Consider the following 57,671-nt stretch of genomic DNA (forward strand, 5'->3'; position numbering starts at 1 on the left):
GGTATTTAGGGATAAAAAAATTGGGTTTTGGATGCCTCATGCCATCTAAAGCAAAGAAAACTGAAAAATTAGATTCTGAATTAAAAAAGTTAAATAGAGAGATTGGTCGTAGACGAATTCAAGTAGAGCATGTATTTGGAAGGATGAAATGTTTTAAGATTTTATCTTGTGTATATAGAAATCGTCGTAAAAGATTAAACCTGCGGTTTAATTTACTTGCTGGCATATACAATTTAGATTGGGTGAAAGATAAACAATTAAATTGATTGAAAAATGATTTATGAAGGAAGTCTTATATATAAATTATAATAATTAGAGAATATGATGCCAATTATTCCACCCAGCCAACCTGCAATAATTGCGGTATAGAAACGCATACCAATAAAGCTATAAATAATAACAACTGCGTACATCATCGCGGCATGAAGCAGGGCTGTGTTATATGCTGTTGCTAATAAATTGATAATCACAAAGGTGATAGAAACAGCACCAATAGCGCCAAGAGAGGTATATAAATCAAAATACTTTGACCAAGATTTTTTAAATGAGCAGAACCAAGCAATAGAAACAATAATACCGACCCACTTATACAAAGACAGCCATTCGGAACGTATATATAAGTCTGAAATATTATTATAAACACCAACTGTCAAGAAGGTATATAAAAACAAAACCATCGGTGCGCGATATCGGAATTCGTAAGCAGCAGCCGATCGATATTGCTTGCGGTACATTTTCTCTATAGGTTTTGAAAAGTGTAAAATATTTAATCGGCTCGCAATGAGTGCATCAATTTGATCACGATTTAAGTTTTTTGTACCGTGTAGTTTCATATTGAATTACTTATAGTTAGATTAATATTTATGCTTAAGTTCTATAGTTAAAGAAATAGCATATTTAATTTGGAATATGCAAGTATTAAAAAAACCAATCTATATTTAGATTGGTTTTTATGAATTGAATTCTTAGGGTTTATGTAAGCCTAAATCAACCAAGTGTAATTTTAGAATTCGCCGAAGTTCTAAAACTGCTTCTGGTGTTTCTTGAATTGAGTGCCCACCTTTAATAATTTTTTCTGAAAGAGCACCATCTAAATGTGCACTTTTATAGGGAACAATATCATCAGAGATAATATTTATATCATCACTCGCTGTATTATTACCAATAATGCTGTGGTATTTAAATCCTTTATAAGGCATTACATTTTTGGTGATTTCAGTGAATTTCGAATTGTTACTTAAATCACTTGGACCATTTTGAATTAGTCCATGTCCAATTTCTTTGGCAAAGTTTTTCATATTCGCATTACCATCTTGCATTGAATTTGCAAGTGCTCCTAAAAAGGCTACAGGTAAACGAATGATTTTTCGTGCCGCAAGTGTAAACCAACGATCTGCAAATGCAGTTCCTCTATGGGGTGCTGCCAGAAAAATTGCACGACTGAAATTAGGTATATGATGCATTTCTAAACGTGCTTTGAATAATGGATCATTGGCATATTTATTTGCGCGACTATTGTTTAATAATGTCAGTGCAGGTTTTACTAAATCTGCATCACTGACTAATAATCTAGAAATAATACCACCCATGCTATGACCAATTAATACAGCATCTTTTTTGGCAGATGCTGAAGGTGCAACTTGGTTGAATGTTTGTGTGATGAGTGCATGAATTTGGAAACGACTTTCCAAAATTGGCATATTGGTTGAATAAAATACTTGCCAAACTTGATAGTTGTCGCGAAGGACAGGGTCGCCCATCATGTCATTGGTTAAGCGTACCCATGCTTCAGGGCTACTTGCGAGACCATGAACCAAAACAATCACTTTTTTGTTCGGATTATAGGGTTCTAGCATGAATAGATGTGGCGTGGTTAAATTATCATCACGATCGATAAGTGATAAATATGCTGAACGTAATAAATTATTTTGAGCAAGCCATAATCCATAAGGCGCTGAAAAGTTTGCTGCTAAAGGATATGAGTTTCCTGAAATTTTTACACTATCATGATTATAAGGATCATAGACTTTTAGGTTTAAAACTTTGCCATAGAGAATATCATCTATCGAAGATACCTTTTCTGGTTCAACTGTAACAGTAACAGCTAAGTAGCGTGCATTGTGAATATTGGGGTTGCTACCATTAGGGTATTTGTGGTGTAAAGGATCTGTAATGTATTCGGTTTTTGTATTCATTGAATTTTCATTAGGATCTTGTAACACCATTAAAAATTCAGAACCAAAACCATCTCGACGTGTAATAGATCTTAACCCTGAAAAGTTCATGTTGTAGGTCGACATTACATTTTCAATTTTTTGTGATTTAAGTAAGGGGTAGTTATCGAAATTGATTTTGTAAATACTATTGCCAACAGTCATACTTGGTTGAAATGTTGTGTATTTATATTTTAAAGCATGCGCATTTGAAAGTTTTGCAATGGCTTGGTTGTAAAAGTCTCGTATTTGAACTTGTCTGTTGTCAAAAATTCGATCATTTACATTACGTTTTGTTTTAAACATATATGCATAGCTATAACGAATACTTTGATCAAGCATGTGAAGCTGATTATCTAAACAGGTGTCATAAGCTTGCTGAATAGTTTTTTGTTTCTCTTCTGAACGATGGCTCGTTAAAATACTTGTTTTGCAATTTGATGAGTTTTCATAAGCAAGTGCTTTGGCTAAATACAGCTCACTTGCGGTGGAAAATAATTGTTCATCTTGAATTTGAGCAATTTCTTTGAGTTCTTTTACACAATGATCAGGATCATCTGAGCAAATTTTAGCTTCACGACCTGTCATGGAAAGCACATTTAAACTGGCTTCACTGAGTTTGTTGCGTGATAAAATACTGTCACGTTCTGTTGCAATCGTGGCATTGAGAGAGACGGTTTTAACACTGACAACCTGACAGCCTGAAAGTAACAAGGTACTAAAGGCTGCAAGGAATGTTATTTTTTTTATAAGTGGAGTCATGGACTTAATATATTAAATGTGCAAATTTCATCATACGATTTTTCGTTATTATTTCAATCTACAAATATAAAAAAAGACCGTCTAAACGGTCTTAATTTGTTAACAGAGTAAATTACTTAGATGGATTCATCACTTGCCATACATTCCAACGACCTTTCTTCTCAATTTCTTGAATAAGTTGATCCGCTACATGTGCTTCTTGTGAGTACTGTAATTTATAATTTTTTAGAATTTGAACAGCATTCTTCTTCTGTTCCATTGCTAAATAATTGTTTGTTGCAGAAAGATACGCTTCTTGAACACCAGCTTTCATTGCTTTATCTAGATATGGAATAGCTTCACGTTGACCACCACCTTCAGATAGTGCAAAACCAAACCAGAAGTTAAGTTCAGGATCTTCTTTATTTAACTTTTGAAGACGTTGTGCATAATCCATAGATTTAGTGGTATATGCAGAACCTAAGTCTAGGTTGCGTGCCATAACACTTGCTTTAAATGCGCGAATCAGTACATCAAAAGATGCATTGTTATTTGCTGTTAAAGTTTCAAGTTGTTGATTGACTTGTTTTAGTTTTGCTTCAAAGCCTTTACGTTCTTGGCGTTCTGTAAAGCGAGGTGGGTAATGACGAGCTTTACCCTCAACTAACTGTAAAAAATCATCAATTTCAGTCACATCTATTTGGTTGCTAGATGCCGATGTTGCATAAGAAACTTGACGCGTTTTACTGTTTGTTGCAGGAACAATTAAACGATTTTTACTTGAGCCTACTTTTTTCAACTCTAATTCAAATGCAGGTGGTTCATTATAATTAAATGGATTAAGTGCATAAAATGGAGCAGAAAGGGATGGTTCTTTGAAAACGATTGGTTCGTTACTTGTTGGTAGAACTGAGCAAGCAGATAAAAGTGCAGCTGATAGTACTGTACATGCCAACGGCTTAAGCATCATCATGATTCATCCATTCATTTATTTTAAAGTGTGATTTGGAGCATATCTATTCGTTTCATCAGTCTAGAAAAACGAAAAAAAATATGCAAGTTACGGCTTGTTAATTTGTGAAGTCAAACGCTTATGCTTTAGATTGGCTACTTTGAGCTTCACATTCACGTCTAACATCTTCAATTATTTTCAATTCTTCCGCGCTAAAAGGTTGTTCTTTTACATGTTGCTTTTTGAATGTAGGGTCAAGTAAGGATAAACGTTGACATAATGTATTCATCCGTTTTTCATTTTGTTGAATCCGATCCAATAAAACACGCATACCATCAAGAATTGGGTCAGATTGGTCTTGTGTTGCAGCATAGGGTTGGAAGCCAATGCTTTCTGCATAATCACGACGACGTGCTTCTTCTTCACTGGGTTTGTTTTTCGTGATAAAACGCGCAGGATTTCCAACAGCCGTGGTATTTTCAGGAACTTCCTTTGTTACCACAGCATTTGAACCGACTTTAGAGTTTTTACCCACAGTAAAAGGCCCTAAAATTTTTGCACCTGCGCCTACAACCACACCATCTTCAAGTGTCGGATGGCGTTTACCTTTGTTCCACGTTGTGCCGCCCAATGTCACGCCATGATAAAGCGTCACATCATCGCCAATTTCAGCAGTTTCACCAATCACAACACCCATGCCATGATCGATAAAAAAGCGACGACCAATTTTAGCGCCAGGGTGGATTTCAATACCAGTTGAAAAACGGCTAAATGAAGAAAGTAAACGTGCTGATCCTTTACAGTCTTTTTTCCATAATTCATGTGCAACACGATGCATGATTAATGCATGAATGCCAGGATATGTGGTTAAGACTTCAAGTGTGTTTCGTGCGGCAGGATCGCGCGCGAAGACAGCGTTTATATCTTCTTTAAGCTGTTTTAGCATTGGATTGATCCCCATTATTTTTCAGACTTCGACTGTTTCCATGTGCCATTATTTAATGCCTGAACACGGCTAAATATGCCACGAAGTAAATGATATTCCATACGATCTAATTGTATACGACCAAATAGACGACGCAAGCGTAAAGGAAGTAATCGTGGGTTTTTAGGGTCTAAAAACTCAATTTCAGCTAACATTTTTTCAATATGCGGATAAAACTGTTCCATTTGTTCATGTGTTACAAGTGGTTCATCCCATTGCATATCTTCGGTATCTGTTACATGCATGGTCGCTTCAAGATCAACTTCTTTGCCCATTGTGTCCATGGCTGCCATACGCATTTCATAGCAAATGACTTGAATGGCTTGTGCAACATTTAAAACGCCATAATCTGTATTTACAGGAATGGTCACATGAAAGTTTGCAAGAGCAAGTTCATCATTGGTTAAACCACGATCTTCACGACCAAAAACAACAGCAACTTCTTGTTTGTCATTTATTACGGCTTTTAATGATTTTTCAGCCGCAGGGCGTGCATCTAAAAGTGGCCAAGGAATTGTGCGGCTACGTGCGCTTGTACCAAATACAATGTGACAATCTTTAATGGCATCTTCTAAAGTGTCTACTATTTCAATATTGTCGATTAAATCGGTTGCGCCTGCTGCAAGTGCATTGATATCTGGATGCGGATATGTTTTTGGTGCAACCAAAACAAGCTTAGATAAGCCCATGGTTTTCATTGCACGTAAAGCACTCCCAATATTTGCAGGTAGTGTGGTGTTTACCATGACAATACGCACATGGGAGAGATGTGCTGAAACAGCAGCATTGTCAATATGACTCATAATAATTCCAATTTGACAGTCTTAATTTTAAGAAAATTGTTCGGCTTCAGCCTGATATTGTTCCATTGCATCATCCATAGACATACCATCTGGTGGAGGTGCAATTTGAGTAGGTTTTGTAGCTTCGTAGCTTACGACTTTTGCAGCTTTCGATTTCACTTGATATTCAATGTGTAAGGCTTCTTTACCGAAATAGTCTCTTACTTTACTGAGAAGTTCATCTAAAGGTGCAACTTTCCAGTTTATTCCCAGATGCAATTCGGTTGAAGCATATGCAAAATCAAGTTTTAACTGTACAGGAATGTGCGTATGCATATCGACATTACAGTACGGAAGAAGCATATTTTGCAGATCTTTATTTAAAGTTTTGCTGATATGTTCAGGTGCTAATTTAATTTGAATACTATTGGCACGTTTTTGGCGAATTTCATTGAGGTTAAATGCTTTGGTTAAACGACCCATAGGGCGGTCAAAGCCTTCACGCTCGTAAATTTCACCTTCAATCACCACAACTTTTTCATTCACAATCACATCTTTAAAACGTTGGAAACGTTCGTGATTGGCTGAAATTTCAATACGTGCTGTGCCATCGTCAAGTGTGACCATCATGCGGTTAGGGAAGTTGGCAATATCTACCACTAAACCTGCAAATACTGTGGTTACGCCACGACGTGTTGGTGTTAATTCATTAATTTTATTCGATACAAAAGATTTAAGTTCTGTTCTGTAAACATCTATAGGATGTCCTGTTAAGTACAATCCTAAAGTGTCTTTTTCACCTTTTAGGCGAACTTCATCTGACCAAGGTTTTACGGGTTTTGCAGGTTTACGTTGAACTTCTTCAACCTCACCAAATAAATCCATAATACCTGTTTCACGATTCGAACGAGCCTGATCTGCTGCTTGAACAGCTTCTGGAAGTTGTGCCATTAGACTTGCACGTTCAATGCCTAAACAATCCATTGCACCTGCACGAATCAGCGCTTCTAAGGTACGTTTATTGATTTTTTTCATGTCTACACGATGGCAGAAATCGAATAAATCCTTATATGGACCATCTTGAATACGTGAATCGATGACAGACTGCATTGCAGCCTCACCAACGCCTTTAATTGCACCTAAACCATAAACAATGGTTGATGGGCTACTTGCATGGAATTGGTATATAGACATGTTGATAGAAGGTGGAAGCACTTCTAACTTATTAATACGACAGTCATCAATTAAGAACACAATACTGTCTGTGTTCTGCATTTCAGAGGTTAAAACGGCTGACATGAATTCAGCAGGATAATGCGCTTTTAACCACGCTGTTTGATAAGCGACGAGGGCATAAGCGGCAGCATGTGATTTGTTAAAACCATAGCCTGCGAATTTTTCCATATAGTCGAAAATATGGTTCGCTGTTGCTTCATCAATATCTTTTTCAGCAGCACCTTTAATAAAGATTTGGCGTTGTTTCACCATTTCTTCAGGTTTTTTCTTACCCATGGCACGACGAAGTAAGTCTGCACCACCCAAGCTATAGCCTGCACAGAACTGTGCTGCCTGCATAACCTGTTCTTGGTAAACCATAATACCGTAAGTCGGTTCGAGTACTTTTTCTAACAGTGGATGTAAGTATTCAAAATCGCCACCATGCATACGGTGAATAAAGTCTGGAATAAGATCCATTGGACCTGGACGATATAACGATACAAAGGCAATAATTTCTTCGAATTTACTTGGGCGTGCTTCCTTGAGCATTTTTTTCATGCCCACGGATTCAAACTGGAATACCGCTGTTGTGTTTGCCTTTGCAAAAATTTCGTATGCAGGTTTATCGTCTAATGGAATATATGAAATATTCACAGGTTCTGTTACGTCTGTGCGTGCATTAATATGCTTAATCGCATCTTCAATAACAGTTAAGTTACGCAAACCCAAGAAGTCGAACTTCACTAAGCCTGCGGCTTCCACGTCGTCTTTATCGAATTGTGCAACACGTCCTGTACCATCTGCATCACACATGACAGCCGAATAGTCAGTTAGCTTGGTAGGTGCAATGACAACACCACCTGCGTGTTTACCTGTATTACGGGTAATACCTTCAAGCTTGAGTGCCATTTCCCAAATTTCAGATGCATCATCGTTATCTGGGTTAGATGGGTTAGTCACAATATCTTTAAGTTGAGGTTCTGCTTCAATTGATTCTTCTAAACTCAAACCTAAAGGTTTGGTTGGAATCATTTTTGAAATACGGTCGGCTAAACCATAAGATTTACCCAATACACGGGCAACATCTCGAATTGCACCTTTGGCAGCCATAGTACCAAAAGTTGCAATTTGCGATACAGCATCTCGACCATAGGTACGTGCAACATAGTCAATAACACGGTCACGACCTGCGATACAGAAATCGACGTCGAAATCGGGCATGGATACACGTTCTGGGTTTAAGAAACGTTCGAAAAGTAAGTCATAACGTAATGGATCAAGATCGGTAATTTTTAAGCTATAAGCTACAAGTGAACCTGCACCCGAACCACGACCTGGGCCTACAGGTACGCCATTGCCTTTAGACCATTGAATAAAGTCCATGACAATAAGGAAGTAGCCGGGGAAGCCCATATCTAGAATGATTTTAACTTCAAAAGCTAAACGTTCATCGTAAGGTTTGCGAATTTCAGCCCAATCATCTCCACGCTTTTCAGGTGGATAAAGGAAATCTAAGCGTTCCTCTAAGCCTTCTTCCGATAAATGTGCGAAGAATGAGCCAATGGTATGACCTTCAGGAATTGGATAATCGGGTAAGTCGTTAAAACCTAAACGTAATGTTACGTTACAACGTTTTGCGATGTGATACGTATTTTCAATTGCTGTAGGAATATCCGAAAACAGCTCAATCATTTGCTCAGATGTTTTGAAATATTGCTCTGGGGTGTAACTTTTTGGTCTGCGATTATCGCCAAGCACATAACCATCTGCAATACATACACGTGCTTCATGTGCTTCAAAATCTTCACTTTTAATAAAGTGAACATCATTATGTGCAACAACACCAATATTATATTTTTTTGCGAGTTTTACCGCTTCGTGAATGAAATCTTCTTCACCAGAATGATTTGTACGAGAGAGCGCGAAGTAAACTCGATTACCAAATTTTTCAACCCATTCTTCTAATAGTGGTTCGGCTTTTTGCGGATTAGATGTACATAGCATTTTGCCGACATCACTTTGCATGCCTAAAAGAACAATTAAGTCTTGGTTTTGTTCTAAAATTAATTCTTTTTTTACACAAGGAATATCGAGTTGTTGTCCTGAAATATAACCTTCAGAGACAAGTTCAGTGAGGTTGCGCCAGCCTTTATTGGTCATAGACAATAAAGCAACACGATGCTCTGCATCATTTAAACGTAATGTTGCACCTAAAATAGGTTTAATGCCTTTGCCCAAGCATTTCTGATAAAACTTTACCGCAGCATGTAAATTTGATAAATCGGTAATGGCAAGTGCAGGCATTTGATCATCTGCTGCAACTTTAACAAGTTCAGGTATACGAACAATAGATTCCGTAATTGAAAATTCTGTTTGAATACCAAGATGTACAAAGTGCATAAATGAGTCCCTGCAAAAACACCCGCTATTTTAGCACGCTCTATTGTTATTCTGAGTGTAATTGAATTGAATTGATGAAGTTTTATCTAATATTTTATAGAAATATAACATGATCAAAACATTAACAAATGAAAAACTATAGAATTTGGATGTTTTATCTAAAAAGGCGGGAGATCTTGATGGTTTTTCTAAACGATAAAATAGATGAGCTAAAATAAAAGCCCTCAATTGAGGGCTTTTATTTTTCAAATTTCATCAAGAAAAAAATCTGCAATAGGTATTATCTTAAACGAGATAACCATTCACCTAAAGACTGAACAATTTGAACCAGAATAATCAGCACAATTACGGTTAAATAAATCACGCTATCATCAAAGCGTTGATAACCATATGAAATAGCAAGGTCACCAATACCGCCTGCACCAATTGCACCAGCCATTGCAGTTGCGCCAATTAAACTAATGAGGGCAGTGGTTAAGTTTAAAATAAGCGAGCTACGTGCTTCAGGAACAATAAACTTAAACACGATTTGTAATGGTGTTGCACCCATTGCTTGAGCAGATTCAACAATACCGCTATTCACTTCAAGCAAAGAAGATTCAACCAAGCGACCAATATATGGCCCGACATAAATGGTTAAAGGCACAATTGCAGCCCAAGTACCAATGGTTGTACCTGTAACAAATTTTGTTAAAGGATAAACCGCAATCATTAAAATAATGAAAGGTAATGAACGCAATGCATTAATAATTGGGTTTAAGCCATAATAAATTTTAGAGTTGGGCAAAATACCGTCTGCACGCGTCATAACAAGAATAATCCCTTGAATGAAGCCCCAGATTGTTCCAAAAATCATTGCAAAAAACACCATGCTAAATGTTTCTTGTAATGCGGTAACAAACTGATCCATTGAAACTGAACTAGTCCAAAACGGTGCTGTCATTTGTGTCAGTAATTGAACAATGAGCTCTCTCATGCGATTACTCCTGATTGTTCAACTTCTACGCCGTGAGATCTTAAGAAATCGATGGCTTGTTGAATAAGTGCATCATCACCTAGAAGTTGAATAAACATTTGTCCAATCACAGTACCGTTAATTTCGGTCATATTGGCAAAAAGAATATTCAAACTAATATCAAACTGTTTAATAACTGCCTGAATAACTGTTTCTTGTGCAGAACTACCTAAGAATTTAAGGCAATACACACTGTTATGATTTTGATTTTCTAAATTACTCAAAATATTTACAGGTAATTGTTGCTGTAAAACTGTTTGAATGAAATTTTTGGTTGTAGGATGTTTCGGTTGACTAAAAATTTCTAAAGTTGAACCTGATTCAATGACCTTACCTTGTTCCATTACAGCCACATAGTCACAAACAGTTTCAATTACGTCCATTTCATGGGTAACCATTACGATGGTAATACCGTGCTCTTTATTGATTTTTTTCAATAAAGCTAAAACAGATTTAGTTGTTTGAGGATCTAGTGCACTTGTTGCTTCATCGCAAAGTAAAATTTTAGGATGATTGGCAAGGGCACGGGCAATACCAACACGTTGCTTTTGACCACCCGAAAGTTCATCTGGGTAGGCATTGGCTTTATGTTTAAGGTCAATAAATTCTAATAATTCATTTAAACGTTTTTCACGCTCAGCTTTGCTGTAGCCCAACAGTTTCATTGGCATTTCAATATTTGCAGAAACCGTTTTGGTTTGCAGTAAATTGAAGTGCTGAAAAATCATGCCAATATTGGCACGTTCGCTACGAAGTTCAGAAGCGCTTAAAGCGGTGAAATCGGTTTGATTGATAATCACTTGACCGTCATTTGGACGTTCTAAAAGATTAATCAGACGGATTAAAGTACTTTTACCAGCTCCGCTATAGCCAATGATGCCAAAAATACTGCCATCTGGAATTTGAAGGTTGATCTGATCTAAGGCACGAATAGTTTGGCCATTGAGCGTGTAATGCTTGGAAATATTTTTAAATTCAATCATATCGTCAAAATTAATCTGGAATGAAAAACAGGCAAAGAGATTTGCCTGTTTTAGTTATTATTAATTATATTACTATTTAGTTTCAGTTAAATAGCTGATTGGTTTATTTACGTCAACTTTAGTACCTTCAAATTTCTCTTTAATGAACTTTTGAGCGGCTTCAGTATGATATAAAGCACCAACTTTTTGTAATACAGGATCATTTGCACGATCTGCAACAACAGCTAGAACATTCACGTTAAGTTTTGTACTTTGGTCAACTGGCTCATAAAAAACAGAATCTTTAAGAACGTTTAAACCACCTTCAAGTGCAAGTGTATTACCTAAAACAATTGCATCTACTTCGTCTTTAACACGTACAGCAGTTGCCATTTGAATAGGTTTAATCACAATTGCTTTAGCATTTTCAGTGATGTCGTTTGGTGTACCAGTTGCAGGGTCAAAGTCAGCTTTTAATTTCAATAAACCCGCAGATTGAAGAAGAAGTAAAGCACGTGCTTCATTTGCTGCATCGTTTGGAATAGCAATTGTTGCGCCATTTGCAAACTCTTCAACTTTTTTAACTTTGCTTGAGTAAATACCCATTGGCTCTAAGTAAGTTGTAGATACAGGTGCAATTTTATCTTTGTTTGATGCATTGAATGCAACAAGATATGCATAAGATTGGAATGCATTGATATCAATTTCTTTGTTTGCAACAGCGGTATTCATTGCAACGTAATCTGTAAAGCTTTTCACTTGAAGATCAATACCTGCTTCTTTCGTTTCAGGTAATTTTGCAATAAAGTTCCAAATATCAGCATCTGAACCTGTAGAAGCCATAACAACTTTTTGTAATTCTGTTGTTTCTTTTTGCGCTGCTTCAGTTGCAGGTGCTTCAGGCTTTGAACAAGCTGTTAAGCCAACTGTAAGACCTAAAATAAGTCCAAGAATTTTTTTCATTTCTTCGTCCTAAGTAAATTTATAAGTGATAAATTTACGATAACCAATGTTGGAGAGATTATAGGTTAAATAAAGCCTTAGCGTGTTGAAGCTAACGTGAGCGTTATTTAATAATCAATTACTTATATGGCAGTTTCCATACTAAACAATGACTTTATAGATTGAACTAAATAAAGGCAAATTTTGTTTTCTTTGGAACAGTTCATAACTTGGCAATATCATAACAATAAATAAATATTCGATATAGTGATGAAAAACAGAATACTTAGCTTAATTATTGAATAAGGGTTGTAATTTATTCTATTAAATTTATTTAAAAACAATAAATTATCTAAATATTAATTTAATTTAGCTTAATAGTAATGTCTTTATTCATCTTTATAAGATTTTATCTGATATAAAGATGAAAAATGAATATAGAAGTAAACTTATAAATGAAAATGTTGAATGAATGAAGCCTTATAAAATGCTTGTGTAAAAGAAATATGTATTCTATGTTCAATCGCAACTCTATATATTTTCATTTTGCTTATTATTTAAGAGGGAAAGAGGGTTTTGTTGCTTGGAAACTTAAGACTTTCTTTTATATGCAAAAGGAAAGAGATCAAAAATTTTTCTAACAGGATAGTCACGTAAATATTTATATGTAGATAGGCGATAATATTCATTCCAGTAACTTACAGATCTTTGATAAGTCAGATAACAGAATTCTTTATTTTGCTGAATAAATTTATTAATAACAGATTTATTTGCTTTTATATACGGGTAGAGATCCTCACAAATTTCCACAACATACTCGCCTAAGAGCATAAAAATATAAGGAATAACAAAATCGTCCTCTTCTAATAGGGGATGAATTTGCATAATATTTTTAATAACTTCATGACGGATAAATCCATTGTGATGACGCGTAAAAATACAATTTATTATGAGTTGTTGGTGACATGTGAATGAATCGAGTTGAGCCATCGTTAAGGGTTTATTATAAATTCGATAAGGAATTTGAAGGAAATTTTGATTCAAAGTAATATTACGACATGCATCGATATCGTCTAAAACTAAATAATTTTTTATGGAATTGATGTCATTCCTACAATGTAAAGGAAAAGCATTTTCTAATGAATTAATCATTTTTAGTCACTTTGAAATTAAATTGTATGTACATTTTGAAGCCATTTAAGTAGAAATTTATATAATTCTCTATATATATGTTGAGCTGTCGTGTTAGAAACTAATTGTATTTGATCATCATAGATAATGATGTGGGTATATAAATTGCCTTCATGTAATTTGTCGCTAAATTCATGTAAGTATTCGGAGAGAAACACTAAATTATCAAGATGATATTCATATTGATGATCTAAATTGTGTGGCAACTTTTTTTGTACATATTCTTCTAAAACGGACAGAGCGATTTTTCCTGTATCGATTTTTAAAAGTTGCGGATTGATCTCGATAAAATATTTTTGAATTTTATCTGCTGATTCCATAAAACAGAGATTAAGCGCAAATTCGTTATGGACGTCTTTTAGAAGGGTTGCTTCTGCCCAATATTGAATGTCTTTTGCTGTACATAGTCCTACAATCAATCTTATTTTTAAACAAAATTTTTCTTCATCATTCATTTTTTAAATTTTTAAATAAAATTGTTGATTTAATTGTGGCATAAAAAACCCCGCACTAAGCGGGGTTTTTATTTAATCTAAATTTAGATTAAGCATTTTCACGAGCAATTGCGCGGTAACCAATATCTTTACGGTATTGAACACCATCAAACGTTACTTTTTCGCAAAGTTCCAAAGCTTTTGCTTGTGCTTCGCCAATCGTATTACCTAACGCAGTTACGCAAAGTACACGACCACCCGCAGTTAAGATATCGCCATTATCATTGGCTTTAGTACCTGCATGGAAAACTTTAGCATCAGTCATAACTGTATCTAAACCTGTAATGACATCGCCATTGCTTGAAGTTTCAGGGTAGCCTTTAGATGCTAAAACGATACCTACAGTCTTACGCTCATCCCATTGTGCTTCCGCAGGTAAGTTACCGTCTAAACCTGCTTGAACTAAATCAACCAAAGATGATTTTAAGCGCATCATGATTGGTTGAGTTTCAGGATCGCCAAAACGACAGTTGAATTCGATGACTTTTGGTTGACCTTGTTCATCAATCATCAAGCCTGCGTATAAGAAACCTGTGTAAACATGACCATCTTTTTTCATGCCTTCAACAGTTGGACGCATCACTTCATTCATTGCTTTTTCAAACACGTCTGAAGTTACAACAGGAGCAGGAGAGTAAGCACCCATACCACCTGTGTTTGGACCTTGGTCGCCTTCAAAAATACGTTTGTGATCTTGGGATGTTGCCATTGGCAAGATGTTGTCGCCATCAATCATGCAAATGAAAGATGCTTCTTCACCTGCAAGGAACTCTTCAATCACAACACGAGAACCTGCATCGCCAAATTTGTTGCCTGAAAGCATGTCATCAATCGCATCGAATGCTTCTTGATTGGTCATGGCAACAATGACGCCTTTACCCGCAGCAAGACCATCCGCCTTAATCACAATTGGCGCGCCATTTTTTTCAACAAAGGCTTTAGCAGCATCTACTTCTGTAAATACGTCATAAAAAGCTGTTGGAATATTGTGGCGTTTTAAGAAATGTTTAGCGAAAGCTTTAGAGCCTTCAAGTTGTGCAGCAAATTGAGTTGGACCCCAAACTTTAACACCTGCCGCGCGACAAGCATCGACAACACCATTTACAAGGGGAGCTTCAGGACCAACAATAATCATTTCAACAGTATTATTTTTTGCAAATTCGATAATCGCAGCATTGTCTAAAATGCTTAAGTTTACGTTTTCACATTTATTTTCAGTTGCTGTACCTGCATTGCCTGGTGCAACAAATACTTTTGTTACTTGATCGTCTTGTGCGATTTTCCAAGCGAGGGCGTGTTCACGACCGCCATTACCCAATACTAAAATATTCATTTAAAAAATCCCTCGAAAATGATAATCCCCCTTGCGAACTCAGAATATATTCTGAGGATTCTCACCCTTTAAAAAGGGAGGAGTATCACGAAGTTAAAGTACACTCTATTTCGTGAAAAGTCCCCCTTTTTTGAAAAGGGGGATTTAGGGGGATTTATAAATACGACTTATAATTAATTAGTGGCGGAAATGACGCATGCCTGTGAATACCATTGCAATACCTGCTTCATCAGCAGCTGCAATTGTTTCTTCATCACGCATAGAACCACCCGGTTGAATAATGCATTTGATACCTGCTTTCGCAGCGTTATCAATACCATCACGGAATGGGAAGAATGCATCAGACGCCATTACAGCACCTTCAACCACTAAACCTGCATGTTCAGCTTTAATTGCAGCAATACGAGCAGAGTTTACACGGCTCATTTGACCTGCGCCAACACCAATCGTTTGACGACCTTTTGCATAAACAATCGCATTAGATTTAACGTATTTCGCAACTTTCCAAGCAAAAATCATGTCATCAATTTCAGCTTCTGTTGGTGCGCGTTTAGTTACAACTTTAAGATCAGACGCTTTGATCATGCCTAAGTCTTGGTCTTGAACTAATAAGCCGCCATTTACGCGTTTGTAGTCAAGTTGTGCAGCACGTTCATCAATGTTCGGTAGTTCGCCACATACAAGTACACGTACGTTTTTCTTCGCACCTGTTACTTCAAGAACGCCTTCAGCAATGCTAGGTGCAATAATTACTTCAACGAATTGACGGTCAACAATTGCTTGAGCAGTTGCAACGTCTAATTCACGGTTGAATGCAATGATGCCACCAAATGCAGATTCAGGATCTGTTGCATAAGCAAGATCGTAAGCCGCGTGAATACCATCTAGAGAAACTGCAACGCCACACGGGTTTGCATGTTTAACAATAACACAGGCTGGTTTTACAAAAGATTTAACACATTCAAGTGCAGCATCTGTATCTGCAATGTTGTTATAAGATAATTCTTTACCTTGTAACTGCGTTGCTGTTGAAACAGAAGCTTCTGAAGCTGTGTCTTCTACATAGAAAGCAGCAGATTGATGTGGATTTTCGCCATAACGAAGATCTTGTACTTTATTTAATTGAGTATTGAAAGTACGTGCAAATTTGTCAGCTTGACCTTCTTCTTTACCTACGCGAGCGCCTAAGTAAGAAGCAATCATGCCATCGTATTGTGCTGTATGTTCAAATGCTTTAACTGCTAAGTCAAAACGTGTCGCATGAGATAAAGCACCCTCAGCTTTAAGTTCAGCAACTACAGTTGAATAGTCAGATGCATTTACAACAATACCTACAGATGCATGGTTTTTCGCAGCAGCACGAACCATTGTAGGACCGCCGATGTCGATATTTTCAATCGCATCTGCAAGTGAACAGTTTGGTTTAGCAACAGTTGCAGCAAATGGATAAAGGTTAACAACAACTAAATCGATTGCATCAATGTTATGTTCAGCCATCACAGCTTCGTCTAGACCACGACGAGCTAAGATACCCCCATGAATTTTAGGATGTAGTGTTTTAACACGACCATCCATCATCTCTGGGAAACCTGTGTGCTCTGAAACTTCAACTACGGCAACATTATTGTCTTTCAACAATTTGTATGTACCACCAGTAGATAAAATTTCTACCCCTAGAGCAGCAAGTTCTTGTGCAAATTCAACAATACCAGTTTTGTCGGAAACAGAGATTAAAGCGCGTTTCATAGTCATGATCTTCGTCACAGTCTTTAAGGAACAGATTAAAACAAATTAGCCAATATACAGATAAAAAAAATGCCCGCGGAAGCCGCAAGCATTTTATCATTTATTCACTCATTAAACCGTGAGCTTTCAACTTTTTACGTAGAGTACCACGGTTAAGTCCTAGAATCTCAGCAGCGCGGGTTTGATTCCCTCGCGTATATTCTAGAACCACAGATAAAAGAGGTTTCTCCATTTCTGCCAACACCATGTCGTAAACTTGTGATGGTTGCTCACCTTGCAATTGTGCAAAGTAGTGGCGAACTGCGCGATCTACGTGAATACGAAGAGCAACATCAGATTGAGCAGTAAAAATAGGAGATTTGCTATTCATGCGAATTAATCCGAAACAAATATCACTTGGGTAAAGTGATATATAAATATGGTCTATAAAATTTAACGAATATTCTGTCTTAGATCCTAAAACAGAATATTTTAAAACTGGTATATAGCTTGCCACAACTCAGGGCTTTGGTCGAAATTTAAGCGTAACAATAGTTAAAGATTTGTTACAGACCAATATCAAAACAAAAAAATCTACTCATACGCATTATGGTTGATAAGGCGCATTTTGTTGATCAGTATTTGTTGTGAATTTTGCGAGGAGTTTGCAGCACAAAGCTTTCGTGGCGCGTATAATACCATTGTATAAGGAAAAGTGAGCAAGAAAACTGCATTTTTTTTACTTTTTTTTGCAATTTTTAATAGTTTTTTTCAATGTTCAGGGGCGAATAATTTCCAAGTGGTAATTATCGAAGTCTTTTTTGTCTATAGGCGCAATAATATTGAAGTTAAATGGGCTGTTCTGAGGAATTCGTTCAATATTAATAAGACTTTTAATTAAGTATTCTTTTGGGCGGTAGGTTTGAGAATGAACTGCAACATTATTCTTAAAGAAAGTAATACTTACTAAAGGTAGCGCTAAACTGTGTTCATTGTGGTTAATAATGTAACCTGAAACATTTGATGATGTTTTATGAATAGGGGTGACTTTTACATTTACAAAATCTACTAACTTATATTGCTCAATTAAACTTTCACATTGGAACATGCCACATATTTTTGTGTAAGCACTATTAATAAGAGAGTTGTTATTTAGCATTTTAGGGTTAATCATTACAATTTGAAGTACAAATATAGCGATTAAAGAAAAATTAATGATTCCCCAGATGGTGTAATAACGCGTCGTGTTTTTCTTTTCAGGATTAAAGTCTGCATCTTTTGCTAAATTTAAAGTGGGAAATGCACTAATAGGTTCAGGGTTGAACGCATTCAAATTATTAAGATATGTTTTTAAATTGATATTAGAGTTTTCAACTTTTTGCTCAAAAATATTGAGAACATTCTTTGCTAATAGCGGGGTGTATGAAATGTCTTCATTGTTAATGTGCTGATCAGGTCGATTTTCTTGATATGAGATTGTCTCGTTTGAATCTGAGAGAGTAGATGTTAAATATGAAATGGCATTAAAGGTTGCTTCACATTTAGGGCAACAAACCATGCCCTGAGCCGCAGTAAGCTGCGGAACAGTTACTTTATAAGTAGATAAGCACTCAGGACATTTAGTTTGTTTTTCACTCATAATTTATACTAATAGTGGTATTAGAATGAATGACGTTTCCCGGAAATTCTGCACCAGTATTCGTCGCGCGTTTCAACTTGCAATATATCAAAAAATTCAGAATAAACGCTAGAAACATCATCAACTTGTTCCTGAATAACACCTGCAAGTGCAAATTCACTTTCAGATTTTACAAGTGTCGCAAATTGTGGTGCAAGCATCATGAGTGGGCCAGCAAGAATATTTGCCACAAACACATCTGCTTTTTGATCTTTTAGTGTTTCATTAAACTCGTCGGGTAAACCAACAAATAAGTTATCTAATACGCCATTGAGTTCAGCATTTTGTTTTGTTGCTAAAACAGCTTGAGGGTCAATATCGGTCGCATATACTTTTTTAGCACCTAATAATAGTGCTGCTACACCTAAAATACCTGAACCACAGCCATAATCAATCACAATTTTATCTTTTACGTCGGTTTGTCCAAGCCATTGTAAGCAAAGGAATGTACTTGCATGGTTACCTGTACCAAATGCCAAACCTGGATCTAACTTAATATTTACAGCATCTGCTTCGGGTGGTTGCATCCATTCAGGAACAATCCAATATTTCTCACCAATTTGGATTGGCTCGTATGCATCCATCCAAGTGCGTTCCCATTCTTGGTCTTCCATGAATTCGCTACGCATAGGCTCTGTAGGAAGTTGAGTGCGAATAAATGTTTCTAAAGCAGCAACATCTATTTCTTCATCATCTTCTTGAGCATAAATACCTGTAACAATCACTTTATTCCAAAGTGGCGTTTCGCCTGGAAGTGGTTCAAGTAAGTCTTGATTTTCAGCATCATCTAAAGTCACGCTTACTGCGCCAAGAGATTCTAAAAGCGTTTCTGTAAAATCAACTTGTGCTTGATCAACGGTAATATGAATTTGTAACCACTTCACGGGAATAACCTAAAAAATTTTATATCTTGCATATTGTAGCCGATCTGCATGATGACTGCTTGAAAATCGGCACAGTGAATAGAAGATACTGCACCGATTTTAAATTTATTTCATTTAATCACGTCATATCGTTGGTTGATTCTTTTGTGCGTGTAATCATAAAGCCGAATATTGCAGCAAAAACATACATAAAAATTGAATAGACTGCGGCAGGCATTGCAATCGTTGTATTCGCCATAACAGTTAATGCAATGGTCATGGCTAATGTACTGTTATGAATACCAATTTCAAAGGCACATGCACGTGCTTGAGTACTACTAATACCTAAAACACGTGGTACAAAGTAACCAATGGCTAAACTACATGCACAGAATATTGCTGTTGCAAGTCCAACTTGGGTTAAATAAGTGGCGATGTTTGTACGCTCTGCAAAAATAGCAAGGGCGATAATTGAAATTAAAAAGATCACCGCAAATATTCGTAATGGTTTATTTAATTTCTCGGTGAGTTTTGGTGCGTAATGACGAATCAACATTCCAATGCCCACAGGAATAATAATGATTGCAAAAACTTGAAGGATTTTAGAAAACTGTAAAGAGATTTGCTGACTTTCTTGCATAAAGTGCAAAATTGCAAAATTCATTATTAAAGGTAGTGTAAATGCTGCAATCACTGAATTAATTGCTGTTAGGCTAATATTCAGTGCAATATCACCTTTAAATAAATAGCTAAATAAGTTTGCGGTACTACCACCAGGGGATGCTGCTAACAACATTAAGCCCACGGAAAGTAATGGTGGTAAGGAAAGCACTTTACAAAGAATAAAGGCAAGCGCCACCAATATGACTAATTGGCAGAATAGGGCAATGAGTACAGCTTTAGGATGTTTAGATACACGTTTGAAATCGTTGAGGGTGAGTTCTAAACCCAAGCCAATCATAATAATGGCAAGTGCTAAAGGTAGAAGAACGGTAATTATTCCCATATTCATATAAAACTCCTTTTAATTTTATCGTTTTCGCATCATCCAGATGCTTTGCTTGTCGCTTATAAATTTTTAATTATTTGAATATAAATAGATATTAACCATACTTATATAGGGCTTGTAAATACTAAAAAGTGACTGCTCTGCAATGGTCGGTTTTGAGAAATATTCTTTTTTTAAAGTATTGTATGAATCACGTATTTTTTTATTACGATAAATTCGACTTAAATTGTCAACTTAGACACTATTTTTTGCTACAATCTGCAGTCATTATTTTTATCTCTCATTTACCATTATGCATTATCCTAAAGTTTACGATGTCATTGTTATCGGCGGTGGTCACGCAGGTACAGAAGCGGCATTGGCTGCGGCACGTATGGGTCGACAAACCTTACTCTTAACTCATAACATTGAGACTTTAGGGCAGATGAGCTGTAATCCAGCCATCGGTGGTATTGGTAAATCGCATCTTGTGCGTGAAATTGATGCCTTGGGCGGTGCAATGGCACTTGCTGCCGATAAAGGCGGTATTCAATTCCGTATTCTAAACTCACGTAAAGGTGCAGCGGTTCGAGCAACTCGTGCCCAAGCTGACCGTGTGCGTTTTAAAGCTGCGATTCGTGAAACATTAGAAAACCAAGCCAACTTAGATATTTTCCAACAAGCAGCAGACGACTTAATTGTTGAAGGCGATACCGTTAAAGGTGTTGTAACGCAAATGGGTGTTCGCTTCGATGCGAAAACGGTTGTATTAACCACAGGCACATTCTTAGGCGGTGTGATTCACATTGGTCTAAACAACGCTTCTGGCGGTCGTGCGGGTGATCCTCCTTCAATTTCTTTGGCTGCGCGCCTTCGTGAATTGAACTTACCTGTAGGTCGTTTAAAAACAGGTACGCCTCCACGTATTGATGCACGTTCGGTCGATTTTTCTGTGATGACAGCACAGCCGGGTGATTTCCCATCTCCGACCATGTCATTTATGGGTGATGCATCTATGCATCCTGAACAGGTGAATTGCTATATTACGCATACCAATGAACGCACTCATGACATTATTCGTGGCGGTTTAGACCGTTCACCTATGTACACAGGCGTTATTGAAGGTGTTGGTCCACGTTACTGCCCATCGATTGAAGATAAAATTCATAAATTTGCAGATAAAGATTCGCATCAAGTGTTCATTGAACCTGAAGGTTTAGACACGCATGAGCTTTATCCAAATGGTATTTCTACATCTTTACCATTCGATGTTCAGTTTGAATTGGTTCGCTCAATTCGTGGTATGGAAAACGCGCATATTATGCGTCCGGGTTATGCTATTGAATACGATTACTTCAACCCACAAGCGTTGAAATTCTCTTTAGAAACTAAAGCCATTAATAACTTGTATTTTGCAGGTCAAATTAACGGTACAACTGGTTATGAAGAGGCTGGTGCACAAGGTTTACTTGCAGGCTTGAATGCTGCGCGTCGTGCATGGGATCAAGAGCAATGGACACCAAAACGTGATGAAGCGTATATGGGTGTATTGGTTGATGACCTCATTACTTTAGGTACTAAAGAACCGTACCGTATGTTCACATCACGTGCTGAATACCGTTTGATGCTTCGTGAAGACAATGCCGATCAGCGTTTAACAGCGATTGGTCGTGAAATGGGTCTTGTAGATGATGAGCGTTGGGCTTCTTACTGTGACAAAATGGAAGCAGTAGAGAAAGAAACAGGTCGTTTGCAACACCTTTGGGCTGCGCCAAATAACCCAATGGGTAAAAAGTTCGTTGAAATGACGGGTGCAGATTTATCTAAAGAATGTTCAGCAATTGATTTGTTGAAACGTCCAAATATTAACTTTGCTCAAATTGCAGAATTAACGGGTTCTGAAGTTACGCCATTTGTGGGCGAGCAAATTGAAATTGCTGTGAAATATGCAGGTTATATTAACCGTCAGCAAGAAGATGTTGCTCAAATGAAGCGTCTTGAGGAAACAAGTATTCCTGCCGATTTTGATTATGACGTTGTTTCTGGTTTATCTCGTGAAATTACTTTGAAATTGAAAGATATTCGTCCTGAAACTTTAGCGCAAGCAAGTCGTATTCCGGGTGTTACACCTGCTGCGGTTCAATTGGTGATGATTACAATTCGTAAAAATAACCAAGCTAAAAAATCTGCATAAGATTTTGAAGTGATAAAAAGCCCGCATAATGCGGGCTTTTTTAATGAATGAATTTTTATCTGAGAAATATTGGTGAATTTAAGTATCTGATTGAAAAAGTAAAAAGGCTTATCTATTTTTTGTATAAAAAGTACACATTAGTTCTTAAAGATAAAAAGTGATTTAAGTTTCACATCAACTTATTTCACAAAAATTATAGGAAAGTTTAAATTAGCTTCATGTTCAAAACACGAGGTAAATACCATGACTATGAAGCGTATTCGTTATAACAATTCAGATTTAGCCTGCCAATGTTAAAACTGAACTGTAAAATAACAAATATAAAGAACAATGAAGTTTGTAATGTCGGTTGTCTTGTTTACAAGCTTCGATTTCTATAAACCAACAGCGCAAAGAACGATAACAATATAAATATAAAACTATAAAAGCCCCTTGAAAGGGGCTTTTTTTTAATCTTCGATTTCATGAACTGCGTTATAAACATCTATAGGTTGAATATCTTGAATACGACTACCAAAACTACGCAACCACCAAACCAATTGAGATGTAAAAGGAACTGAAGCCTGAACTTGAACAAGACCATTGCCTAAATCTTCTAAAACCTGATCTTTACTGAGTTGGCTTTCTTCAAAATATGCAGCATTTACATCTGTCATTATTAGTTTTAACTCAATGAGATCTGTGGGCTTAGAATAATCGACACGGAAGCCTAATGCACCAGATTCAATATATTTATCTATATCAAAATCAACAGGATGCAATGCACGAGAATTTAGCACTTTTGCTGTCTTGAAACGGTGCAACGCAAAAGTTTGAATATCGGTTTTGTCTAAACGAGTGCATATTAAATAAATAACCGCACCTTTTTGAACCAATGCTAAAGGATTGAGAACATAAGTTTTTTCTTCTGCACCGACAGTACGCGCATGATAAACACATTCAAGCTGCTTATCTTGTAATAAGCCTTCATAAATGGCTTGCTGAGAACCCCGTTCAACCAATGGTGGAATAAGTGGTTGGTTTGCAGGAACAATACGAACACGATTAATCCATTGGCGTACATTGTTTTGTGTTGAAAGGCTACGACGTGCGAGGTCAAACCAAGGATTCATTTCTTCAACTAAACTAGGCGGAAGTAAATGCTTTAAATGCTCTTCAACCATCATAAATGTCACCGCTTGTGAGCTGGTCATATGCGGTAAACTTTGAATAGGTGCATCTGCTCGCCAACGCCAACCTTGTGGCACAGTGCCGTTATTTTCAATAGGAAAGCGTTGCGATATTTGGTTCAAGTCACGTTGGATAGTACGCAAACTAATATCAATGCCTTCGCGTTGCAAAATTTCTTGTAGCTCACGCGTACCCATCCATTTTCCTGTAGATAAGCGTGAAAGAATTTGCCATTGGCGATATAAGGTATTCGATGTTTCTTTTTCTTGTGCTTGCATAATAGATCAAAGTACGATGAATTGAGAAAAAAGTATTGCTTGAATACAGGACACAATAAGAAAACTACTTACTTTTAGCAAGTAAATTTAACAAAATCCTATTCAATCAATTTTTACTCTAAATTTGCAATTTCCTTAAAAACTAAATAAGTTTTATTCAATATGAAAAATAATTGGCATTTAAATTGCTTACACATAATTACATAAAATTACAATGAAGAGGTTTGTATGCTTAAAGAAGATCATGCTGTTACTACAGTTTTAGATGATGTAGCTACAAATCAAATGAATGTTGGGTCTACGTTAGATTCAAGTACTAGAAAAAATACGCATGGCTTATTTGAACAAATTAAAAAGCAATTTTTCAATGAATTGTTTGATGATAAAACGATGTCGGGAAATGCTGGTGAGAAAATAGAAAACTGGCTATCTCAACATAGTCTTACAGATTTGCAGTCATTAAATGATGCTGCAAAATCACATTTTTTATATGAAGGTATTACATTTTCGGTATATGGAGAGCAAGATGGTTCAGAGAGAACCATTCCATTTGATGTGATTCCAAGAATTATTGCTAAAAAACAATGGAATACAATTGCTTTAGGTTGCTCGCAACGGGTTCGTGCACTTAATTTATTTTTACATGATATTTATCATCAACAAGAAATTCTAAAAGCAGGAATTGTTCCTGAGCTTCAAGTGCTTACACATGAGGCATATCAACCACATATGTATGCACATGACTTAAAAGGGAAAATATATAGTCAAATTAGTGGTATTGATATTATTCGAGACAAAGTAGGTGACTTTTATGTGCTTGAGGATAATTTAAGAACACCATCAGGCGTGTCTTATATGCTAGAAGGGCGAAAAATTAGTCAAAAGCTGATGCCTGAGTTGTGTAAGCAAAACAATATTTCAGCCATAGAGCAATATCCGCAATTACTCAGAGAGATTCTTGCGGAAAATGCTTATGTCGATCGCCCGATGATAGTGGTGTTGACTCCGGGTAGATATAACAGTGCTTATTATGAACACGCATTTTTAGCACGAGAAATGGATGTGCCATTGGTGACATCAAAAGACTTATTTGTTGAAAATGATAAGGTTTATGTCAAAACTGTTCGTGGTCGTCAGCAAGTTCATGTGATTTATCGCCGTTTGGATGATGCTTTTATCGATCCGCTTTGCTTTAAGCCTGATAGTACGCTCGGTGTTCCGGGATTAATGTCTGCGTATTTGCAAAACAATGTGGTGATTGCAAATGCACCGGGAACAGGTGTAGCAGATGATAAATCTATTTATCCTTATGTCGATAAAATGATTCATTTTTATTTGGGCGAAGAACCTGTTCTTAAAAATGTACCAACGTATCAATGCCGTGAACAACAAGATTTAGATTATGTTTTGGAAAATCTTGAAAAATTAGTGGTAAAAGAAGCGCAAGGTTCGGGTGGTTACGGCATGTTGATTGGACCGCATGCCTGTGAAAAAGAATTGGCTATTTTTAGAGATAAACTCATAGCAACGCCGCATTTATATATTGCACAGCCTACGTTAGAACTTTCTGTATCTCCAACTTTAACTGAAAAAGGTATTGCGGAACGCCATATTGATTTACGTCCATTTGTGTTGAGTTCTCCGTATAGGACTGAAATTGTTCCAGGTGGCTTAACACGTGTCGCAATGGAAGAAGGTTCTTTGGTGGTGAACTCATCTCAAGGTGGCGGTATTAAAGACACATGGGTTGTCGATTCTTTACATTCATAAGTTTGCGATACTGAGGAGATAAGAATGATTTTATTAAATTCTAGTGCAGAATATATTTTTTGGTTGGGACGTTATATTTCACGTATTCAATATTTGTGTCATCAATTTCCATTTAAAGAAGATGCTGAAGCAGCAGAATATGCAAAAGCTTTTTGTTTACCTGCATTTGATGCAATGTCTTTAAATGAACTTGTTTTAAACGAAAGTCATGCTGTTTCATTTAAACAGCAGTTTCTTTACGCAAAAGATAATATTCACGAATTACGTGGTGTGCTTACAGCGTATGGCTATGCAGAATTAAATCAGCTGATTAAAACGGCAAGTGAAAATCCGGGATACATTTGTGATGTGGTGGGTGAGTGTTTAGATGTTTTAGAAGCTGAGTCACATGATGTATTTCTATTTTTTAAATTAGGGCAAAGCATCGAGCAAATTGATAGGCAAATACGTTTAAATCAAAATTTAAGTGCAGCTTTACAGGCGTTAAGCATTGTCGTTAAATTGCTGGAAGAACTAGGTTGGGATTCATTAGCAGATACTTGGAGAGACTTACAAAACTCTTCAAGTTCGGAAAATTTTTATCGGTTCAGTGATCAAGTTCATCAAATGTTCGAGGTGAATGCATGAGACTCATGGTAAATCATCAAACGCATTATAGTTATAGTGAAGAAGCGTCGAATAGTATTCAATATATTAAAATGATGCCATTTAATAATAGCCATCAGAACGTGAAATCTTGGGATATTAGTGTTCCTGGTGAAATGCAAATGAAGCGAGATGCTTTTAATAATATTTGGATTACAAGTTCACAGCGTTTTGCATATCAGCAAATGACCATTATGGCACAAGGAATCGTAGAGCTAAATTTAACATCTGAAAATGGTTTAGATGATCAGATGAATCCTTATTTGTTCATGCAACCGACGCCAAGTACTCTATGTAATCCTGAAATGAAAGAATTTGCACACCGTTATGTGCCTGTTGTAAGCCGTGAAAATTTGATGCATTTGGCTGCTGCAATTCTTGAAAGAATTCCTTATATCTCTTATACGACGAATGTAAATACGACTGCAGTAGATGCTTTTGAGCATCAACAAGGTGTTTGCCAAGATCATAGTCATGTTTTTATTGCAATGTGTAAGTCTTTAGGGCTTGCTGCACGTTATGTATCTGGCTATTTATTTGTACCAAATACTTCTCACCTAGCGAGTCATGCATGGGCAGAAGTTTTTTTAAATGATTTATGGTATTGTTTCGACATTAGTAATCAATTATTTACACCTAGTTCACATATTTATGTTGCTGTTGGGCGTGATTATTGGGATGTTGCTCCTGTTCGTGGAATGCGCGAAAAGGGCGGGCTAGAAACAATGCATTCTATTGTGCAAGTTTTAGCATGTTAAAAATAAAAAAGAGGATGTTATGACTTATTGTTGTGCGCTACGTTTAAAAGATGGATTGGTTTTTATCAGCGATACGCGTACAAATGCGGGTGTAGATCATATTTCTGTTTTTCGAAAACTATATATCTTTGGTATAGAGGGAAAACGCTTTTTCACCATTCAAACTTCAGGTAATTTGGCAACAACGCAAGCGGTGATTGGTTATTTAAAAAATCAGTTAACATTAAATCAAGAGCCTAATTTATATAGCGTAAATACGATGTTTGAAGTGGCTGAATTGGTCGGTCACACACTTAGAAAAGTCATTGCAGATGTGACAGCCGATACGTTAGAGCAAAGTAATTATTATTGTAGTTTACTTGTGGGTGGGCAAATAGGCGAAGAACCTATGCAACTTTATAACATTTATCCGCAAGGTAACTTCATTAGCGCAACCAAAGACACGCCATTTTTCCAAATTGGAGAAAGTAAATATGGTAAGCCAATTTTAGATCGTGCACTTAGTTATGATATGCCAATAGATGAAGCTTTACGATGCGCTCTTATTTCATTTGATTCAACGCTCAGATCAAATGTATCTGTTGGAATGCCGCTTGATGTTTTGGTTTATAAAAAAGATAGCTTAAACCTTCCAGAAGGTAAGCGAATTAATGAATCAGATGAATATTTTGAAAAAATTAGCAAGCAATGGTCTGAAACATTGAAAAAGGGGTTACAAGATTTGCCTAAGCCAACCCATGATTATTTCGATTAATTTCTGTATTTTTTGTTAAAGTAATGACGTTGGTTAGATAAAGTATTGTAATTTTTTACAATAATAAGAGGAGCATAAATGTACCAATTATGTTATGCCAGTTGTGCAACATCGGATGGTGAAAAATTATTAGAAGATCTTAGGAATACATTGAAAGAAGCGCGTGATTTTAATGTTAGACATCAAATTACAGGTGTTCTTTATTTTGCAGACGGTTATTTTTTTCAATGTTTGGAAGGGGATAAGGCTGATTTAGATGTTTTATGTGAAATGATTAAAAAGGATAATCGCCATAAAGGCTTTACACTTTTTGAATATAAGCCGATTGAAAAGCAGCATTTTGTAGATTGGTCTATGAAATACGTGAAAAGAAATAGTGTGATTCAGCAATATATGCGTGATCATGGCTTTGAGTTATTTAGACCAAAATTATTACAACTAAATCAGGTCGATGAATTGGTTTTATTATTAGCAGATATAAAAGATTAGAGAAAGCATTGTTGGATCTTTTTTTATAAATTAAAACCTGTTTTATGAAAAACTGTATTAGACAGATAAAAGCCCAAGATCACTTGGGCTTTTATGTATTTAGATTTTTTTTCGAATAGGGCGATGACTTAATCGGCATAATAATTCATAGCCAATGGTACCATTCGCTTCAGCAACATCATCAACTAAGCGATTTTTGCCCCAAAGTTCGACTTCTGTACCAATGGGTGCATTTATGCCTGTCACATCAATTGCAATCATATCCATTGCAACACGACCAATAACAGCTACTTTCCGCCCATTGATTGCAACATGGTTTTGTTTTGGAAAAGCACGTGGGTAACCATCTCCATAACCAATAGATACAATAGCCAGCTCAGTTTCTTTTTCTGCAATAAAGGTAGAACCATAACCTACAGATTCACCAGCTTGAATGGTATTTAAAGCAATAATTTCAGCAGTGAAAGTCATGACAGGTTTAATATCTAAATCATGTGCAGTTTTATCGGCAAAAGGGCTTGCACCATATAACATGATTCCAGGACGAACAAAGTCAAAATTAAGTTCAGGCCATTTGAAAATAGCTGCGGAATTACAGCAAGATGCCATAATAGGTTCACAGGCTTCTTTTACTCGTAAAAATTGTGATTTTTGTTGTTCATTTAATGGGTGGTTTTCTGCATCGGCATTTGCAAAGTGCATAGCTAAAACACAGGTAAATCCTTCGGCTTTTAGCGTATGAATGACACTTATAATGTCGTCGACTTTAAAACCTAAGCGGTTCATGCCGCTATTGAGTTTTACCCAAACTTTTAAATTTTTAGCAATATAAGCATCTTTATGTGTAAGCAACCAATCAAGTTGTTGTTGGTGGTGAACAATCAACTCAATATTCTGATCTATCACAATTTGCATTTCTTCTGCAGAAAAAATACCTTCAATAAGTGTAATGGGCTGTTGGTAGCCTAATTCACGTATTTCAATGGCTTCTGCTAAACAAGCGACACCAAAAGCATCTGTATTTGCTAAGGCTGCTAAACAGTCTTTAACGCCATGTCCATAAGCATTGGCTTTGACCATGCTGACAATTTTAGCGGTTGGGGAAAGTTGTTTAACGCGGTTTAAATTATATTGCAGTGCTTCACTATCAATATAAACAGTTGCTTGGCGCACCCGAAGAACTCCTTTAAATAGGAAAAAGGTAAGTGAAATTTTATTCAATGACCAATGCGGAATAAAACATGCTGAATTTGGTATCACTTGATGAGGTGATGTAAATTACAGTGAGAATCTTAGGCATTTCATACAATTGAAATTAAATAAACAATCGTTATAAATGCAATTGTTATTGTATGCCTATATCTAATATTTTTGAATATTTAGTCATTATTGTTGTGTATTTTTTCTAAATGGTTAAAAAGTTATTTGGGTGGTAAGCGTACGGAAAAATCTACTTCTCCATTTGTATCTGGACGTAAACTAATATAGTAGGTTTTACTATTATTACATGCACTTACAGTCCAATACTCAATGACTTCTTTAATTTGTCCTTCTGGTGTTTGGTCAATTTTGAAAATTTGAGTTTGAATTGAATCAATTTTTCTACAGCTTGATCCAAACCAAGTTGTTAAAGTTTTTGAAATTACTTTTTTAATGTCTTGTTTAAGAATTTGGTCAGAAGCACTTTCACCAGTAAAGTTTGAGTTTGCCATACTTGTACTGTTGAAATTAAGAAGAATAAAGATGGAAAATAAAAACTTATTCATAATATTAGCTCTTCGTTATAGTTTTAGGATGAATAGAAAATCAATTGAATTGGTGAGCTATTCATCCTAAGTTATTTTGAGACCTAATAATATATACAATAATGACAGATGAAAAACTTATTCCTCATCATCGTATTGCGAATAGAACTCAGGAGATAAGTTACTAAAACGCGTATATTGACCTTCGAAAGCAAGGCGAACAGTACCAATAGGGCCATTACGTTGCTTACCGATAATAATTTCGGCAGTACCTGCTTCTTTTGATTCTTTGTTATAAACCTCATCACGGTAAATAAACATAATCAAATCGGCATCCTGCTCGATTGCACCAGATTCACGTAAATCGGACATTACAGGGCGTTTATTTGGTCGATTCTCTAGCGCACGGTTAAGCTGTGAAAGAGCAATAACAGGGCATTGCATTTCTTTAGCGAGTGCTTTTAGGCTTCGGGAAATTTCCGAAATCTCACCAACACGGTTATCGCCCATACCTGGTACTTTCATCAATTGAAGATAATCGACCATGATGCATCCCAACTTACCGCCATGCTGCTTGGCAATACGACGAGCACGAGAGCGTAATTCTGTTGGTGGTAATGCTGATGAGTCATCGATATACAGATTTTTTTCTTGTAAATGGACGATGGTACTGGTTACTTTAGACCATTCATCGCTATCCATTTTACCTGCGCGTAAATGTCCCTGATGCACACGTCCAAATGAAGAAATTAAACGCATTGCAATTGAATCTGCGGGCATCTCCATTGAGTAAACAAGAGCTGGTAAGTTGTTGTTAAATAATACACTTTCAACTAAGTTCATCGCAAAAGTAGTTTTACCCATAGATGGACGAGCAGCAACAATAATTAAATCACCTGCTTGCATACCAGATGTTTTATTATCGAGTTCAACGAAACCAGTTGTTAAACCTGTAATGCTACCTTCTTGTTGCGATAATTCATTTAGCTTATCGAAAACATCTGCAACAATGGTATTAATTGCTTTAGGGCCGACATTTTTCTTATTGTTATTATGTTGCTCTGCAATTTGGAAAATATTAGTTTCTGCAAGATCTAAAATTTCACTAACATTTCGACCTTTTGTATCATATGCATTTTGTAGAATTTCAGAACTGACTTTAATCATGTTTCTTAAAGTTGCAAATTCTTTAATTTTGGTTGCGTAGGTTTCAATGTTATAGAAGCTTGATGGGGAGTCTGCCATCAACTGCATTAAATATTCTTCACCGCCAGCTGCATCTAATAGGTTCTGCTTAATGAGCCAATCATTCACCAAAACAGCATCGTAAGGTGAGTTTTCTTTGGTTAAAGTATCAATTGCTCTAAAAATATATTTATGGCGCGTTGCATAAAAATCAGACTCTTGTATTACATCACCGACTTGTTCAAAAGACTCGGCAACCGTCATTAATGCGGCAAGTACTGCTTGTTCAATTGCCAAATTATGTGGTGGCGTACGAAACTCTTTAAGTTGACTATTTTCATTGCTCAAAGTGTTTGTTTTCGCTGAATTTTGCTTAGCAGTGGCATTCGCCTGTGACATATAAATCCCTGATTTTTTAAAACAGTATATGCAGAATTATTAATGTTTGAATAATCATTAAATTATCAATATTGAATTTAAATCATACGTGTTCTACATAAAAAATGCGAATTGAATTTCAGTTTTTTAGCAGTTGTAAATAACGTGAAATATAAAAAATAATAGAGAAGGGTATTTAAAAGATAAAAAAAGAGCATGCGAAAGCATGCTCTTTTTTTTGCAAGAAATTACTCAGATACGATAGTAACGAGAACTTCAGCAGTAACATCATGATGCAATTGGATTGCGATGTTAAATTCGCCAGTGTGACGAAGTGCACCGTTCGGTAAACGAACTTCTGCACGGTCAACAACAAGACCAGCGTTTGTTAAAGCGTCAGCAATATCACGAGTACCGATAGAACCGAATAGTTTACCTTCATCACCAGCTTTCGCAGTGATAACGATGTTAACTTCGTCTAATTGGTCAGCACGTGCTTGAGCAGCAGCTAAAACTTCAGCTTCAGCTTTTTCAAGATCTGCACGACGAGCTTCAAAAGCAGCAGTATTCGACTCAGTCGCTGCTACTGCTTGACCTTGAGGGATAAGGTAGTTGCGGCCGTAACCAGCTTTAACTGAAACTTTATCGCCTAATTTACCAAGGTTTTTAATGCGTTGTAATAAGATAATATCCACAGCTCAACCTCACTTATGATTGTCAGTGTAAGGGATCAAAGACAAGTAGCGAGCTTGTTTAATAGCAAGCGCTAATTGACGTTGGTAACGAGCTTTAGTACCTGTAATACGGCTAGGAACAATTTTGCCGTTTTCAGTAATGTACTGTTTTAATGTATCGATATCTTTGTAGTCGATATACACAACTTTTTCTGCTGTAAAGCGGCAGAACTTGCGACGACGGTAAAAACGTGCCATTGAATGTTCTCCTTAAGCTTCAGCAGAGTCTTGATTAACTTGTTGTGCTTCTTCACGTTGAGCTTTACGCGCACGTTTTTCTTCAGCACTCTTAGCCAATAATGACTCTTCAGTAATTGCGTTTTCACGACGGATGATAAGGTTACGAAGGATCGCGTCATTATAACGGAACAATTCTTCAAGCTCATCAAGAGTCGTTTGACCACACTCAACATTCATAAGAATGTAGTGAGCTTTATGGATCTTGTTAATTGGGTAAGCCAATTGACGACGGCCCCAATCTTCTAGACGGTGAATTTGACCTTCAGCTTCTTTGATGTGAGTTAGGTAACGTTCTACCATACCCACTACTTGATCGCTTTGATCAGGGTGTACTAAAAGTACGATTTCGTAGTGACGCATTGTCAGCTCCTTACGGATTATGCAGCCTATAACTAAAGTTAAAGGCAAGGAGTCACAACCAAAGTTGTGTCGCTAAATTGCGAAGCGTAATTTTAGTGCTTTTAGCTAGAAAATACAAGAGATGAAGGCAATAAACTAATAAATAGGATTTGGAGATAAAAGGTGGAAAGAAATAGCCAAATTTAAGTATTAATTTTAATTTTAATTTTAATTGTTGAATGGAAAAATACCCTATTAAAAGATAGAGAGGGCTCTATCTTTTAAAAAAGTACGATATTTGTTGTTGGGGCAATGGAGCTAAAACTGAAGCAAATACTAACAACAGTAATTAAAATAACCGAAAATAGGAAAAAACGTTTTGCCCATAGTTGATCATTTTGTGTTCTAAAGCCAATAACAGCAATATACAACCAATAAATGCAAAGCGCATTTAAGATTACAAGGTATATCCAATTTGCATAACCAAATACAAATAGAAGATTCATTGTAATGGTGAATAAAACAACATAAATCAAAGATTCGATTTTGGTGCGTAATATTGTGCGTGCTACAGGTAAAATTGGAACACCTGCATTTTTGTAGTCATCAAAGCGATAAATTGCAATTCCCCAAGAATGAGGCATTTGCCAAAGCGCATAAGCAATAAAGAGTATTAAAGCACCTAAGTCAAATTGAGCTACAACAGCCGTGTAACCAATAACAGGAGGGCTTGCGCCTGAAATACTTCCAATAACTGTTTGATGAATTGTGGTTCTTTTTGTCCAAAGACTATAAAAGAACACATAAACTACAAAACCAATAACAGCAAATAAAAAGGCATAACCATTAATAGCAAACCATAAGATACTAAAACCAATAAGACCTAAAACAAATGCATATACCAATGCGACAGGAACAGAAATGGTTTTTTGAACAAGTGCACGATTTTTTGTGCGTTGCATTTTTTGGTCAATGTCTTGATCAATGACGTTATTGATCACACAGCCAGAGGCAACAACAAGTGTTGTACCAATGAGGGTGGTGAGTAGGAGAAGGAAATCTACAGAACCTTGGGCGGCTAAGAAGAAGCCGCCCAAAGTGGTAACAAAGTTACCAAAGAGAATTCCTGGTTTAGTCAGGAATAAATACTTTTTCAGCATGACAATCAGTTTAGATCATCATGTTGAGGTGTAAGTAGTTCATGATCCACACAGAACCAATCAATAACACAGCAATACAAAGAATTGTATAAACAAAAGCAATTACGTTCCAACGTTGCTCAGAAGATGAGTTCATGTGCAAGAAGTAAACTAATTGAATAAGTACCTGTGCAATTGCTGTAATTGCAATAACCGCAACCAATAAACCACGGCTAAAACCACCAGCCATTACCATACCAAAAGGAATTAAGGTTAGGATAACTGAAAGGATGAAGCCAATTGTGTATTGTTTAGCGTTACCGTGTGCAGCACCAGCAGCGTTATGTTCGTGACTCATTATAGTACTCCTAATAAGTAAACTACGCTGAATACACAAATCCAAACGATATCAAGGAAATGCCAGAATAAGCTTAGGCAAGCAAGACGACGCGTGTTTGGAAGAGTCAAACCATTTTTCTTGATTTGAACCATCAACACGATCATCCACACTAAACCTGAAGTTACGTGGATACCATGCGTACCTACCAGCGTAAAGAACGCAGATAAGAAAGCAGAAGTGCTTGGACCATGACCAGCGTGAACTAAATGATGAAATTCATAAAGTTCCATACCGATAAACGATGCACCAAATACCCAAGTTACAGCTAACCAAGTTAATACTTGAGTAACATTCTTTTTGTATGCAGCAAGAACCGCAAAACCAAATGTTACTGAAGAGATTAAAAGAGCGAAAGTTTCAGTTAAAACGAAACTTAAAGAATCGCCAAATAAATCTTTTGCACTTGGAGTGCCAACAGGGATATGGCTACTTAAAACAGCGAATGCAATGAAGAGTGTACCGAAAAGGATCAAGTCACTCATCAAGTATGTCCAAAAACCAAAGACAGTGATGTCAGTATCATCGTGGTGATGATGCTCATCGTGTCCATGGTTTTCGTGATGAAGTACGTCAGCCATTGTCTTAGTCCTTCTTCAAATGTTTTTCAAGAATCGCATAGCGTTCGTTTTCAATACGCTCAACTTCGGCAGCAGGTACGTAGTAATCAACTTTCTTCGTGAATGAAGAAACGATGAAACTAATAATTGCAGCAACGAAAGAAACAACCGCTAACCACCAAATGTGCCAAATTAAAGCAAAGCCCATAGTTGTGATGATTAGACCAATAACGATACCAGCGGCACGGTTAGTAGGCATGTGGATGTTTTCGTATTGAGTTGGTTTAACGTATGCAACACCGTTTTCTTTGTCAGTCCAGAAAGTATCAATACCATTGATTTTTGGAAGATGAGCAAAGTTATAGAACGGAGCAGGTGAAGAAGTAGACCATTCAGGTGTACGACCATCCCAAGCATCGCCTGTGTAATCGATACGTTGATTGCGTTGTAAGAAACCAACAACAATTTGCATAACGAAGCACAGAATACCAATCAAGATTAGTACTGAACCAAATAAAGCGATTGCTAAGTACGGATCCCATTCTGGGTTGTCATATGTATTCAAACGACGAGTCATACCCATGAAACCAAGGATATAAAGCGGCATGAATGCAAAGTAGAAACCGAAGAACCAGAACCAGAAAGATGCTTTACCCCAAGTTTCATTTAATCTCCAACCAAACATTTTTGGCCAGTAGAAAATGATACCCGCAAACATTGCGAATACTACACCACCAATAATTACGTTATGGAAGTGAGCGATAAGGAATAAAGAGTTGTGTACAAGGAAGTCCGCAGGCGGAACAGCCATTAATACACCAGTTAAACCACCGATACCAAAAGTCACAAGGAAGCCAAGTGTCCAAAGCATTGGTGTTGTATAGGTAATACGACCCTTATACATTGTGAATAACCAAGAGAAGATTTTCACACCTGTAGGAATCGCAATAACCATGGTCATGATACCGAAGAACGCGTTAACGTTGGCACCAGCACCCATCGTAAAGAAGTGGTGAACCCATACCACGAACGCAAGTACTGTGATCGCGATTGTTGCATACACCATAGATTTGTAGCCGAATAACGTTTTACGAGAGAACGTTGAAACAACTTCAGAGTAAATACCAAAAGCAGGTAATACTAAGATATAAACTTCTGGGTGACCCCAAGTCCAAATCAAGTTCACGTACAACATTGGGCTACCGCCTAAGTCGTTAGTGAAGAAGTGGAAATCGAAGTAACGGTCAAGCGTTAACATTGCAATCGTTGCAGTTAACACAGGGAATGATGCAATGATTAACACAGCAGTACATAAAGATGTCCACGTGAAAATCGGCATATCCATAAGACCCATGCCAGGCGCACGCATTTTGATAATGGTAACGAAGAAGTTAACACCAGTTAACAATGTACCAAGACCAGAAACCTGCAATGCCCAGATGTAGTAGTCCATACCTACGCCAGGAGAATATTGAATGCCTGAAAGTGGAGGGTAAGCCATCCAACCAGTCGCAGCAAATTCACCTAGAACAAGAGAAGCCATCATCAAACCAGCAGCACCAGCGAATAACCAGAAGCTTAAAGAGTTTAATAATGGGAATGCAACGTCACGAGCACCAATTTGAAGTGGTACTGAGATGTTCATTAAACCAACTACAAGACCCATTGCTACGAAGAAGATCATAATTACGCCATGGGCTGTAAAGATTTGATCGTAATGCTCAGGGTGTAAGTAACCTTCACCGCCACCACGAGCGAGGAACAGTTGAAGGCGCATCATAATCGCATCAGCAAAGCCACGAAGTAGCATGATGATAGATACGAGAAGATACATGATACCAATTTTTTTATGGTCTACAGATGTGAACCATTCGTTCCACAAATAAGTCCATTTTTTGAAATAAGTAATACCACCAATTACAGCAATACCACCTAGAACCATGAATGCAATCGTCACCAACACGATCGGATCGTGAGGGATTGCATCAGGACCTAACTTACCTAATAAGCTCATGTGTTATTCCCCTTGAGAAGCAGTTGCATGTGCTTCAGAAGCTGAATGATCAGCGCCATGATAGTTTGACATGTAAGTATTGATTACAGATTCAAACAAACCTTGCTCTACAGAAGAATAGTAAGTCACAGGATGTGGCTTAGTCGGGTAAGGACCTTCTGCTTTAGCAGTCGCAGCAAGTTTCTTCTCTAGATCAGTAGTTGCATTGGCATCCATCACTTCAATTTGGTGCGCAGAGCGGTTACCGTCACGTAAAGTTGCAAATTCAGCTTTGTCTAAAACAGTTTTTTGAACCGCTTCTGGATTTACTGAAGTGCCTTTACCTGCTTTAACAGCTGCTACCCATTCAGCAAATTGAGCATCAGTCACAGAGTGAGCGCGGAAACGCATTTGTGAGAAGCCATAGCCTGAATAGTTAGAAGAGAAACCGCGGAAGCCTTCGGCTGGGCTAGTTTCATTTGCTAACAAGTGAAGATGAGTTTGCATACCCGCCATAGCATAAATTTGACCGCCTAACGATGGGATGAAGAAAGAGTTCATCGTGAAGTTAGAAGTTAAACGAAGGTTTACAGGTGTTTTTTCCGGGAAACGAAGTTCGTTAACAGTCGCAATTTGTTGCTCTGGGTAGATGAAGATCCATTTGAATTGTTCAGCAATAACCTGAACAGTTACTGGAGCTTTATCAGATTCAAGAGGCTTGTAAGGGTCATATTTATGTGAACCAACCCAAGTTAGAACCGCTAGAATACCAATAATAATCACGGGGATACCCCATACTACAATTTCAATTGCAGTTGAGTGTGCCCATGTCGGTTTGTAGTCTGCATCTTTATTTGACGCGCGATATTTCCAACCAAACCATAAAGCCATAACAATTGATGGAATTACCACCAAAAGCATTAGCCAAATCGCAGTCATCATCAAGCCACTTTGACCTGCTGCTACTGGACCTTTTGAGTTTAGAAGTACTAGATCACCACCGCAACCTGTTAAGAGTGCGGCCATCATTGATAAAGACAATACAGCTAAAGTCGTTTGTCTCATTTTACAACCTCGGTGAAGAGTCCCATTCCCTAAATTAAATATGGGATAGCGATTAAAGTGCCGTATAACTGAGCGCTTTGATGTTTGATAAAAACATGAAATAGCTTCTAATCATTAGACACCGCTACGTTGTAGGGCATTATGCCTTATATCTAAGAACTAAGCTATATGTAAAGATGCTTTAAATGACTGTAATAAAAACCAATTTTGTTGGTCGGGATTGATTATTTTTATAAAAATTTATTCGTAATATCAATGAAGTGTGTAGTAACAAGGACATGTTTATGCCCTTGTGTATTTTAGGTAATTTATTGCTTAGTGACTTTAGTTTTTGCTAGTTTATCGTGCAAAGTTTGACGTTTTTTGCCAAAACTAAATGCCCAGTCGATAATGGAAAATAAGGGGAATAAATAAATTGTAGGTAAAACAAACAAAACACTGCGTAATGTGAAGCTACGCATTAATGGAACTTTAGCGTTGGTATTTGCATCTACAATTTGAATTTTAGCTAAACGTTTGCCCATGCTTTGTCCATGCTTTGCAAGCATCACCGCTTGAATTGCAAGCATAATTAAGATGTAAAGCCCTACAGCAATCCAAGCTTCTTGTGGAATAAGGTGAAATAATTCTGACTGAACTTGAAGCGCTTGCTCTGAAGTTGTTGCTGTCTGCATTTTTTGTTGTATTGAAGCAAGATCTGTAATTTGATTTTGATTCAAGAAAAATGATGGAATAATTGCAGCAGGAATCCAAAGTAGAATATCTAAAACTTTTGCAAAAGCACGTGAACCCAGAGATGCAAGTTCAGGTTCTACTTTACTATGAGAACGGTTGTTCTGAATGCTTGGATTAAACGTTGTTTGCGTTTGTTGATTTGGTGTTTGTGCAGATGTAGAAAGTGAAGGTGTTATATAACCTGCAGGTTCGTATATGAGTTTTCCTTGTGTAAGTTCACCTAAAGCTTTCCATTCCACCATGCCTTGGTGCCAAGCTAAATCTGTAAGTAGGATTTGTTGGCTTGCAAGCATTTGGTTAACTTGCTCAATTGTATATGGACCAGCTTGTTGATTATTTCGCGCCAAGTAAATCTGCATAAATTTTAAATCTCGAAAAACGAACAAAGAGTATAAATGAAAAAAGACCCTAATTAGGGTCTTTTTTAACACAGTTTCTTATGCTTGTTGAGACTTTTCTTCTTCAGCTAAGAAGAACCAAGTTTCTAATACTGAGTCTGGATTTAAAGATACAGATTCAATACCTTGTTCCATGAGCCATTTTGCAAGATCAGGATGATCAGAAGGACCTTGACCACAAATACCCACGTATTTACCTGCTTTACGACATGCTTGAATTGCCATTGAAAGAAGTACTTTCACAGCAGCATCACGCTCATCAAATAGGTGAGACACAATACCTGAGTCACGATCTAGACCAAGTGTTAACTGAGTTAAGTCATTTGAACCGATAGAGAAACCATCGAAATGTTCAAGGAATTGTTCAGCCAATAATGCGTTTGTTGGAAGCTCACACATCATGATCACTTTAAGACCATTTTCACCACGTTTTAAACCGTTAAGTGCTAACAATTCAATAACACGTTTCGCTTCTGCAACTGTACGTACGAAAGGAATCATGATTTGGATGTTTGTAAGACCCATTTCATCGCGTGCTTTTTTCAATGCACGACATTCAAGTTCGAAGCAGTCACGGAAATTGTCAGAAACGTAGCGACTTGCACCACGGAAACCAAGCATTGGGTTTTCTTCTTCTGGCTCGTATAACTTACCACCAATTAAGTTTGCGTATTCGTTTGACTTAAAGTCAGACATACGAACAATAACAGGTTTGTCTGCAAACGCAGCGGCAAGTGTTGAAATACCTTCTACTAATTTCTCTACATAGAAATCGATAGGAGAAGAGTAACCTGCAGTACGAGCCATTACAGCAGCACGTGTTTCACGCGGTAAGCTTTCAATATTCAATAATGCTTTAGGATGCACACCAATCATACGGTTGATGATGAATTCTAAACGTGCAAGACCAATACCTTCGTTAGGAATAGTTGCGAAATCGAATGCGCGGTCAGGGTTACCTACGTTCATCATTACTTTGAACGGAAGTTTAGGCATAGATTCGATAGAGTTGCGTTGAATTTCGAAATCTAACGCACCTTCGTAAATAAAGCCTGTATCACCTTCGGCACAAGAAACCGTAACTTCTTGACCATCGGTTAGAATTTCAGTTGCATTGCCACAACCTACAATTGCAGGAACGCCAAGTTCACGCGCAATAATTGCAGCGTGACAAGTACGACCACCACGGTTTGTAATAATCGCAGCAGCGCGTTTCATTACTGGTTCCCAATCTGGATCTGTCATGTCAGATACAAGCACGTCACCGTCTTGTACTTTATCCATTTCCTTGATTGAGCTCACAATGCGAACTTTACCAGAACCAATGCGTTGACCAATTGAACGACCTTCACAAACAACAGTACCTTTTTGTTTCAGTAGGTAGCGTTCCATTGTGCCGACATTTTCACGGCTTTTTACAGTTTCAGGACGTGCTTGAACGATATAGATTTCACCATCATCGCCATCTTTAGCCCATTCGATGTCCATTGGAGAACCGTAATGTTTTTCGATGATGAGCGCTTGTTTAGCAAGTTCTTGTAATTCGTGATCGTTTAACGCAAATTGTTGACGTTCTGCTTTTTCAACATCTACGATAGACACTGATTTACCCGCAGAAGCATCTTCGCTGTAAATCATTTTTTGATGTTTAGAACCCAAGTTACGACGCAAGATAGAATGTTTACCTGCGTTTAGTAATGGTTTAGATAGATAGAATTCGTCAGGGTTTACTGCACCTTGAACGACCATTTCACCCAAACCATAAGATGCTGTAATGAAAACAACATCACGGAAGCCAGATTCAGTATCGAGTGTGAACATAACGCCCGCAGCGCCAGTTTCAGAGCGAACCATGCGTTGGATACCCGCAGACAACGCAACAACGTCATGTGCGAAGTTTTGGTGTACACGGTAAGAAATAGCACGGTCGTTATATAACGATGCAAATACTTCTTTAATTGCAACAAGTACGTTGTCGATGCCGCGAATGTTCAAGAATGTTTCTTGTTGACCCGCAAATGAAGCATCAGGTAAGTCTTCTGCAGTCGCAGATGAACGAACGGCAACCGCGATGTCTGGGTTGCCGTTTGAAAGCGCTTCAAATGCAGTACGAACTTCTTTTTCAAGATCAGCAGTCAGTGGAGTGTCGACAATCCATTGACGAATTTTTGCGCCAGTTTCAGCAAGAGCGACAACATCATCTACATTGAGTGCTGCTAGCTCTGCATTGATTTTAGCGTTTAGGCCACTTTGCTCGAGAAATTCACGATAAGCTTGAGCGGTTGTTGCAAAACCACCAGGGACAGATACACCAGCATTAGAAAGATGGCTGATCATTTCGCCTAGAGATGAGTTTTTCCCACCTACAAGCTCAACATCATGTTTCCCTAATTTTTCTAGACCAATTACGCGCGCTTCCAAAGTTGTTACTCCACTTTTGCAGTATTTATCACTATCTTGGCATGAAATTATAACAAATTACTTAGTAATTTTATTGAACTAAGTTACAGTCATGTAAGATGGCTTACTATAAAGATTTAATGACACTAAGACAAATGTTTCGGGAGAATTTTAATGTCAGAAGCTAAACAAATTAAGCGCAGTGTTTTCTTTGTTTCAGATGGTACTGCAATTACCGCTGAAACCCTTGGCCACTCGCTATTAGCGCAGTTTCCACATGTTAATTTTGACATTCATATTATTCCCTATATTAGCTCTGAAGAGGCTGCGACTAATGTCGTAGCAGAAATTAATGCAAGAGCAAAATTGGATGGGCAAAAGCCTTTGGTATTTGATACTTTGGTCGACCCCTATGTTCGTGACATTATTAATACTGCAAAAGCAGTAAATCTTGATGTATTTGAAGGGCTTATTAGTAAATTGTCTGAAGAGTTAGGTACTGCGCCTACAACTTTAGTCGGACAAACCCATGCGGTGACAGATTCTGAGTCTTATAAGTCACGTATTGATGCGGTTCATTTCGCTTTAGATAACGATGATGGGGCAAGAACACGTCATTACGACAAGGCAGATTTGATCTTAATTGGGGTGTCTCGTTCGGGTAAAACGCCAACATCTATTTACTTGTCATTACAATTTGGTATTCGTGTTGCAAACTATCCTTTGACTGAAGAAGACTTAGATGACAACCGTTTGCCTGCTGTTTTAAAAGAACATAAGCATAAATTATTTGGTCTAATGATTGACGCAGATCGTTTAGTAGCAATACGTTCAGAGCGTAAAGCAAATAGTCGTTATGCAAGTTTTAGTCAATGTCAGATGGAGCTTCGTGCAATTGAAGGTATTTATATTTCAGAAGGAATTAAGCACTTAAATGTCTCTGAAATGTCGATTGAAGAAATTTCTACACGTGTACTTCAGATGACGGGACTAAAACGTCGTATTAGCTAAAACATAAGTTTTTATATTTAAAAAAGAGTCAAAATGTGGCTCTTTTTTTTATTAAAAATAATGAATAGGTAATCATAAAAAAATATAAATAAAAGATTGTAAGTGATTAAAAAACTAGCATTTTTGTGTGAATGTCGTGATGATGATATCGGGAAAATAAGCCAATCTATCAATACTATGGATGGCAGAGGTTGAAACTTTTTGAATTGGCCAAGCATTTAAGCTGCAATTTTCACGCTGTAATGCTGCGTAATAACTATCCGATTTAAGAATGTTTTTGGGTAAATTTGCACTATTGGGTGTAAGTAAGCGTCTTAACCATGGGTCAATTACTTGAGACTCTAAAAAACGTAAAGACAAAAGGGCTTTAATTCTATTGCTAAATAAACGACGATTTTTAATCAGTAAAGGATGACTAATTAAGCGATGCAAGCCTTTATCTGTTTTAGGTAAAATATATTGTGGCGAAATTTGAAAAACTTTAATGTTTTTTGCAGCTAAGCAAATATTCTCTAAGTGCATCACAATAAATTGGTCTGTGCCAATAATTGCAACATTTAAATGTTCAAAGTTATGTTGTGTAATGACATCGGACGATATTATTTTTCCTTGAAATTCTGAGTAATCTTCCTTTAAGTTTTGAAAAGATGCGAATATTTCCCGTTGACTTTTAATGGCCATGATCATTCCCCAAGGATTTTTATTTTTTGAAATTTTAATTTTGAACAATATTTATACAGTTATTTTCTTTAATCGCAAATCACTTTTTTATTGTTATAAAGAAAATAAAAAACAAAGACCTATGGGTTTCCATAAGCCTTGTAGGGGAATCAATGATTATTGGTTTTTTAGATGAATAAGATGATCAAAATTTTCTAATCTTTTATCTGTGTCATAAATATCACAAGTAAAGATAAACTCATCAACATCGAATTGGCAAAGTAGCTTTTCTAAACCATTTTTAACGGTTTGTTGATCGCCAATTTGTGCCATTGCATAAAAATTATTAACCGCCATTTTATCTGCAGAAGACCATAATTCATCCATGCTTTTTACTGGGGCTTTGAGTTTCAAGCTCTGACCGCGCATGAGTCCAAGTACGCGTTGATACGCACTAGTCGCTAAATATTGAGCTTCTTCATTGCTATTTGCGACTACAGTTGGAACGCCCATAGAAACATAAGGTCGATCTAGATATTCAGAAGGTTGAAAGTTCTCACGATAAAGCTGAATCGCTTGACCTAACATGCGTGGAGCAAAATGTGAGGCAAATGAATAGGGAAGTCCTAAACGTGCAGCAAGTTGCGCGCTGAATAAGCTTGATCCTAAAAGCCAAACGGGGACATGTGTACTTTGACCTGGCGTGGCTACAATTTTTTGATTGGGTTGAGGATCTGCAAAATAGCTGAGAATTTCTAAAACATCTTGCGGAAATTGTTCTTCAGTTTCTTGGCGACCGCGTCTTAAAGCGCGCATGGTCACTTGATCTGTACCAGGTGCACGACCTAAACCAAGTTCAACACGGTTCGGATATAAAGTTGCTAGCGTACCAAACTGTTCTGCAACCACGAGTGGTGCATGATTTGGTAACATAATTCCGCCAGATCCGACTTTTAAGGTCTTGGTGTTGGCAAGAATATAACCCAATAAAACCGCAGTTGCTGAACTCGCAATACCATCCATATTGTGATGTTCTGCTAACCATAAACGGTCATAACCTAACTTTTCAGCATGTTGAGCAAGTTCTAAAGAATGTTGTAAAGAAAATTGCACAGATTGATCGTCGCGAACGGGGGCGAGTTCAAGAATAGAAAATTTAGTCTCTTGCAATGAACGCATGATGTATTCCGAAATTAAAAACTATTTTCATCATACGACTTGATTTTAAGTTTGTATATCGAAAAAAAACGATATATTGTTTATGCATCGGTAAAATATGTATATAAAAAGCATCCGAAGATGCTTTTTTAGATGAATAGCTAATTTGTACTAGATTCTGAAATAATTAGCGTTTGCCGTTTTTATACCAACCATTATGTCGTCCATTGTCATTACGGTGACCACGGTTGTTGTAGCGGTAATCATTATTTCGATAGTTGTTGTTGCGACGGTCGTATCGATCATCATAACGTCGATCTTCACTTACTTTTTTGCCTAAGACTGATCCGCCTGCGGAACCTGCTGCTGCACCAATGTATCCGCCATTACTTCCACCCATGCTATTACCTACGGTATATCCGCCAGCACCGCCTAAAGCGCCACCAATGATTGCACCATTACGGTCGCGTTTGCTTGAAGATGCTGCAGCACCTGCGCCACCACCAATAGCTGAACCAATCATTGCACCTGTTTGTCCACCCATTTTATTACCAATGGCTGCACCCACTAAACCGCCTAAACCAGAAGTCACAGCAACACGAGTACTATCACTTGCTTGTGCTGTAGTCATTGTTATTGCAGATGCTGTAATGATGCTAGCAATTAATATAGATTGAATTTTCATTTTTTAGCCCTAGCAAGGTATCTGTTGTTTATTGCATCTAATGTAGTTAAAGAGTGAGAATAAACGATGGAGAAAAAGCTCATTGCTTTGTTTCGATTGGTAAAAAATAAATGATATTTCCTCTATATTTCTTCATGATTATTCAGTGTTTATTAAGCAAAAAAAAGCACCCGAAGGTGCGAATGGAGTAAATCTATAACATTGAGGAATTATTAACGACGCTTACGGTTGTGTTTTTTCCATTTGCTATTTTTGCTGCTGGTGTATTGTTTATCTTTTGATACTTTATTACCTAAAGCAGCACCGCCTGCTGCACCAAGTGCAGAACCGATATATCCACCATTTGTACCGCCCATGCTTTTACCTACGGTATAACCAGCACCACCACCAACTGCACCACCAACTGCAGATGATGTGCGGTTGCGTTTATCACTTGCGACAGCTGCACCGCCAGCACCACCTAGGGCAGCACCAATCGTTGCGCCTGTATTGCCACCCATATTTTTACCAATTGCTGTTCCAGCAACACTTCCTAATGCACTTGCTGCTGCAACGCGAGTTGTGTTGTCTGCATGAGCGGTCATTGCAAACATTGAAGCTGTTGCAAGTGCTGTGCTTAATAGAATGGCATTCAGTTTCATGGTATCTCCGAATCCTTATGGATTTTAAATATTTATCTTGATCGCTAATTTATCAAAGGGTTTATTCCACAATGTGAAGAGATCCAAAGGCTTTTAAGTAGTTTGGTTTTTGCTTTGTTGCGCTTTGTTAATTAACACGTGAAAGGTGAAGTAAATATGAATGATGTGTTCAATGTTTCAGCATATGATTCATTTTTTCTGATGAGATAGTGTGAAAACGATTTTAAATTTGTGTTGAAAATGAATTTAATGATATTTTGTGATTAAATTTACAGATAAAACAGAATAATAAGTAGTACATCACAAAAGGAAGGGTAATGTTTTTCAATCATAAACAATGGATGTTTACATCATTAATTCTATGCAATGCAGTATATGTAAATGCATCTAACTTTAACGGTTCCGTAATATTTGGTGATAGCTTGAGTGATGGCGGAAATGTTGGACTTGCGACACTAGGTCAAGCAACTAAATTCACAACGAATCCAGGTATGACTACAGCAGAAATTGTGGCAGATCGTATTGGTCATCATACCACCGCATCATTATTGGGTGGTCAAAACTATGCGTGGGGTGGTGCAACTGTTTCAGATTTGGAAAAAAAGGTACCGAATTTACAACAACAACTCGGACAATATTTATCAAGCAATGGAGGACAGGCGAATGAAAATACCCTGTATCAAGTCTGGGGAGGGGGTAATGATATTTTTAATTTGGTTTCACAATTTCAAACAGGTTCTATAAATTTACAACAATTGCAATTATCTTTAATGGATACTTCAAATAAAGAAGTGTTGATTTTAGACAGTTTATATAATGCTGGTGCTCGTTATGTTGTTGTTTATAATTTACCCGATATGGGGTTAACACCAGATGCAAATGCTAGTGGTCCTATGGTTGCTGGATTTATGTCTCAACTTTCTAATTCTTATAATACTCAATTAAATGCTGAATTAGAGAAAATGAGTACAAAAGGTTTGAATATTGTACCTGTTAATGTATATGGTTTACTGGGTGAAATTAACCAAAATCCATATAACTATGGAATTATCAATAATATTTCGGATACAGCATGTGGTGGCAGTTCATTGGGTTGTACCGCGAATGGGCAAGGCTATATGTTTGCGGATGGTGTACATCCAACATCTGAAACCCATCAACTATTAGCACAAGTTGTTTTGTCTACATTAGCTGCCCCTCAACAAATGTCTTTGTTGGCAGAGCTTCCATTAATGGCACGAGATTCTCAGAAGCGTGTCATACGCCAAGAAATGTTAAAAGATATAAAGCGTGAAGATACACATGTATTTATTAATACGGACTATAATCATCAAAAAATTAAAGCAACACCATCTAATCCTGAATTAAGTACAAATGATGTGAATTTAAACGTGGGGCTAAATTATCGTTTAAGTTCACAAGTCTCGGGGGGAGTTGGTATCAGTTTGAATCAGCAAAAAGGTGATTTTGGTCATCAAATAGGATCTTATGATTTAAGATCTATCAATGGATTTTTATTTGGTATTTATAAAGAAAATAAAAATTATCTAAGTTCATATGCGAATGTTGGACGTTTAGACTACAAGGATATATCACGTCAAATTCAGATTGGTCCAATGCAAAGAGTACAAACTGCTGAAACCAAAGGTTCTCAATATGGTGTTGGTTTAGAATTTGGTCATGTGTTTGATGTGTATTCAAATATCAAAATTACACCATTTACTTCATTAGATTGGCAAAAAGTCAGAATAAATGGTTTTGAAGAAAAAGAAGCTGATAGTACTGCAATGTGGTTTGAGGATCAAAACAGAGAGTCCCTCACTTCAAGTTTAGGTGTTCGATTTCAAAGTGACTGGAAGTTAAATAACTACATATTATCACCTGCCTTAGAAGCATCATGGAGTCATGAATTTAAAGATGATGCTCTTGCCGTGAAAGCGGGCTTAAAAACAATGAATGGTAGTTTTGAAATGAGTGGCTATAAACCAGAAAAAGATTGGTTCAATGTGAATGTAGGACTCAATGCGCAATTAAGGAATAATTTTTCTTCATGGTTTATGGTGAATGCTAGATTAGCAAATCATTCACAAGAAAATATGGGACTTAGCATTGGACTGAAATATCTATTTTAGTTTGTATCTCAATTGATCTCCTTTCATTTTATAAAGAAGACTGAATATAAAGTTTTATTCAGTCATTAATTTCTTATACCCAATCTTATATACAAGTTAAATATGTCATTTACATCAAAGAATCGTTAAACTAGGCCCAATTTTTTATTATGCCGATCTTGTGGAAATACAAGGAATGGCTTTTATATTGAGATCTTTTTTAAAATGAAAGAATCGTTACGTTTACGATTAGATCAGCTTACTGACCGTCATGAAGAGTTGAATGCATTACTTGCAGATCTTGAAGTAATTTCAGATAACAAACGCTTTCGCCAATTATCACGTGAACATAGTGATTTATCTGAAATTACAGATGTTTGGAGAAAGTATAGACAAGCTGAGGAAGATATAGCGACTGCTGAAGCGATGTTATCTGATCCAGATTTTAAAGAAATGGCGCAAGAAGAAATTAAAGACAATAAAGCTTTAATTGAATCGCTTGAAGCTGATTTAAATATCTTGATGATTCCAAAAGATCCAAATGATGCAAACTCGGCATATTTGGAAGTACGTGCGGGAACGGGCGGTGACGAAGCGGCGATTTTCTCTGGCGATTTGTATCGTATGTATAGTAAATATGCAGAATCGCAAGGTTGGCGTTTAGAAATTCTATCGGAAAACCATGGTGAACATGGTGGCTATAAAGAAGTGATTTGCCTGATTAATGGCGATGGTGTTTATGGTCGTTTGAAATTCGAAAGTGGTGCGCATCGTGTACAACGTGTACCTGCAACAGAATCTCAAGGTCGTGTTCATACATCGGCATGTACGGTCGCAATTTTGCCTGAAATTGATGTAGATACATCGGTTGAAATTAACTCATCTGAATTACGTATTGATACGTATCGTGCTTCGGGTGCGGGTGGTCAGCATATTAACAAAACTGACTCTGCTGTTCGTATTACGCATCTTCCAACAGGTACAGTGGTTGAATGTCAGGATGAGCGTTCACAACATAAGAACAAAGCAAAAGCGATGGCGTTATTGGTGTCTCGTTTAGAAAATGCCAAACGTGCTGCTGCTGATGCTGCGACATCAGAAATGCGCCGTGACTTAGTTGGTTCGGGTGACCGTTCAGAGCGTATTCGTACTTATAATTATCCGCAAGGTCGTATGACAGATCATCGTATTAATTTAACTTTATATAAGTTAGATGCGGTGATGGAAGGTGATTTAACAGAACTTCTTGATAGTTTACACCGTGAATATCAAGCAGATCAGCTAGCAATGCTTGCACAGCAGAATGGTGGTTAATTGAATATTGGACAGGCATTAGCCTTACGTGGTGAAGCAGAAAGTTACGAACGCCAAGAAAATGCGTGGCTACTTGAACACATCACGAAAATAGATTCTTTTGACTTGATTATGAAAAAAGATCAAGTGTTAACTTCTGAGCAAGAAAAAGCATATAAAGATGGTTTGTCACGTGTTGAAGCAGGTGAGCCACTTGCTTATGTCACAGGCTCTCAACCTTTTTGGACTTTAGATTTAAAAGTAACGAAAGATACTTTAGTACCACGTCCAGATACGGAAGTTTTGGTTGAAACTGTTCTTAAACTGGATTTACCTGAAGATGCTCGTGTGGCAGATTTAGGCACAGGAACAGGTGCAATTGCATTATCACTTGCTTCTGAGCGTGCTGAATGGAAAATTATTGCTTCAGATATTTATGCGCCAACTTTAGAGGTAGCTGAGTTTAATGCAGAACAGCATGATATTGAAAATGTTGAGTTTGTATTGGGTTCGTGGCTAAAACCTTTGGGTCGTCAGTTTTTTGATGTAATTGCATCGAATCCACCTTATATTGATGCCAATGATGTGCATATGAAGGATTTGGCAACAGAACCTGAACGTGCTTTAGTTTCAGCAAAAAATGGTTTGGCGGATATTGAAGAGATTATTGTTCAAGCGAAAAAGCATTTAACTGTCAATGGTTGGGTGGTACTTGAGCATGGTTATGACCAAGCAGATGCAGTGCAACATTTGTTTAGACAAGCAGGTTATAAGCAAGTTCGTACGGTAAAAGATTATGGCGGCAATGATCGTGTGACTTTAGGTTGTTGGATGCATTAATTTGTTTTAATCATCAAATTTTATTTCCAATAAAAAAGCGACTTTTAAAGTCGCTTTTTTATGTGCTATGGAAAATTACATTGGGTAATCTTTTAAGCTATCAAAAACATTTACTTTTGAAAAAGCATCTGTTTCCATTGCTAAATAATAAGTCGCAATTTTAGCTGTGCTTTTTAAGTGAGTTTTTGTTAAAGCATCACCTGCAAGTAAAGCTTGAATTTCATTTTTTTGTAAATCTAAAGCAAGGGCAGTTTCTTGTGCTTGAGGTTGTGCAAAGAAATTCGCAATCATCGATTTAAGATCATTTTCAGATGTATTTTGAATATATTGATGTAACTGATCTTCAATATGATCTGCTTTAGAAAAGAAAAATTGAGCAAAGTTTTGAACAAGGTTTTGTTCGAATAAATCAATCATCTTAGACATGGGAGTACCTCTAGGGTAAGGTGATTTATAAAAAATCGGGTTAAGCAAATGCTTTAAGTTGATTGAAAATTAACCTATTTTGCGTGTATATACAAGGAAGATAAGATGAACGCTCAGTTCATTAAAAAATACAAATTTGTATGGTAATTAAACTTATTTTACTTTTTGTAATTACAATTATATGGAATAATCAGAATTTTCAATTAAATGTAATTACTTTGTGTGTTGTTTTGGTGTGGTTAAATTAAAACAATATCTTTAGATTTTACTTCATTAAAAATAAAAGCCGTGATTCATAATGGGTAATCACGGCTTGCATCTTATTTTAAAGCGAGGCTCGTTTCGAGTTTATGTTATAGCTTTTTCGGGAATATCAATAAGCACATTAAAGCTGAAACTAAAGCACAAATAGTCATAATACTAATGAGCCCAATACTGCCAGAAGAAACAAATGAGCCTGTAACTGCTGTAATAATTGCGCCAAAACAAAATTGCATAGAACCTAATAATGCTGAAGCTGTTCCTGCTAATTTATGCTGATACATTAATGACAGTTGGCTACCTGTAGGCATAATAAATCCAAGGAGTGCAACTGCAATAAACATACCTATACAAAGTACAACTAAGTGATTCAATCCCATTAAGAAACATGCAAGTAAAATTGCAATCACCACAAAAAAGCCAATATTAATGATTTTATAAGCTTTTAATGGACCAAATTTTTCATGCAATTTAGGATTTAAAATTGCCGCAGCAATTAAGCCAAATGCATTAATCGCAAAAATAAGACTAAATTGGGTAGAAGAAAGTTGATATTCACTAATGAATACACTTGCAGAGCCTGCGATATAAGCAAAAAAACCTGCTTGTGCGATACAAAGTGTTAAAGCAAAAATAATAAATTTACGGTTTGTGATGATGTTTAAATAATGATGAAAAGTTTGTGATAATTTAAATGTTGCTCGATCTTCTACTTTACGCGTTTCAGGCAAAAGCGCAAAAACCAAAATCATCACGATAGAAGAATAGACTGCTAAAAAGAAGAAAATGTTGCGCCATGAACCTAAGGCTTGTAAACCATCACCAATGAGTGGTGCAGCAACAGGAGATAATCCTAAAATTGCCAAAACCATCGACATCATTTTACCCATTTCAGGACCTTGAAATTGGTCTTTAATAATGGCAAAGGCAATGACCATCCCAATTGATCCACCTAAACCTTGAACAAAACGAAGGGTTTGAAGTTGTTGAACCGTTTGAGAAAAAGCACATGCAATTGAAGCAAGTACAAAAATAGATAAACCTAAGTAAATGAGTGGTTTTCGACCAAATTTGTCAGATAATGGTCCATAAACCAATTGACCAAGCATCAAGCCTACAAAAAAAGTCATTAAGCTGAGTTGAACAGCACCTTCGCTACTTCCTAAAGATGTTGCCATAGCAGGAATACTAGGAAGATACATATCGATTCCCATAGGACCGATTGCCGCGAGTAATGCAATAAGAATAGGCATTGCACGGTTAGATGATGCTGTCATAATTACCTGATGATTTTTTTTGAGTGGCGCATTATGAAACTTATGGGTTTCTTAAGTCAAGAGTTGAAGATATGGCTAAATTAGGTCGTCCATTGGCGATGAAAGTTGAAGATCGCCGTAAGGAAATCTTTAATATTGCTGAACAGCTTTTTGGTGAAAAAGGTTTTGAAAATGTCACGATGTCTGAAATTGCATCTGAAACGGGGATGTCTAAAAAAACCTTATATGTCTATTTTAAGGATAAAAAAGAACTGCTTAAAGACTTGATTCTATCTTCTTATATTTGGGAAGAAAGTGCATTACCTGAGCAAAATTTATCTGCAATTCAGCTTTTAAAATATCGGTTAAAAGTGTGTGCAGAACATGTGTTATCAGATCGTCATATTAAATTATGCCGTTTGGCAATTTCTGAAAGCATTGGTATAGAAGGTTTAAGTGATACATTTTATGAAATTGGTATTTCTAAAAGTCGTGATCACTTAATTGAAGCCATTCAAAAAATTGAAAAAAATCACTACAAGATTCATCTCTCTGCTGAAATTCTGGCAGATATGTTATTTGGTGCTTCAATTGCCAAACCATTTATAGATACTTTAATGGTGGGTGAGAAAATTAATTTTGATGAAATATTTATAAAAATAGAACAGACTTTAGATGCTTTATTTGTATCATCTTCCACAAACTTGGCTGGGTAATTATTTTGACACAAGTATTAGACAACAACTTAGATACAGACTTAGAACTTTCTGATGCAGAAATGCATTTATATTCACGCCAAATTTTACTTGATGGTTGGGATATTGAAGCGCAAGAAAAGTTAAAACTTGCGAATGTTTTAATTGTGGGATGTGGTGGTATTGGCTGTACAACAGCAGAATTATTGGCACGTGCAGGTGTTGGGAAAATTACACTTATTGATGCAGATACTGTGGAAATGAGTAATTTACAACGCCAAATTGCTTATACGGTTCAAGATGTTGGTTTTTATAAAGCAGAAGTATTGGCTAAAAGATTAAAATCAATTAATCCACATATAGATGTCATTATAAAAGTGGAAAAATTAGATGAATCGAATGTAGATGAATTGATTGTTCAACAAGACTTAGTTTTAGATGGTTGTGATAATTTCACCACACGTTATTTAGTCAATGAATCTGTTAAAAAGCACAATGTTGCATTAATTAGCGCTTCTGCGATTGGCTTTCAAGGTCAAATGTTTATGGTGGAAGGAGATTCAGCATGTTATGAATGCCTTTTCCCAAAAGAAGATCATATCAATGAAAGCCTTAGATGTGCAGATTCTGGGGTATTGGCAACCACGCCAAATGTCATGGCAAGTTTGCAGGCACATCATGCCTTATTATATTTGGGTTTGGCTTTAACGCCTTTAAAGCAAAAGCTCTTGCTTTGGGATGGTTTAAGCATGAAACAACGCATTGTTAATTTCCAAATTGATACGAATTGTTCTCTTTGTCAGGCAATATAATCCTGCAAAACCTTAAAATTTTGCTACACTCGGTGCAATTATTTTTTCCTAAGACATTATGAAAAAGAAAATTTGGTTAGATGGACTTAAGTCAGTTGCTCGTATGGGTGAAACTGCGGTTGTTGCTGCAAAAGCAGGCATTAAATATGCAACTGAAAAACCAAGTAACGCAAAACTTATGCGTGAAACTTTTGAATCACTCGGTTCAACTTATATTAAGCTTGGTCAATTTATTGCCAGTACGCCATCGTTATTTCCACGTGAATATGTCGAAGAATTTCAAGGCTGTTTAGATCAAACACCAAAATTGCCCTTTAGCTATATTGAAAGTGTTTTAGCATCTGAATTTGCAGGGCGAGATTTAGGTGAAATTTTTGCATCTATTGATGAAACACCGCTTGCATCTGCTTCAATTGCACAGGTTCATGCTGCTAAATTAGTTAGTGGCGAAGATGTTGTCATTAAAGTGCAAAAACCTGGTGTAGAAACCATCCTTTATACAGATTTAAATGTCTTACATTGGTCTGCAAAAGTACTTGAAAAAGTCGTTCCAAAAGTAAAATTTGCATCATTAGCCGATATTGTCGAAGAAATTAAAAACCGTATGGTTCGTGAAGTCGACTTTATTGAAGAAGCAAAAAATATTGATGATTTTGTACAGTATTTAGAAATCACACAAAATAAAGCAGCCACAGCACCCAAAGTTTATCATCAATATTCAACACGTCGTGTTCTGACCATGCAACGCTTTTTTGGCGTGCCGTTAACAGACTTCAATGTGGTAAAAAAACTATCTAAAGATCCATCTCAAGTGCTTATTACAGCTATGAATACTTGGTTTGGTAGTTTAATGATGTGTAATAGTTTCCATGCAGATTTACATGCAGGAAACCTTATGTTGCTTGAAGATGGTCGCGTTGGCTTTATCGATTTTGGTATTGTAGGTCAGTTAAAACCTGAAGTTTGGACAGCATGTATTGCATTTATGGATGCGCTGCAAAAAACAGATTTTCCATTAATGGCTGAAAATATGCTGAAAATGGGCATGACTGATCGTGAAATTGATACCAAAGTTTTGACGGAAGATTTAGAACGCCTATTTAGCGGCGTTTTACTTGCAGATCCACAAGAGATTTTGTCGTCAAATCCTGCCGATTTAAACGATATCATGATGGATATGGTCGCAGTGGGTGAGCGTCATGGTATTCGATTCCCACGTGATTTTGCATTACTCTTTAAGCAAATGCTGTATTTTGATCGCTTTATGCGCATTCTAGCACCATATACCGATATTTATGCAGACCAACGTTTGCAGATGGTGCAAACTATAGATCCAAATCTTTTATTAAAACATTAATAAAGATCTACTTTTAGAACAAGGTTGAGTTATGGATGCAATCATCATTGAAGGCTTAAAAGTTGATACGGTTGTTGGATGTTTCAATTGGGAACGTCAAATTATTCAACCTTTAATGTTAGATTTGACCTTGCAAACAAATCTTGAACAAGCTTCAAATTCCGATGAACTTGAAGATACAATGAACTATGCCGAAATTTGTGAAATATCGGCAAAAGTCATTCAAGATGCTCAACCAAAATTGATTGAACATGCTGCAAAACTCGTGATAAATGCTTTATTTACAGAGTTCTTAGCAATTGAATCAATTATCATCACGATCCGTAAGCCTGCCATTATCCCGCAAGCAAATTCTGTAGGAATTCGTCTTGAACGACACCGAAACGATTTTCGCGCTAGCACTAGCGAGTAATTTCGAGCCTGAATCTAATTTTGAAAAAGCCTATAAAAGAATCCAATCTTTGGGTAATGTGCAGTTTTCAAATATATATTTAATTCCATGTCGTGATGGCATTGGTGAAGATTATTGGAATTCTGCATGTATTTTAAAGAGTAGTCTTTCTGTTGACGAATTATTACTCATTGTAAAAAATATGGAGTCTGAGGCAGGGAGAGTACGCCCATCCCATCAGATTTCACTAGATATAGACCTAATTGCATGGGGATGTCACATAAATGAAATGCAATTTAATCCTAAAAAAATGCCATTGGCTTTAGATGTGAAAATTCCTTTATCTGAGATATTGAGTCATAAGTTATTAATTAGTAATGGAATAAAATTTAATGTTGTAAATGTATAAATTAAAAAAAATTGAATGCTTATTAATTGAAAAGTGTGATGTATTTCTCATATTTTGCTTATTGGGTTAAGATTTGTCCATATTTTATTCGCTCTATTTATGGCTAAAAATATCTACCCTTAATTGAATATGGAAAATAGTATGTTAAACAAAACATTAAAATATAGCCTATTGTTGGCTACTGCTGCTTTATCATCAACGGCATTTGCTGAAAGCACAGTGTCTGTAGGCTATGCTTATTCTAAAATAGAAGATGTAAAGCTTAAGGGTGTAAATGCTCAGTATCGTTATGAATGGGATTCTCCTGTAAATCTTGTTGTTTCAGCTTCATATCTAAAGGGTGATAATAAATTATCATATACTGATGGTTATGATATGTATCATGATGAATATAATGTTAAACAGTTTTCATTATTGGCAGGTCCAGAATACAAGATTAATGATTTCTTAGGTGTTTATGCCCTTGCAGGTTTTGCACATTCTAAAATTGAAGGTCAACAGACGTGGGTAAATAGTACAGGTCATACAAAGGATTTTAATGATTCTTTAAAAGAAACTAATTTTGCTTATGGTGTGGGTGTAAAAATTAATCCAATAGATAATGTATCTGTGAACTTAGGGTATGAAGGTACCAAGGTTGACGGAGCTAAAGCAAAAGGCTTTAACATTGGTGTTGGTTACCGTTTTTAATTTTAAAGATTGCTAAAAAAAGGCTCAGAATTCTGAGCCTTTTTTGTTTAGTGTAAAAATTTACAATCTGATTATTAAATAAAATATGCAAAATTTTTAAAAACTTGAAATGTGACACATTAGTTATATATTTAAAAATGTGTTGTAGAATATGCATTAATCGATTCATCCTGATCGACATTACGAATACTAAAAATCGGAACTTAATATTATGAATAAATACTTAAAATATTCTTTATTAATAGCTATGACTGCTTCTTCATATACATTTGCTGATAATCACTCTTTTAGTTTGGGATATGCTCAAAGTAAAATTAGCGATTTAGATTTAAAAGGTGTAAATGCTCAATACCGTTACGAGTGGAACTCACCTTTTAGTTTAATTTCTTCTGTTTCTTATTTAAAAGGTGATGTATCAGAGCAAGATGGCCTAGATGTATATAAGACTGATGTCAAATATTTTACATATATGATGGGACCAGCTTATCGTTTTAATAATTATGTAAGTATTTATGCGACTACAGGTATTTCTAATATTAAACTTAAGAGTACTGATTTTACCATAGGTGGGACTACAGAGCCTGCAGACCCTACAAAAACGTCTAAGACAGAATTAGCTTATGGTGCAGGATTGATTGTAAATCCAACGCGTAACTTCACTGTTAATTTAGGTTATGAAGGTACAAATTTGAAATTTGCTGATGAGCTGCGTATTAAAGTTAATGGTTGGAATGCAAGTATTGGCTATCGTTTCTAATTATGAATTAAAAGGCTCAGAATTCTGAGCCTTTTTTGTTTTTTGTGAATCAAACAGTCTTAAATGTAATAACTTGTTTTGGTCATTAATTTGGAAATGCCTGTCATCGCAATACGTACAGGTAAAGGTAAATCTACACCGCCTGCATTTAATGCGGTATCTCGATGTTGCAATTCATCTTCGTTCATTTGCGTTAATATTTTACGTGAGCGTTCATCTTGGGATGGTAATTGGTTGATATGATCAATTAAATGCAAGCTCACTTGACGTTCAGTTTCAGCAACAAAACCAAGACTGTATTTATCTCCAGCAATACCTGCTAATGCACCCATACCAAAAGAAAGGCTATACCAAACAGGGTTAAATAAGC

General features: G+C 36.6%; 56 protein-coding genes (1 of these 56 running past the window's edge). 18 read left to right on the plus strand and 38 right to left on the minus strand.

Features of this window, described 5'->3' with window-relative positions; genetic code table 11:
• Window positions 1-266, plus strand: a 266-nt coding sequence (locus A6M14_RS08425; protein WP_081310355.1) for a transposase family protein, incomplete at its 5' end; no start/stop codon positions are given.
• Between the two features lie 12 nt (window positions 267-278).
• On the opposite strand, the gene A6M14_RS08430 is transcribed toward A6M14_RS08425, so the two are convergent.
• From A6M14_RS08430 to A6M14_RS08510, 17 genes are all read right to left on the minus strand, one after another.
• Entirely contained in the window at window positions 279-833 is a 555-nt protein-coding gene (locus tag A6M14_RS08430; protein WP_152874519.1) for a hypothetical protein, read from the minus strand.
• Window positions 834-965: 132 nt separating this feature from the next.
• Entirely contained in the window at window positions 966-2,975 is a 2,010-nt protein-coding gene (locus tag A6M14_RS08435; RefSeq protein ID WP_152874520.1) for an esterase/lipase family protein, read from the minus strand.
• A gap of 112 nt (window positions 2,976-3,087) precedes the next feature.
• Window positions 3,088-3,924: an ABUW_2363 family tetratricopeptide repeat lipoprotein gene (locus A6M14_RS08440; protein ID WP_152874586.1), complete on the minus strand. Its 837-nt coding sequence runs from the start codon at window positions 3,922-3,924 to the stop codon at window positions 3,088-3,090.
• A 121-nt stretch (window positions 3,925-4,045) separates the two neighbouring features.
• The gene (cysE, locus tag A6M14_RS08445) at window positions 4,046-4,852 is read right to left on the minus strand and encodes a serine O-acetyltransferase (RefSeq protein ID WP_152874521.1); all 807 of its coding nucleotides are present in this window, start codon (window positions 4,850-4,852) and stop codon (window positions 4,046-4,048) included.
• A 14-nt stretch (window positions 4,853-4,866) separates the two neighbouring features.
• Window positions 4,867-5,694 (minus strand): RNA methyltransferase, encoded by an 828-nt coding sequence (locus A6M14_RS08450; RefSeq protein WP_152874522.1) that lies wholly within the window; start codon window positions 5,692-5,694, stop codon window positions 4,867-4,869.
• A gap of 27 nt (window positions 5,695-5,721) precedes the next feature.
• Window positions 5,722-9,291 carry a DNA polymerase III subunit alpha gene (dnaE, locus tag A6M14_RS08455; RefSeq protein WP_152874523.1) on the minus strand — a complete coding sequence of 1,190 codons (3,570 nt, stop codon included), beginning with the start codon at window positions 9,289-9,291 and terminating at the stop codon, window positions 5,722-5,724.
• Window positions 9,292-9,571: 280 nt separating this feature from the next.
• Complete coding sequence (locus A6M14_RS08460; protein ID WP_152874524.1) at window positions 9,572-10,267, minus strand: methionine ABC transporter permease; 696 nt, start codon at window positions 10,265-10,267, stop codon at window positions 9,572-9,574.
• Window positions 10,264-11,289: a methionine ABC transporter ATP-binding protein gene (locus A6M14_RS08465; RefSeq protein ID WP_152874525.1), complete on the minus strand. Its 1,026-nt coding sequence runs from the start codon at window positions 11,287-11,289 to the stop codon at window positions 10,264-10,266. Before A6M14_RS08465 ends, A6M14_RS08460 begins: the two co-directional genes overlap by 4 nt.
• 72 nt (window positions 11,290-11,361) lie before the next feature.
• Window positions 11,362-12,231, minus strand: a complete 870-nt coding sequence (locus A6M14_RS08470; RefSeq protein WP_152874526.1) for a MetQ/NlpA family ABC transporter substrate-binding protein — start codon at window positions 12,229-12,231, stop codon at window positions 11,362-11,364.
• A 570-nt stretch (window positions 12,232-12,801) separates the two neighbouring features.
• Window positions 12,802-13,362 (minus strand): hypothetical protein, encoded by a 561-nt coding sequence (locus A6M14_RS08475; protein WP_152874527.1) that lies wholly within the window; start codon window positions 13,360-13,362, stop codon window positions 12,802-12,804.
• A 17-nt stretch (window positions 13,363-13,379) separates the two neighbouring features.
• A complete protein-coding gene (locus A6M14_RS08480) occupies window positions 13,380-13,856 on the minus strand; it encodes a hypothetical protein (protein WP_152874528.1) in 477 nt (158 codons plus the stop codon).
• 88 nt (window positions 13,857-13,944) lie between these two features.
• On the minus strand, window positions 13,945-15,228 hold the full coding sequence (gene purD, locus A6M14_RS08485; RefSeq protein WP_152874529.1) for a phosphoribosylamine--glycine ligase: 1,284 nt from the start codon (window positions 15,226-15,228) through the stop codon (window positions 13,945-13,947).
• A 177-nt stretch (window positions 15,229-15,405) separates the two neighbouring features.
• Entirely contained in the window at window positions 15,406-16,980 is a 1,575-nt protein-coding gene (purH, locus tag A6M14_RS08490; RefSeq protein WP_152874530.1) for a bifunctional phosphoribosylaminoimidazolecarboxamide formyltransferase/IMP cyclohydrolase, read from the minus strand.
• 94 nt (window positions 16,981-17,074) lie between these two features.
• Window positions 17,075-17,344, minus strand: a complete 270-nt coding sequence (gene fis / locus A6M14_RS08495; RefSeq protein ID WP_001086304.1) for a DNA-binding transcriptional regulator Fis — start codon at window positions 17,342-17,344, stop codon at window positions 17,075-17,077.
• A gap of 387 nt (window positions 17,345-17,731) precedes the next feature.
• Window positions 17,732-18,592, minus strand: coding sequence for a DUF3426 domain-containing protein (locus tag A6M14_RS08500; RefSeq protein WP_152874531.1), 861 nt, complete (start codon window positions 18,590-18,592; stop codon window positions 17,732-17,734).
• Between the two features lie 20 nt (window positions 18,593-18,612).
• Window positions 18,613-19,515, minus strand: a complete 903-nt coding sequence (gene prmA, locus A6M14_RS08505; RefSeq protein WP_163123841.1) for a 50S ribosomal protein L11 methyltransferase — start codon at window positions 19,513-19,515, stop codon at window positions 18,613-18,615.
• Between the two features lie 118 nt (window positions 19,516-19,633).
• The gene (locus A6M14_RS08510) at window positions 19,634-20,506 is read right to left on the minus strand and encodes a bile acid:sodium symporter family protein (RefSeq protein WP_152874532.1); all 873 of its coding nucleotides are present in this window, start codon (window positions 20,504-20,506) and stop codon (window positions 19,634-19,636) included.
• 289 nt (window positions 20,507-20,795) lie between these two features.
• Here A6M14_RS08510 and mnmG point away from each other — a divergent pair, with 289 nt between their 5' ends.
• Complete coding sequence (gene mnmG / locus A6M14_RS08515) at window positions 20,796-22,676, plus strand: tRNA uridine-5-carboxymethylaminomethyl(34) synthesis enzyme MnmG (RefSeq protein WP_152874533.1); 1,881 nt, start codon at window positions 20,796-20,798, stop codon at window positions 22,674-22,676.
• Window positions 22,677-23,125: 449 nt separating this feature from the next.
• On the opposite strand, the gene A6M14_RS08520 is transcribed toward mnmG, so the two are convergent.
• Window positions 23,126-24,124: a helix-turn-helix transcriptional regulator gene (locus tag A6M14_RS08520; protein WP_152874534.1), complete on the minus strand. Its 999-nt coding sequence runs from the start codon at window positions 24,122-24,124 to the stop codon at window positions 23,126-23,128.
• A gap of 285 nt (window positions 24,125-24,409) precedes the next feature.
• Here A6M14_RS08520 and A6M14_RS08525 point away from each other — a divergent pair, with 285 nt between their 5' ends.
• From A6M14_RS08525 to A6M14_RS08545, 5 genes are all read left to right on the plus strand, one after another.
• Window positions 24,410-25,894 (plus strand): circularly permuted type 2 ATP-grasp protein, encoded by a 1,485-nt coding sequence (locus A6M14_RS08525; protein WP_378226906.1) that lies wholly within the window; start codon window positions 24,410-24,412, stop codon window positions 25,892-25,894.
• 24 nt (window positions 25,895-25,918) lie between these two features.
• Window positions 25,919-26,521, plus strand: coding sequence for an alpha-E domain-containing protein (locus A6M14_RS08530; RefSeq protein ID WP_152874536.1), 603 nt, complete (start codon window positions 25,919-25,921; stop codon window positions 26,519-26,521).
• Window positions 26,518-27,297, plus strand: coding sequence for a transglutaminase family protein (locus A6M14_RS08535; RefSeq protein WP_152874537.1), 780 nt, complete (start codon window positions 26,518-26,520; stop codon window positions 27,295-27,297). Before A6M14_RS08530 ends, A6M14_RS08535 begins: the two co-directional genes overlap by 4 nt.
• Window positions 27,298-27,316: 19 nt before the next feature.
• Window positions 27,317-28,051, plus strand: coding sequence for a proteasome-type protease (locus A6M14_RS08540; protein ID WP_152874538.1), 735 nt, complete (start codon window positions 27,317-27,319; stop codon window positions 28,049-28,051).
• Window positions 28,052-28,129: 78 nt separating this feature from the next.
• Window positions 28,130-28,540 carry a BLUF domain-containing protein gene (locus A6M14_RS08545; RefSeq protein WP_152874539.1) on the plus strand — a complete coding sequence of 137 codons (411 nt, stop codon included), beginning with the start codon at window positions 28,130-28,132 and terminating at the stop codon, window positions 28,538-28,540.
• A 99-nt stretch (window positions 28,541-28,639) separates the two neighbouring features.
• Here the strand turns inward: A6M14_RS08545 and alr are convergent, their stop codons facing one another.
• The 13 genes from alr to ppsA all read right to left on the minus strand — a co-directional run bounded on the left by alr (window position 28,640) and on the right by ppsA (window position 41,869).
• Window positions 28,640-29,713: an alanine racemase gene (gene alr / locus A6M14_RS08550; protein WP_163123844.1), complete on the minus strand. Its 1,074-nt coding sequence runs from the start codon at window positions 29,711-29,713 to the stop codon at window positions 28,640-28,642.
• A 248-nt stretch (window positions 29,714-29,961) separates the two neighbouring features.
• The gene (locus A6M14_RS08555) at window positions 29,962-30,306 is read right to left on the minus strand and encodes a hypothetical protein (RefSeq protein ID WP_152874541.1); all 345 of its coding nucleotides are present in this window, start codon (window positions 30,304-30,306) and stop codon (window positions 29,962-29,964) included.
• A gap of 117 nt (window positions 30,307-30,423) precedes the next feature.
• Window positions 30,424-31,869, minus strand: a complete 1,446-nt coding sequence (dnaB, locus tag A6M14_RS08560; RefSeq protein WP_152874542.1) for a replicative DNA helicase — start codon at window positions 31,867-31,869, stop codon at window positions 30,424-30,426.
• 227 nt (window positions 31,870-32,096) lie between these two features.
• A complete protein-coding gene (rplI, locus tag A6M14_RS08565; protein WP_163123847.1) occupies window positions 32,097-32,543 on the minus strand; it encodes a 50S ribosomal protein L9 in 447 nt (148 codons plus the stop codon).
• Window positions 32,544-32,552: 9 nt separating this feature from the next.
• Window positions 32,553-32,780, minus strand: a complete 228-nt coding sequence (gene rpsR / locus A6M14_RS08570; RefSeq protein WP_152874543.1) for a 30S ribosomal protein S18 — start codon at window positions 32,778-32,780, stop codon at window positions 32,553-32,555.
• Window positions 32,781-32,792: 12 nt separating this feature from the next.
• Window positions 32,793-33,182: a 30S ribosomal protein S6 gene (gene rpsF / locus A6M14_RS08575; protein ID WP_152874544.1), complete on the minus strand. Its 390-nt coding sequence runs from the start codon at window positions 33,180-33,182 to the stop codon at window positions 32,793-32,795.
• Between the two features lie 260 nt (window positions 33,183-33,442).
• Window positions 33,443-34,321 carry a heme o synthase gene (gene cyoE / locus A6M14_RS08580; RefSeq protein ID WP_152874545.1) on the minus strand — a complete coding sequence of 293 codons (879 nt, stop codon included), beginning with the start codon at window positions 34,319-34,321 and terminating at the stop codon, window positions 33,443-33,445.
• A 10-nt stretch (window positions 34,322-34,331) separates the two neighbouring features.
• Window positions 34,332-34,661 (minus strand): cytochrome o ubiquinol oxidase subunit IV, encoded by a 330-nt coding sequence (cyoD, locus tag A6M14_RS08585; protein WP_171522171.1) that lies wholly within the window; start codon window positions 34,659-34,661, stop codon window positions 34,332-34,334.
• Entirely contained in the window at window positions 34,658-35,278 is a 621-nt protein-coding gene (gene cyoC, locus A6M14_RS08590; RefSeq protein WP_152874547.1) for a cytochrome o ubiquinol oxidase subunit III, read from the minus strand. The genes cyoD and cyoC overlap by 4 nt, the downstream gene beginning before the upstream one ends.
• Window positions 35,279-35,282: 4 nt before the next feature.
• Window positions 35,283-37,271: a cytochrome o ubiquinol oxidase subunit I gene (gene cyoB / locus A6M14_RS08595; protein WP_152874548.1), complete on the minus strand. Its 1,989-nt coding sequence runs from the start codon at window positions 37,269-37,271 to the stop codon at window positions 35,283-35,285.
• A 3-nt stretch (window positions 37,272-37,274) separates the two neighbouring features.
• Window positions 37,275-38,315, minus strand: coding sequence for a ubiquinol oxidase subunit II (gene cyoA, locus A6M14_RS08600; RefSeq protein ID WP_152874549.1), 1,041 nt, complete (start codon window positions 38,313-38,315; stop codon window positions 37,275-37,277).
• Between the two features lie 308 nt (window positions 38,316-38,623).
• Window positions 38,624-39,409: an RDD family protein gene (locus A6M14_RS08605; RefSeq protein ID WP_152874550.1), complete on the minus strand. Its 786-nt coding sequence runs from the start codon at window positions 39,407-39,409 to the stop codon at window positions 38,624-38,626.
• A 78-nt stretch (window positions 39,410-39,487) separates the two neighbouring features.
• Window positions 39,488-41,869 carry a phosphoenolpyruvate synthase gene (gene ppsA / locus A6M14_RS08610; RefSeq protein WP_152874551.1) on the minus strand — a complete coding sequence of 794 codons (2,382 nt, stop codon included), beginning with the start codon at window positions 41,867-41,869 and terminating at the stop codon, window positions 39,488-39,490.
• A gap of 153 nt (window positions 41,870-42,022) precedes the next feature.
• Between ppsA and ppsR the strand changes: the two genes are divergently transcribed.
• Entirely contained in the window at window positions 42,023-42,859 is an 837-nt protein-coding gene (ppsR, locus tag A6M14_RS08615; protein WP_152874552.1) for a posphoenolpyruvate synthetase regulatory kinase/phosphorylase PpsR, read from the plus strand.
• Between the two features lie 114 nt (window positions 42,860-42,973).
• Here the strand turns inward: ppsR and A6M14_RS08620 are convergent, their stop codons facing one another.
• The 4 genes from A6M14_RS08620 to A6M14_RS08635 all read right to left on the minus strand — a co-directional run bounded on the left by A6M14_RS08620 (window position 42,974) and on the right by A6M14_RS08635 (window position 46,003).
• On the minus strand, window positions 42,974-43,546 hold the full coding sequence (locus tag A6M14_RS08620; protein ID WP_152874553.1) for an NAD(P)/FAD-dependent oxidoreductase: 573 nt from the start codon (window positions 43,544-43,546) through the stop codon (window positions 42,974-42,976).
• A 150-nt stretch (window positions 43,547-43,696) separates the two neighbouring features.
• The gene (locus A6M14_RS08625; protein ID WP_152874554.1) at window positions 43,697-44,698 is read right to left on the minus strand and encodes an LLM class flavin-dependent oxidoreductase; all 1,002 of its coding nucleotides are present in this window, start codon (window positions 44,696-44,698) and stop codon (window positions 43,697-43,699) included.
• A gap of 166 nt (window positions 44,699-44,864) precedes the next feature.
• Complete coding sequence (locus A6M14_RS08630) at window positions 44,865-45,362, minus strand: hypothetical protein (RefSeq protein WP_152874555.1); 498 nt, start codon at window positions 45,360-45,362, stop codon at window positions 44,865-44,867.
• 212 nt (window positions 45,363-45,574) lie between these two features.
• A complete protein-coding gene (locus A6M14_RS08635) occupies window positions 45,575-46,003 on the minus strand; it encodes a glycine zipper domain-containing protein (RefSeq protein WP_152874556.1) in 429 nt (142 codons plus the stop codon).
• Window positions 46,004-46,320: 317 nt separating this feature from the next.
• Between A6M14_RS08635 and A6M14_RS08640 the strand changes: the two genes are divergently transcribed.
• The 3 genes from A6M14_RS08640 to prmC all read left to right on the plus strand — a co-directional run bounded on the left by A6M14_RS08640 (window position 46,321) and on the right by prmC (window position 50,247).
• On the plus strand, window positions 46,321-48,135 hold the full coding sequence (locus tag A6M14_RS08640; protein WP_152874557.1) for an autotransporter outer membrane beta-barrel domain-containing protein: 1,815 nt from the start codon (window positions 46,321-46,323) through the stop codon (window positions 48,133-48,135).
• A 204-nt stretch (window positions 48,136-48,339) separates the two neighbouring features.
• Entirely contained in the window at window positions 48,340-49,428 is a 1,089-nt protein-coding gene (gene prfA, locus A6M14_RS08645; RefSeq protein ID WP_152874558.1) for a peptide chain release factor 1, read from the plus strand.
• Entirely contained in the window at window positions 49,429-50,247 is an 819-nt protein-coding gene (gene prmC, locus A6M14_RS08650; RefSeq protein ID WP_152874559.1) for a peptide chain release factor N(5)-glutamine methyltransferase, read from the plus strand.
• 75 nt (window positions 50,248-50,322) lie between these two features.
• Here the strand turns inward: prmC and A6M14_RS08655 are convergent, their stop codons facing one another.
• Together A6M14_RS08655 and A6M14_RS08660 are read right to left on the minus strand one after the other, a co-directional pair.
• Complete coding sequence (locus A6M14_RS08655; protein WP_152874560.1) at window positions 50,323-50,673, minus strand: hypothetical protein; 351 nt, start codon at window positions 50,671-50,673, stop codon at window positions 50,323-50,325.
• 353 nt (window positions 50,674-51,026) lie between these two features.
• The gene (locus A6M14_RS08660; protein ID WP_228720318.1) at window positions 51,027-52,211 is read right to left on the minus strand and encodes a multidrug effflux MFS transporter; all 1,185 of its coding nucleotides are present in this window, start codon (window positions 52,209-52,211) and stop codon (window positions 51,027-51,029) included.
• A gap of 71 nt (window positions 52,212-52,282) precedes the next feature.
• On the opposite strand from A6M14_RS08660, the gene A6M14_RS08665 reads away from it, so the two are divergent.
• The 7 genes from A6M14_RS08665 (at window position 52,283) to A6M14_RS08695 (ending at window position 57,301) form a co-directional block, all read left to right on the plus strand.
• Complete coding sequence (locus A6M14_RS08665) at window positions 52,283-52,906, plus strand: TetR/AcrR family transcriptional regulator (RefSeq protein WP_152874561.1); 624 nt, start codon at window positions 52,283-52,285, stop codon at window positions 52,904-52,906.
• A 62-nt stretch (window positions 52,907-52,968) separates the two neighbouring features.
• A complete protein-coding gene (locus A6M14_RS08670) occupies window positions 52,969-53,697 on the plus strand; it encodes a HesA/MoeB/ThiF family protein (protein WP_152874588.1) in 729 nt (242 codons plus the stop codon).
• A 58-nt stretch (window positions 53,698-53,755) separates the two neighbouring features.
• On the plus strand, window positions 53,756-55,054 hold the full coding sequence (locus tag A6M14_RS08675; protein ID WP_152874562.1) for an ABC1 kinase family protein: 1,299 nt from the start codon (window positions 53,756-53,758) through the stop codon (window positions 55,052-55,054).
• A gap of 31 nt (window positions 55,055-55,085) precedes the next feature.
• Window positions 55,086-55,466, plus strand: coding sequence for a dihydroneopterin aldolase (folB, locus tag A6M14_RS08680; protein ID WP_152874563.1), 381 nt, complete (start codon window positions 55,086-55,088; stop codon window positions 55,464-55,466).
• A complete protein-coding gene (locus tag A6M14_RS08685) occupies window positions 55,423-55,854 on the plus strand; it encodes a 2-amino-4-hydroxy-6-hydroxymethyldihydropteridine diphosphokinase (protein ID WP_152874564.1) in 432 nt (143 codons plus the stop codon). The genes folB and A6M14_RS08685 overlap by 44 nt, the downstream gene beginning before the upstream one ends.
• Before the next feature lie 141 nt (window positions 55,855-55,995).
• Entirely contained in the window at window positions 55,996-56,544 is a 549-nt protein-coding gene (locus A6M14_RS08690; RefSeq protein WP_152874565.1) for an Ail/Lom family outer membrane beta-barrel protein, read from the plus strand.
• A gap of 211 nt (window positions 56,545-56,755) precedes the next feature.
• Window positions 56,756-57,301, plus strand: coding sequence for an Ail/Lom family outer membrane beta-barrel protein (locus A6M14_RS08695; protein ID WP_152874566.1), 546 nt, complete (start codon window positions 56,756-56,758; stop codon window positions 57,299-57,301).
• Between the two features lie 59 nt (window positions 57,302-57,360).
• Here A6M14_RS08695 and coq7 read toward each other — a convergent pair whose 3' ends face one another.
• Window positions 57,361-57,671: the end of a 2-polyprenyl-3-methyl-6-methoxy-1,4-benzoquinone monooxygenase gene (gene coq7 / locus A6M14_RS08700; RefSeq protein WP_152874567.1), read on the minus strand. Its footprint extends 325 nt past the window's final position; 311 of the gene's 636 nt are visible here — the last part of the coding sequence; its start codon lies off the right edge, out of view — the gene reads right to left on this strand; its stop codon occupies window positions 57,361-57,363.

This window comes from Acinetobacter portensis (genome assembly GCF_009372215.1).
Lineage (GTDB): Bacteria > Pseudomonadota > Gammaproteobacteria > Pseudomonadales > Moraxellaceae > Acinetobacter > Acinetobacter portensis.

Excerpts from the sequence above, each read along its gene's own strand:
- A6M14_RS08430 (WP_152874519.1), bottom strand. The coding sequence starts at position 833 with ATGAAACTACACGGTACAAAAAACTTAAATCGTGATCAAATTGATGCA.
- A6M14_RS08435 (WP_152874520.1), bottom strand. The coding sequence starts at position 2,975 with ATGACTCCACTTATAAAAAAAATAACATTCCTTGCAGCCTTTAGTACC.
- A6M14_RS08440 (WP_152874586.1), bottom strand. The coding sequence starts at position 3,924 with ATGATGCTTAAGCCGTTGGCATGTACAGTACTATCAGCTGCACTTTTA.
- cysE (WP_152874521.1), bottom strand. The coding sequence starts at position 4,852 with ATGCTAAAACAGCTTAAAGAAGATATAAACGCTGTCTTCGCGCGCGAT.
- A6M14_RS08450 (WP_152874522.1), bottom strand. The coding sequence starts at position 5,694 with ATGAGTCATATTGACAATGCTGCTGTTTCAGCACATCTCTCCCATGTG.
- dnaE (WP_152874523.1), bottom strand. The coding sequence starts at position 9,291 with ATGCACTTTGTACATCTTGGTATTCAAACAGAATTTTCAATTACGGAA.
- A6M14_RS08460 (WP_152874524.1), bottom strand. The coding sequence starts at position 10,267 with ATGAGAGAGCTCATTGTTCAATTACTGACACAAATGACAGCACCGTTT.
- A6M14_RS08465 (WP_152874525.1), bottom strand. The coding sequence starts at position 11,289 with ATGATTGAATTTAAAAATATTTCCAAGCATTACACGCTCAATGGCCAA.
- A6M14_RS08470 (WP_152874526.1), bottom strand. The coding sequence starts at position 12,231 with ATGAAAAAAATTCTTGGACTTATTTTAGGTCTTACAGTTGGCTTAACA.
- A6M14_RS08475 (WP_152874527.1), bottom strand. The coding sequence starts at position 13,362 with ATGATTAATTCATTAGAAAATGCTTTTCCTTTACATTGTAGGAATGAC.
- A6M14_RS08480 (WP_152874528.1), bottom strand. The coding sequence starts at position 13,856 with ATGAATGATGAAGAAAAATTTTGTTTAAAAATAAGATTGATTGTAGGA.
- purD (WP_152874529.1), bottom strand. The coding sequence starts at position 15,228 with ATGAATATTTTAGTATTGGGTAATGGCGGTCGTGAACACGCCCTCGCT.
- purH (WP_152874530.1), bottom strand. The coding sequence starts at position 16,980 with ATGACTATGAAACGCGCTTTAATCTCTGTTTCCGACAAAACTGGTATT.
- fis (WP_001086304.1), bottom strand. The coding sequence starts at position 17,344 with ATGAATAGCAAATCTCCTATTTTTACTGCTCAATCTGATGTTGCTCTT.
- A6M14_RS08500 (WP_152874531.1), bottom strand. The coding sequence starts at position 18,592 with ATGAGTGAAAAACAAACTAAATGTCCTGAGTGCTTATCTACTTATAAA.
- A6M14_RS08510 (WP_152874532.1), bottom strand. The coding sequence starts at position 20,506 with ATGAATATGGGAATAATTACCGTTCTTCTACCTTTAGCACTTGCCATT.
- mnmG (WP_152874533.1), top strand. The coding sequence starts at position 20,796 with ATGCATTATCCTAAAGTTTACGATGTCATTGTTATCGGCGGTGGTCAC.
- A6M14_RS08520 (WP_152874534.1), bottom strand. The coding sequence starts at position 24,124 with ATGCAAGCACAAGAAAAAGAAACATCGAATACCTTATATCGCCAATGG.
- A6M14_RS08525 (WP_378226906.1), top strand. The coding sequence starts at position 24,410 with ATGAATGTTGGGTCTACGTTAGATTCAAGTACTAGAAAAAATACGCAT.
- A6M14_RS08530 (WP_152874536.1), top strand. The coding sequence starts at position 25,919 with ATGATTTTATTAAATTCTAGTGCAGAATATATTTTTTGGTTGGGACGT.
- A6M14_RS08535 (WP_152874537.1), top strand. The coding sequence starts at position 26,518 with ATGAGACTCATGGTAAATCATCAAACGCATTATAGTTATAGTGAAGAA.
- A6M14_RS08540 (WP_152874538.1), top strand. The coding sequence starts at position 27,317 with ATGACTTATTGTTGTGCGCTACGTTTAAAAGATGGATTGGTTTTTATC.
- A6M14_RS08545 (WP_152874539.1), top strand. The coding sequence starts at position 28,130 with ATGTACCAATTATGTTATGCCAGTTGTGCAACATCGGATGGTGAAAAA.
- A6M14_RS08555 (WP_152874541.1), bottom strand. The coding sequence starts at position 30,306 with ATGAATAAGTTTTTATTTTCCATCTTTATTCTTCTTAATTTCAACAGT.
- dnaB (WP_152874542.1), bottom strand. The coding sequence starts at position 31,869 with ATGTCACAGGCGAATGCCACTGCTAAGCAAAATTCAGCGAAAACAAAC.
- rpsR (WP_152874543.1), bottom strand. The coding sequence starts at position 32,780 with ATGGCACGTTTTTACCGTCGTCGCAAGTTCTGCCGCTTTACAGCAGAA.
- rpsF (WP_152874544.1), bottom strand. The coding sequence starts at position 33,182 with ATGCGTCACTACGAAATCGTACTTTTAGTACACCCTGATCAAAGCGAT.
- cyoE (WP_152874545.1), bottom strand. The coding sequence starts at position 34,321 with ATGCTGAAAAAGTATTTATTCCTGACTAAACCAGGAATTCTCTTTGGT.
- cyoC (WP_152874547.1), bottom strand. The coding sequence starts at position 35,278 with ATGGCTGACGTACTTCATCACGAAAACCATGGACACGATGAGCATCAT.
- cyoB (WP_152874548.1), bottom strand. The coding sequence starts at position 37,271 with ATGAGCTTATTAGGTAAGTTAGGTCCTGATGCAATCCCTCACGATCCG.
- cyoA (WP_152874549.1), bottom strand. The coding sequence starts at position 38,315 with ATGAGACAAACGACTTTAGCTGTATTGTCTTTATCAATGATGGCCGCA.
- A6M14_RS08605 (WP_152874550.1), bottom strand. The coding sequence starts at position 39,409 with ATGCAGATTTACTTGGCGCGAAATAATCAACAAGCTGGTCCATATACA.
- ppsR (WP_152874552.1), top strand. The coding sequence starts at position 42,023 with ATGTCAGAAGCTAAACAAATTAAGCGCAGTGTTTTCTTTGTTTCAGAT.
- A6M14_RS08620 (WP_152874553.1), bottom strand. The coding sequence starts at position 43,546 with ATGATCATGGCCATTAAAAGTCAACGGGAAATATTCGCATCTTTTCAA.
- A6M14_RS08625 (WP_152874554.1), bottom strand. The coding sequence starts at position 44,698 with ATGCGTTCATTGCAAGAGACTAAATTTTCTATTCTTGAACTCGCCCCC.
- A6M14_RS08630 (WP_152874555.1), bottom strand. The coding sequence starts at position 45,362 with ATGAAAATTCAATCTATATTAATTGCTAGCATCATTACAGCATCTGCA.
- A6M14_RS08635 (WP_152874556.1), bottom strand. The coding sequence starts at position 46,003 with ATGAAACTGAATGCCATTCTATTAAGCACAGCACTTGCAACAGCTTCA.
- A6M14_RS08640 (WP_152874557.1), top strand. The coding sequence starts at position 46,321 with ATGTTTTTCAATCATAAACAATGGATGTTTACATCATTAATTCTATGC.
- prfA (WP_152874558.1), top strand. The coding sequence starts at position 48,340 with ATGAAAGAATCGTTACGTTTACGATTAGATCAGCTTACTGACCGTCAT.
- A6M14_RS08655 (WP_152874560.1), bottom strand. The coding sequence starts at position 50,673 with ATGTCTAAGATGATTGATTTATTCGAACAAAACCTTGTTCAAAACTTT.
- A6M14_RS08660 (WP_228720318.1), bottom strand. The coding sequence starts at position 52,211 with ATGACAGCATCATCTAACCGTGCAATGCCTATTCTTATTGCATTACTC.
- A6M14_RS08665 (WP_152874561.1), top strand. The coding sequence starts at position 52,283 with ATGGCTAAATTAGGTCGTCCATTGGCGATGAAAGTTGAAGATCGCCGT.
- A6M14_RS08670 (WP_152874588.1), top strand. The coding sequence starts at position 52,969 with ATGCATTTATATTCACGCCAAATTTTACTTGATGGTTGGGATATTGAA.
- A6M14_RS08675 (WP_152874562.1), top strand. The coding sequence starts at position 53,756 with ATGAAAAAGAAAATTTGGTTAGATGGACTTAAGTCAGTTGCTCGTATG.
- folB (WP_152874563.1), top strand. The coding sequence starts at position 55,086 with ATGGATGCAATCATCATTGAAGGCTTAAAAGTTGATACGGTTGTTGGA.
- A6M14_RS08690 (WP_152874565.1), top strand. The coding sequence starts at position 55,996 with ATGTTAAACAAAACATTAAAATATAGCCTATTGTTGGCTACTGCTGCT.
- A6M14_RS08695 (WP_152874566.1), top strand. The coding sequence starts at position 56,756 with ATGAATAAATACTTAAAATATTCTTTATTAATAGCTATGACTGCTTCT.